At 65.8% G+C, this 57,671-nt stretch carries 47 protein-coding genes and 1 tRNA gene (1 of these 48 running past the window's edge); 27 read left to right on the top strand and 21 right to left on the bottom strand.

What is annotated here, in order from left to right; translation table 11 throughout:
• Window positions 1-58: 58 nt before the first annotated feature.
• Window positions 59-1,075, bottom strand: coding sequence for a DUF5681 domain-containing protein (locus IE113_RS14225; protein WP_189542646.1), 1,017 nt, complete (start codon window positions 1,073-1,075; stop codon window positions 59-61).
• A 541-nt stretch (window positions 1,076-1,616) separates the two neighbouring features.
• Window positions 1,617-1,709, bottom strand: a tRNA-Ser gene (locus tag IE113_RS14230).
• A gap of 216 nt (window positions 1,710-1,925) precedes the next feature.
• Here IE113_RS14230 and IE113_RS14235 point away from each other — a divergent pair.
• Window positions 1,926-2,705 (top strand): DUF1134 domain-containing protein, encoded by a 780-nt coding sequence (locus IE113_RS14235; RefSeq protein ID WP_189542648.1) that lies wholly within the window; start codon window positions 1,926-1,928, stop codon window positions 2,703-2,705.
• A gap of 90 nt (window positions 2,706-2,795) precedes the next feature.
• On the opposite strand, the gene IE113_RS14240 is transcribed toward IE113_RS14235, so the two are convergent.
• The 3 genes from IE113_RS14240 to lptB are packed head-to-tail and all read right to left on the bottom strand — an operon-like array spanning window position 2,796 to window position 7,181.
• Window positions 2,796-4,811 (bottom strand): amidohydrolase family protein, encoded by a 2,016-nt coding sequence (locus tag IE113_RS14240; protein WP_189542650.1) that lies wholly within the window; start codon window positions 4,809-4,811, stop codon window positions 2,796-2,798.
• A gap of 40 nt (window positions 4,812-4,851) precedes the next feature.
• Window positions 4,852-6,345: an RNA polymerase factor sigma-54 gene (rpoN, locus tag IE113_RS14245; protein WP_189542652.1), complete on the bottom strand. Its 1,494-nt coding sequence runs from the start codon at window positions 6,343-6,345 to the stop codon at window positions 4,852-4,854.
• A 56-nt stretch (window positions 6,346-6,401) separates the two neighbouring features.
• Window positions 6,402-7,181 (bottom strand): LPS export ABC transporter ATP-binding protein, encoded by a 780-nt coding sequence (lptB, locus tag IE113_RS14250; RefSeq protein ID WP_229822524.1) that lies wholly within the window; start codon window positions 7,179-7,181, stop codon window positions 6,402-6,404.
• Between the two features lie 187 nt (window positions 7,182-7,368).
• Here lptB and IE113_RS14255 point away from each other — a divergent pair, with 187 nt between their 5' ends.
• Window positions 7,369-7,776, top strand: coding sequence for a hypothetical protein (locus IE113_RS14255; protein ID WP_229822526.1), 408 nt, complete (start codon window positions 7,369-7,371; stop codon window positions 7,774-7,776).
• A 79-nt stretch (window positions 7,777-7,855) separates the two neighbouring features.
• Window positions 7,856-9,202, top strand: a complete 1,347-nt coding sequence (locus IE113_RS14260; protein WP_189542656.1) for a TldD/PmbA family protein — start codon at window positions 7,856-7,858, stop codon at window positions 9,200-9,202.
• Window positions 9,203-9,264: 62 nt separating this feature from the next.
• Here IE113_RS14260 and ppa read toward each other — a convergent pair whose 3' ends face one another.
• The gene (gene ppa, locus IE113_RS14265; protein WP_189542658.1) at window positions 9,265-9,804 is read right to left on the bottom strand and encodes an inorganic diphosphatase; all 540 of its coding nucleotides are present in this window, start codon (window positions 9,802-9,804) and stop codon (window positions 9,265-9,267) included.
• Window positions 9,805-9,874: 70 nt separating this feature from the next.
• The gene (locus IE113_RS14270; protein ID WP_189542660.1) at window positions 9,875-11,836 is read right to left on the bottom strand and encodes a M61 family metallopeptidase; all 1,962 of its coding nucleotides are present in this window, start codon (window positions 11,834-11,836) and stop codon (window positions 9,875-9,877) included.
• 99 nt (window positions 11,837-11,935) lie between these two features.
• On the opposite strand from IE113_RS14270, the gene hisS reads away from it, so the two are divergent.
• The 6 genes from hisS (at window position 11,936) to metK (ending at window position 19,040) form a co-directional block, all read left to right on the top strand.
• Window positions 11,936-13,237, top strand: coding sequence for a histidine--tRNA ligase (gene hisS, locus IE113_RS14275; protein WP_189542662.1), 1,302 nt, complete (start codon window positions 11,936-11,938; stop codon window positions 13,235-13,237).
• Window positions 13,234-14,298 carry a peptide chain release factor 1 gene (gene prfA, locus IE113_RS14280; protein ID WP_189542664.1) on the top strand — a complete coding sequence of 355 codons (1,065 nt, stop codon included), beginning with the start codon at window positions 13,234-13,236 and terminating at the stop codon, window positions 14,296-14,298. Before hisS ends, prfA begins: the two co-directional genes overlap by 4 nt.
• Window positions 14,295-15,191, top strand: coding sequence for a peptide chain release factor N(5)-glutamine methyltransferase (prmC, locus tag IE113_RS14285; RefSeq protein WP_189542666.1), 897 nt, complete (start codon window positions 14,295-14,297; stop codon window positions 15,189-15,191). Before prfA ends, prmC begins: the two co-directional genes overlap by 4 nt.
• A gap of 228 nt (window positions 15,192-15,419) precedes the next feature.
• Window positions 15,420-16,199: a DUF4167 domain-containing protein gene (locus IE113_RS14290; RefSeq protein ID WP_189542668.1), complete on the top strand. Its 780-nt coding sequence runs from the start codon at window positions 15,420-15,422 to the stop codon at window positions 16,197-16,199.
• An 8-nt stretch (window positions 16,200-16,207) separates the two neighbouring features.
• Window positions 16,208-17,779: an apolipoprotein N-acyltransferase gene (gene lnt / locus IE113_RS14295; protein ID WP_229822528.1), complete on the top strand. Its 1,572-nt coding sequence runs from the start codon at window positions 16,208-16,210 to the stop codon at window positions 17,777-17,779.
• 37 nt (window positions 17,780-17,816) lie between these two features.
• Window positions 17,817-19,040, top strand: coding sequence for a methionine adenosyltransferase (gene metK, locus IE113_RS14300; protein WP_189542672.1), 1,224 nt, complete (start codon window positions 17,817-17,819; stop codon window positions 19,038-19,040).
• 61 nt (window positions 19,041-19,101) lie between these two features.
• Here the strand turns inward: metK and IE113_RS14305 are convergent, their stop codons facing one another.
• From IE113_RS14305 to IE113_RS14320, 4 genes are all read right to left on the bottom strand, one after another.
• Window positions 19,102-19,782: a glutathione S-transferase family protein gene (locus IE113_RS14305; RefSeq protein ID WP_189542674.1), complete on the bottom strand. Its 681-nt coding sequence runs from the start codon at window positions 19,780-19,782 to the stop codon at window positions 19,102-19,104.
• Window positions 19,782-20,918: an NAD(P)H-dependent flavin oxidoreductase gene (locus IE113_RS14310; RefSeq protein WP_189542676.1), complete on the bottom strand. Its 1,137-nt coding sequence runs from the start codon at window positions 20,916-20,918 to the stop codon at window positions 19,782-19,784. The genes IE113_RS14305 and IE113_RS14310 overlap by 1 nt, the downstream gene beginning before the upstream one ends.
• A 93-nt stretch (window positions 20,919-21,011) precedes the next feature.
• Window positions 21,012-21,647, bottom strand: a complete 636-nt coding sequence (locus IE113_RS14315) for a CoA transferase subunit B (RefSeq protein ID WP_189542678.1) — start codon at window positions 21,645-21,647, stop codon at window positions 21,012-21,014.
• Window positions 21,647-22,351: a CoA transferase subunit A gene (locus IE113_RS14320; RefSeq protein WP_189542681.1), complete on the bottom strand. Its 705-nt coding sequence runs from the start codon at window positions 22,349-22,351 to the stop codon at window positions 21,647-21,649. The genes IE113_RS14315 and IE113_RS14320 overlap by 1 nt, the downstream gene beginning before the upstream one ends.
• 90 nt (window positions 22,352-22,441) lie before the next feature.
• Between IE113_RS14320 and IE113_RS14325 the strand changes: the two genes are divergently transcribed.
• Window positions 22,442-23,311: a LysR family transcriptional regulator gene (locus IE113_RS14325; RefSeq protein WP_189542683.1), complete on the top strand. Its 870-nt coding sequence runs from the start codon at window positions 22,442-22,444 to the stop codon at window positions 23,309-23,311.
• A gap of 10 nt (window positions 23,312-23,321) precedes the next feature.
• On the opposite strand, the gene IE113_RS14330 is transcribed toward IE113_RS14325, so the two are convergent.
• The gene (locus IE113_RS14330) at window positions 23,322-23,975 is read right to left on the bottom strand and encodes an HAD-IA family hydrolase (RefSeq protein ID WP_189542685.1); all 654 of its coding nucleotides are present in this window, start codon (window positions 23,973-23,975) and stop codon (window positions 23,322-23,324) included.
• A 130-nt stretch (window positions 23,976-24,105) separates the two neighbouring features.
• Here IE113_RS14330 and IE113_RS14335 point away from each other — a divergent pair, with 130 nt between their 5' ends.
• Both IE113_RS14335 and IE113_RS14340 read left to right on the top strand, forming a co-directional pair.
• Entirely contained in the window at window positions 24,106-24,891 is a 786-nt protein-coding gene (locus IE113_RS14335) for a universal stress protein (RefSeq protein ID WP_189542688.1), read from the top strand.
• Between the two features lie 379 nt (window positions 24,892-25,270).
• A complete protein-coding gene (locus IE113_RS14340; RefSeq protein ID WP_189542690.1) occupies window positions 25,271-27,580 on the top strand; it encodes a CDC48 family AAA ATPase in 2,310 nt (769 codons plus the stop codon).
• A gap of 20 nt (window positions 27,581-27,600) precedes the next feature.
• Here the strand turns inward: IE113_RS14340 and IE113_RS14345 are convergent, their stop codons facing one another.
• Window positions 27,601-28,644 (bottom strand): mechanosensitive ion channel family protein, encoded by a 1,044-nt coding sequence (locus IE113_RS14345; protein ID WP_189542691.1) that lies wholly within the window; start codon window positions 28,642-28,644, stop codon window positions 27,601-27,603.
• On the bottom strand, window positions 28,644-31,478 hold the full coding sequence (gene polA, locus IE113_RS14350) for a DNA polymerase I (RefSeq protein ID WP_189542693.1): 2,835 nt from the start codon (window positions 31,476-31,478) through the stop codon (window positions 28,644-28,646). Before polA ends, IE113_RS14345 begins: the two co-directional genes overlap by 1 nt.
• A gap of 320 nt (window positions 31,479-31,798) precedes the next feature.
• Here polA and IE113_RS14355 point away from each other — a divergent pair, with 320 nt between their 5' ends.
• The 5 genes from IE113_RS14355 (at window position 31,799) to rplL (ending at window position 36,161) form a co-directional block, all read left to right on the top strand.
• Window positions 31,799-32,068 (top strand): hypothetical protein, encoded by a 270-nt coding sequence (locus IE113_RS14355; RefSeq protein WP_189542695.1) that lies wholly within the window; start codon window positions 31,799-31,801, stop codon window positions 32,066-32,068.
• A 199-nt stretch (window positions 32,069-32,267) separates the two neighbouring features.
• Complete coding sequence (locus IE113_RS14360) at window positions 32,268-33,611, top strand: phosphotransferase (RefSeq protein ID WP_229822531.1); 1,344 nt, start codon at window positions 32,268-32,270, stop codon at window positions 33,609-33,611.
• A gap of 1 nt (window position 33,612) precedes the next feature.
• A complete protein-coding gene (locus IE113_RS14365) occupies window positions 33,613-34,899 on the top strand; it encodes an acyl-CoA dehydrogenase family protein (RefSeq protein ID WP_189542697.1) in 1,287 nt (428 codons plus the stop codon).
• 299 nt (window positions 34,900-35,198) lie between these two features.
• Entirely contained in the window at window positions 35,199-35,711 is a 513-nt protein-coding gene (gene rplJ, locus IE113_RS14370; protein WP_189542699.1) for a 50S ribosomal protein L10, read from the top strand.
• 78 nt (window positions 35,712-35,789) lie between these two features.
• Complete coding sequence (gene rplL / locus IE113_RS14375; RefSeq protein ID WP_189542701.1) at window positions 35,790-36,161, top strand: 50S ribosomal protein L7/L12; 372 nt, start codon at window positions 35,790-35,792, stop codon at window positions 36,159-36,161.
• A gap of 164 nt (window positions 36,162-36,325) precedes the next feature.
• On the opposite strand, the gene IE113_RS14380 is transcribed toward rplL, so the two are convergent.
• Complete coding sequence (locus tag IE113_RS14380) at window positions 36,326-36,769, bottom strand: c-type cytochrome (protein ID WP_189542703.1); 444 nt, start codon at window positions 36,767-36,769, stop codon at window positions 36,326-36,328.
• Window positions 36,770-36,940: 171 nt separating this feature from the next.
• On the opposite strand from IE113_RS14380, the gene IE113_RS14385 reads away from it, so the two are divergent.
• From IE113_RS14385 to bla, 4 genes are all read left to right on the top strand, one after another.
• Entirely contained in the window at window positions 36,941-38,320 is a 1,380-nt protein-coding gene (locus tag IE113_RS14385) for an MATE family efflux transporter (RefSeq protein ID WP_189542706.1), read from the top strand.
• A 135-nt stretch (window positions 38,321-38,455) separates the two neighbouring features.
• On the top strand, window positions 38,456-38,743 hold the full coding sequence (groES, locus tag IE113_RS14390) for a co-chaperone GroES (protein ID WP_189542708.1): 288 nt from the start codon (window positions 38,456-38,458) through the stop codon (window positions 38,741-38,743).
• 49 nt (window positions 38,744-38,792) lie between these two features.
• On the top strand, window positions 38,793-40,436 hold the full coding sequence (gene groL / locus IE113_RS14395) for a chaperonin GroEL (protein WP_189542710.1): 1,644 nt from the start codon (window positions 38,793-38,795) through the stop codon (window positions 40,434-40,436).
• Window positions 40,437-40,648: 212 nt separating this feature from the next.
• Window positions 40,649-41,698 (top strand): class A beta-lactamase, encoded by a 1,050-nt coding sequence (gene bla / locus IE113_RS14400; RefSeq protein WP_229822533.1) that lies wholly within the window; start codon window positions 40,649-40,651, stop codon window positions 41,696-41,698.
• A gap of 76 nt (window positions 41,699-41,774) precedes the next feature.
• Here bla and IE113_RS14405 read toward each other — a convergent pair whose 3' ends face one another.
• Genes IE113_RS14405 through IE113_RS14415 form a run of 3 tightly spaced genes read right to left on the bottom strand, consistent with a single transcriptional unit; the run spans window position 41,775 to window position 42,680 of the window.
• Window positions 41,775-41,981, bottom strand: coding sequence for a helix-turn-helix domain-containing protein (locus IE113_RS14405; protein ID WP_189542711.1), 207 nt, complete (start codon window positions 41,979-41,981; stop codon window positions 41,775-41,777).
• Window positions 41,981-42,511 (bottom strand): DUF2975 domain-containing protein, encoded by a 531-nt coding sequence (locus tag IE113_RS14410; protein WP_189542713.1) that lies wholly within the window; start codon window positions 42,509-42,511, stop codon window positions 41,981-41,983. Before IE113_RS14410 ends, IE113_RS14405 begins: the two co-directional genes overlap by 1 nt.
• Before the next feature lie 28 nt (window positions 42,512-42,539).
• The gene (locus IE113_RS14415; protein ID WP_189542715.1) at window positions 42,540-42,680 is read right to left on the bottom strand and encodes a hypothetical protein; all 141 of its coding nucleotides are present in this window, start codon (window positions 42,678-42,680) and stop codon (window positions 42,540-42,542) included.
• A gap of 388 nt (window positions 42,681-43,068) precedes the next feature.
• Here IE113_RS14415 and rpoB point away from each other — a divergent pair, with 388 nt between their 5' ends.
• Window positions 43,069-47,241, top strand: a complete 4,173-nt coding sequence (rpoB, locus tag IE113_RS14420; protein ID WP_189542717.1) for a DNA-directed RNA polymerase subunit beta — start codon at window positions 43,069-43,071, stop codon at window positions 47,239-47,241.
• A 73-nt stretch (window positions 47,242-47,314) separates the two neighbouring features.
• Window positions 47,315-51,607: a DNA-directed RNA polymerase subunit beta' gene (rpoC, locus tag IE113_RS14425; protein ID WP_189542719.1), complete on the top strand. Its 4,293-nt coding sequence runs from the start codon at window positions 47,315-47,317 to the stop codon at window positions 51,605-51,607.
• A gap of 114 nt (window positions 51,608-51,721) precedes the next feature.
• Here the strand turns inward: rpoC and IE113_RS14430 are convergent, their stop codons facing one another.
• Both IE113_RS14430 and IE113_RS14435 read right to left on the bottom strand, forming a co-directional pair.
• Window positions 51,722-52,852 (bottom strand): serine hydrolase, encoded by a 1,131-nt coding sequence (locus IE113_RS14430; RefSeq protein WP_189542720.1) that lies wholly within the window; start codon window positions 52,850-52,852, stop codon window positions 51,722-51,724.
• Window positions 52,853-52,973: 121 nt separating this feature from the next.
• Window positions 52,974-54,107 carry a serine hydrolase domain-containing protein gene (locus IE113_RS14435; protein ID WP_189542722.1) on the bottom strand — a complete coding sequence of 378 codons (1,134 nt, stop codon included), beginning with the start codon at window positions 54,105-54,107 and terminating at the stop codon, window positions 52,974-52,976.
• Window positions 54,108-54,185: 78 nt separating this feature from the next.
• Here IE113_RS14435 and gltX point away from each other — a divergent pair, with 78 nt between their 5' ends.
• The gene (gene gltX / locus IE113_RS14440; protein ID WP_189542724.1) at window positions 54,186-55,520 is read left to right on the top strand and encodes a glutamate--tRNA ligase; all 1,335 of its coding nucleotides are present in this window, start codon (window positions 54,186-54,188) and stop codon (window positions 55,518-55,520) included.
• On the opposite strand, the gene trxC is transcribed toward gltX, so the two are convergent.
• Window positions 55,513-55,956 carry a thioredoxin TrxC gene (gene trxC / locus IE113_RS14445; RefSeq protein ID WP_189542726.1) on the bottom strand — a complete coding sequence of 148 codons (444 nt, stop codon included), beginning with the start codon at window positions 55,954-55,956 and terminating at the stop codon, window positions 55,513-55,515. The two genes, gltX and trxC, sit on opposite strands and share 8 nt — an antisense overlap.
• Before the next feature lie 123 nt (window positions 55,957-56,079).
• Here trxC and IE113_RS14450 point away from each other — a divergent pair, with 123 nt between their 5' ends.
• The 3 genes from IE113_RS14450 to IE113_RS14460 all read left to right on the top strand — a co-directional run.
• Complete coding sequence (locus tag IE113_RS14450; RefSeq protein ID WP_189542727.1) at window positions 56,080-56,277, top strand: hypothetical protein; 198 nt, start codon at window positions 56,080-56,082, stop codon at window positions 56,275-56,277.
• Window positions 56,278-56,281: 4 nt separating this feature from the next.
• Window positions 56,282-56,632 (top strand): carboxymuconolactone decarboxylase family protein, encoded by a 351-nt coding sequence (locus IE113_RS14455; protein WP_189542729.1) that lies wholly within the window; start codon window positions 56,282-56,284, stop codon window positions 56,630-56,632.
• Window positions 56,633-56,878: 246 nt separating this feature from the next.
• A protein-coding gene (locus IE113_RS14460) for an aspartate-semialdehyde dehydrogenase (RefSeq protein WP_189542732.1) crosses the window boundary here: on the top strand, window positions 56,879-57,671 show its 5' portion. 236 nt of this gene lie beyond the right edge of the window; 793 of the gene's 1,029 nt are visible here — the first part of the coding sequence; it begins with the start codon at window positions 56,879-56,881; its stop codon lies off the right edge, out of view.

A 57,671-nucleotide genomic window follows, 5' to 3' on the forward strand; every position in this document is an offset into this window, starting at 1 on the left:
TACGTCCGTCATGTTGCCTCTCCTATCCCGATGGCTAATGCACCGTAATGCTGGTGCATTATGACACCGTTGGGGAGAGCGGCATCCACCCCATCTCGGGCGTGCTGGTCGCGCGCACAACGACCGCCTGTTCTCCCTCGCCTAGCGCGTCGTCCGCGAGGCGGTTCACAGCTTCCTGGACAATCCACGAGTGGAGCAGGATGTGGCGACGAGCTCGCCGGTTGATGAGCCGCAGCCGTTTGAGCGAGGAGAGGCGGCAGGTGGTGTCTTCATGCAGTCCATACACCAGCCTGACGGTTTCGTGCTCCTTGCCGTTCCAGCGTTCGAGCAGCGCAGCATTCGCAGCACTCTGCAAGACCTGTGCAATTGCCTTGTCCCCCTTCGCCGCCTTGAGGCCGAGTTGGTAGATCAGGCCTTCGATGCGGGTCACCTGCCGGATCTCGTCTCCGATCTTCATCGGCAGCAGCTCTTCAAAGAAGTTGCCAAAGGGCCAGTGAACTTTCTCCCTGAGCGGCCGCCCACGCGGGTTGCCGCTTTCGCCCTTGCGGAAGCGGGTGGATTCGGGCGACCGCTTCGGATTCGGCACCACGTAGAGCGGATCATCTTCAAGTCGGTAAGACACACGCTCGTGCAGACCGTCCTGCCACAAATGCGGCACAGTTCGTTTCCAGTCGCTGGCGTTCAGGCAACCGAACCTGGCAAACGCACACTCGATTACCCAAGGGGCGATCCCAAGCTTCGCAAACGGGCGGTCGTCAGTCGCACGCAAGATATCCAGCAATTGCATGGCCGGATCCGCCGAGACCTGTTCATTATTCTCCAAAACAAGTTTGCGCCGCGCGAGCTGGAAGTGCTCCGTCCTTGCACGGTCGTGTTCCCGAGCCATCTTGAGCATGGTCCGGGCTGCCTTGGATTCGCCATCAAGGGCAGACTTGAAGGTCTGCCTGAGAAGAATCTCGTGAAGTGAAAGCGCGGTCTTTTTGCCCTTGCCACCGAAATTCAGCAACGGCTCGAATGCAATATCAAGTGCCCTGCGCCGCGCAGGGTCAGTCTCGCGTTTTGGCCTGCGGCCCATTTCTAATCTCCATCGGGGCGAACAGATCGTGTCGCGCCGGGCCCCGTCCGACTTGCGGAGCAGCGTCGTGTCACGACCTCGGCGGAAGAAGGGGGGAAATGGATTCCGCGGCGGACCTGGGCTTCGGGAGCGCGATTGCGAGCAGCAGGAAATAACGCCCTGATTACACAGATTATCGCCCTGTTATCACCGGAAACAGGCCTGATATCATCCCGCTCGAACCAGCAGAAATGGCAGAATTACGGGACTTTATCGCGGTTTTGGTATTCGGATATGTGCTTGTGGGAATTTCATGCCGTCATGGCAAGTCCGCGCAGCATTTTTCGACCCCCGCACCAGCCTTCCGCCTTTCGGCCAGACCAGCCCTGAACACGCGATTGGGTACTAAACTTTGGTTCTCCGCTCGCGATCGCGGTAAATTCCGGGTGCAGGTTCTCTCCCGGTCCACTTTCATGGTACCGATTTTGAATCGGTATGGGCGGAGTTCCGCAGGTTTGCGGCGCTGGGTTCGAGGTGGAGAGAAAAGTTTGTCCCAAAGGACTGGCGGAGACGGAGGGATTCGAACCCTCGGTACCGGATTTACCAGTACGACGGTTTAGCAAACCGTTGGTTTCAGCCACTCACCCACGTCTCCGGATCGCAGCGGCGAAGCGGCGCTATAGCGGGGGGTTTTGGGGGCGGCAAGGGGGGATGGGAGGATTCTTTGCGATAGCGGGCAGGCGCGCGCGGGACGGGGTGGGGACTCGTCTGGCCGCAAAAGCGACTCGATTCATCGCCGGTGCATTGTGGCGCGGGCAGGGTTGGATTCTGTAGGGTTGCGGGCCTCCGCGCGCAGGAAAAAGGGTACAGGATGAACAGGATGACGGCTGGATTCGGTTCGGCGCTGCGCGGGGCGCTGCTGGGCATGATGGGAGCGGCGGCATTGTTCGGTGGCGCACCGGCTGTGGCGCAGGTTCAGCCGGTCGATCCCGACAAGGCCATTGATGCCGACCTGGCGCAACCGGCCGCCCCGGCAGCGGCTCCGGCTCCGGTTCCGGCGACCGCTGCGGCGACGCCTTCGGTCGATGTGGCTCCGGCCGCGACGGCGACGACCACTGCCACCGATCCGGCGATGACCCCGCCACCCGCCACCACCGCGCCCAAGCCCGGCACCTACAAGCAGGACGACCTGATCGGCGCGGCCGAGGGCGTGTTCGGCAAGGGCGCCAAGGGGCTGGCACAGATGATCGAGGACCTGCTGAAGAAGCAGGGTGAACCGAACGGCTATATCGTTGGGCGTGAAGGCGGCGGGGCGCTGGTCGTGGGGCTGCGCTATGGCTCTGGCACTCTGCACCACAAGGTGGAGGGGCAACGCCCGGTCTACTGGACAGGCCCGTCGATCGGGTTCGATGCCGGCGCCAATGCCGGCAGCACGTTCGTGCTGGTCTACAACCTCTACAACACCGAAGACCTCTACAAGCGGTATCCGGCGGGGGAGGGGCAGGCCTATCTGGTCGGCGGTTTCAACGCCAGCTACCTGCGGCGCGGCGATGTGGTGCTGATCCCGATCCGGATGGGGGCAGGGCTGCGGCTGGGCGTGAACGCCGGCTATATGAAGTTCTCAAAGAAGCAGAAGTGGCTGCCGTTCTGACAAAGGCTGGTCGCATCCGCGAATAGCCTGCGGCACCGGGCCGCTCCGAAATTCGCCCATTCGTGAATTTCGGAGCGCCCAGTCCCTGTTTCACTTCACCTCTGGCGCGGTGGTGAACGGCTTGATCCCCAGGCGCGGATAGATTTCCGGCGGGTAGTAGAACGCGCCGTCCTTCACCACCATGCGGATCGCCTTGATCGCTTTCAGATCCTTCGTGGGATCGCCGGGGATCAGGAAGAAGTCGGCCAGCTTGCCGCGCTCGATGCTGCCGAGCTGCTGGTCCTGACCCAGGTATGCAGCCATTTCCAGCGTCGCGCGCGAGAGGACGTCGGCCGGGCTCATCCCCAGTTGGCCGAACAGTTCCAGTTCGCGGTGATAGGTGAACGCACCGCCGGTGTCGGTGCCGGGGATCAGCAGGATACCCTTGCGGTGCATCTCACTGAGGGTTTCGACGATCTTGCCATAGGCGGCGATGTATTCGGCGCGCTGCTGGGGCGTATCCGCGCCGAACAGGGCCTGCTTCAGCTGGCGCTGCTCGGCGGGGGGCATGTGATCGATATAGTCGATCGCACCGGGGTTGGGCTTGCCGTCGAGCGCGGTCAGCCCGAGTTCGTGGATGCCGATGGTCGGCTCATGCGCGACCTTGTTCTTCACCATGGCATCGAGCGTGGACTGGACCTTGGCCGATTTCACGTCGAGCGAGGGGAAGCGGCGCATCGCGGTGAAGCGGAACAGGGTGCGGGTGTCCTCACCCGGATTGAGCACCCAGCCCAGCATCAGCTGGTTGACGTGGGTGATCTCGTCAAACCCGGCGGCGATCATTGCGTCGGCGGTGGAGAACGCCGGAACGTGGCCCGCGACCCTGAGGCCAAGGCGGTGCGCCTCGGCCGTGACGGGGGCGGACCATTCCGGGTTCATCGAGTTGTAGAGCTTGGCCTGCCAGAATCCGCGTGCGGCATACTTGCGCACGGCGTCCATCGCCTCGGCCTGGGTGGAGACGAGCGTGCCGGTCATCGAACTGAACGGGCTTTTCCCCTCGATGAAGCCGCTGCGCACGATCCGCGGGCCGGCGACTTCGCCCGCCTCGATCCGGGCGACCAGCTTGTCCAGCACGGCATCGTCGTTGCCCATGTCGCGGGTGGAGGTGACGCCCGCCAGCACGTTGAGCAGCGCGTCTTCCTGGCCGATGTGGCCGTGCATCTCATAGAGGCCGGGAACCAGCGTCCCGCCCGCGCCATCGACCGTGGTTTCGCCGGGAGTGGCAACGCTGCCGGTGGGGACGACTTCGGCGATCTTCTGGCCGTACACGACGACGTCGCGCGGATCGGTCAGCGCCTTGGCCTTGGGGTCGAACAGGCGGACATTGCGGATGCGGACCGGCCCGGCATAGCGCTTGGCACCGTCCTTCTGCAGCATGGCAAAGCGGTCTGAGGCCAGCTTTTCCGACAGGTCGCGCAGCGGCTGGTCGGCGGCTTTTTCATAACCCGCGCGGGCCATAATGAACCCGGCACTGGCCAGCGCGAACATGTCGCCTTCAGCATCCAGCGTGATGTAGGTGGGGTTGAGCGAAAGGCCCGCCAGCTCATAGGTCACGACCTCCAGCTTGCCGTCGGGGCCGTCAAAGCTGTTGCGGGCGCGTTCGGTCAGCGTGGCGGTGCCGCCGGGGGCGACGGGCATCGACTTGTCCGGATCGGCCAGCAGCGCCTTGGCCAGCGCGGCAACGTCATAGGGCGAACCGTTCTGCGTGACGTAGTAACGCGGGGCGTCCTTGCCCTTGATGCTGCCGGGGCCGGCCAGATCCTTCCATTCCACGCCCTTCCCGGTGCGGCGGAAGCTTTCGCTCACCGCGTTGCCGAAGGTGGTGCGCCCGGTGATCGTCCAGTCCAGCGGCGTGCCGTCCTTGTCGAGCTTGATCGTTTCCTTGATCGTCGGCCCGCGCCCGTTCTGCTTGTAGTCATAATCGATGCTGACGGCGCTGCCTTCGCGGTCGATCCTGAAGTGGCCGATGTCGCGGCTTTGGGTGAGGACGCGGTATTCGACCGGCTTGGCGGCGAGCGGCGCGGCGAACGCGGCCACCGCAACGGCGGCGAGCAGACGGAACTTCATGGATAGTCTCCCGGTTGGGTAATAGAGCCAGCTTAGCGGATCAGCGCACCCCTGCCAGTGCCTTTTGTCGCCGCCGCTGGACCGAACTGCCAAGGCCGATCGCCTCGCGGTATTTGGCGACGGTGCGGCGGGCGAGGTCATAGCCGCGCGCCTTCAGCAGATCGACCAGCGCATCGTCCGAGAGGATCGCCTTGGGATCTTCGGCGTCGATCAACTGCTTGATCGCGGCCTTCACCGCCTCGGCCGATGCGCCGCCTTCGCCATCGGCCCCGCCGACACCGGAGGTGAAGAAGTATTTCAGCTCGAACGTCCCGCGCTCGCACAGCAGGTACTTGTTGGAGGTCACGCGGCTGACGGTCGATTCGTGCATGCCGATGGCTTCGGCCACGGTGCGCAAGGTCAGCGGTTTGAGCTGCGACACGCCGTGGCGGAAAAAGCCGTCTTGCTGCTTCACCAGTTCGCTGGCGACTTTCAGGATGGTCTTCTGGCGCTGGTCCAGCGCCTTCACCAGCCAGTTGGCATCGGCCAGCTTGTCCGACAGCCAGCCGCGCGCGACCTTGTCATCGCAGGCGCCGCGCATTTCGACGTAATAGCTGCGGTTGACGATCAGGCGCGGCAGGGTCGCCTGGTTGAGCTGGATATTCCAGCCGCCATCGGCGCGCGGCGTGATCAGGATGTCCGGCGTAACCGGCTCGCCCCCGCCGGTGGCAAAGCGCAGCCCCGGCTTGGGATCGTATCCGCGCAGTTCGGCCAGCATGTCGGCAAAATCTTCGTCATCGACCCCGCACATCCGCTTCAGCCGGGGGATTTCGCCGCGCGCCAGCAGTTCCAGATTGTCGATCAGGCGGGCCATACACGGATCGTAACGGTCCGCCTCTTTCGCCTGCAGCGCGACGCATTCGGACAGCGAGCGCGCGCCAACCCCGGTGGGATCGAAAGTCTGGACCAGCGCCAGCGCCGCTTCGACCTCGGCCAGCGGCACGCCCAGTTCGGCGGAAATGTCGCGCAGCGGCGTGATGAGGTAGCCGGCATCGTCCAGCTGGCCGATCAGGTGGCGGGCGATGAACGCCGCGCGGGGATCGCGGGTGGCCGGGCCGACTTGCGCGTGGAGGTGCTCCGCCAGTGTCGGTTCGCCCGCGCCGCGCTCGTCGATTTCGGGGCCGGCCTCACCGGGCTGGATGCGCGCGTCGGCGCTCCAGTCTCCGGTGTCACGGTCACGGTCGAGCGCGGACACATCGATATCGAGCGGGCGATCCTCATCCGCGCGGCCTTCGCTGACCAGCTGATCGACGGGCGAGGATTCCAGCGTCGTGCGGCGCAAGTCCGGATCGGCGGCCGCGGATTCGGTGGGCGCTTCCGCCGGGGCGGGGGCGGCATCGCCGATTTCCAGCAGGGGGTTCGCGTCCAGCGCATCGCCGATGAACGCCTCGATCTCGAGGTTCGACAGCGCCAGCAGCTTGATCGCCTGCTGCAACTGCGGCGTCATCACCAGCGACTGGCTTTGCCTTAGGTCGAGGCGCGGCCCCAGTGCCATCGCTCAGCCGCCGCGTTTGCGCCCGTGGACCTTGGGTCCAGTCACCTTGGGCCCGGTCACAACGTGAAGCCTTCACCCAGATAGAGGCGGCGCACGTTCTCATCGGCGACCAGCGCTTCGGGGCTGCCCGCGAACAGCACCTGCCCGCCATAGATGATGCAGGCGCGATCCACGATATCCAGGGTTTCGCGCACGTTGTGATCGGTAATCAGCACGCCGATGCCGCGCTGCTTCAGGTCTTTCACCAGATCGCGGATATCGCTGATCGACAGCGGATCGATCCCGGCGAAGGGTTCGTCGAGCAGCATGATCGACGGTTTCGCGGCCAGCGCGCGGGCGATTTCGCAGCGGCGGCGTTCCCCGCCGGACAGCGCCATGGCCGGGCTTTCGCGCAGCCGGGTCAGGCCGAATTCGCCCAGCAGGCGTTCCAGTTCCTGCGCGCGCACGTCCTTGTCCGGCTCGATCAGTTCCAGCACGCAGTTGATGTTCTGTTCAACCGTCATTGCCCGGAAGATCGACGTTTCCTGCGGCAGATAGCCCAGCCCCAGGATCGCGCGGCGATACATCGGCAGGTTGGTGACATCGACCCCGTCCATCAGGATGCGGCCCGAATCCGGGCGCACCAGCCCCATGATCGAATAGAAGCACGTGGTCTTGCCCGCGCCGTTCGGGCCGAGCAGGCCCAGCACTTCGCCCTTGCCAACCGACAGCGAGATATCGGTCAGCACCGCCCGCTTGTCATAGCTCTTGGCGATCGAGATCACTTCCAGCCCGCCTTGCGGGATGGGCGGCGCGGCATTGGCGCGCGGCTGCTCTGACTGTGCGGTTTCGGTCATGTCACGAACCATTTAGAGAGCCGCGCGGGTCGGGGCAAGCGCACTTGGCAGGGTTCATGCATGACAGGGGCGCGGGTGTGCCCGCCCGGTCACGCCGGCGCGGCCGCGCGAACTTTGGCAAACCGGGCTTGATCGCCGCGGCCTTCGGTGATTTACTCATTCTTCGGGGAATATAAGGGGAGTGCCGATGATCAAGGCATGGAACGGCGCCAACGCTGCGCAAATCGGGGATGCTGAAACGGGCCGCGTCGCCAAGGGCAAGCCGCTCGACTGGCGCAAACGGATGAGCGACCATGTCGCTTATGCCCTGCTGGTCTACACGGCCTTGCAGATTTTCGTGACCATGGGCGCGCTTCACGCCAAGGGCACCACGATGCTGCCCTATTTCGCGCTGGTCATGCTGGTTGCCGCGATCATTCCCGCCTGTCGCCGGTTCGAACGCCGCTGGGCGCGGCTGAGCGATGCCCAGGCCGCCGACATGGCCTTTGCCGCCGATTACCGCCGTGATCGCGCCTGGCTGTGGGCGCTGGCGATTGGCCTGCCGTTTGCCGTGACCGGCCTGTTCAAGGCGCTGGCCTACATCTTCGGCGGTTGATTGCGATCGGGCCGATTGCCCTTGGCCTGATCAATCCCTAGATCGGACGCTCCTGAATTTGCGGAGCGTCCATCACCCCATGCTTTCTGCCCAACAAGCCCAGGATCGCGCTGCCGCGCTGATCGATCTTGCCCGCCGTGCCGGTGCTGATGCGGCCGATGCGGTCTATGCCGGCGGCCTGTCGGAAGGGGTGCAGGTGCGGCTGGGCAAGCTGGAGGACGTGGAGCGCAGCGAGAGCGAGCATCTGGACCTGCGCGTGTTCGTGGGGCGGCGCTCGGCCAGTATCGGTTCCAGCGATCTCAGCGATTCGGCGCTCAAGGAACTGGCGGAGCGCGCGGTGGCGATGGCCAGCGCCGCGCCGGAGGACCAGTTTGCCGGGCTGGCTCCGGAAGAGCTGCTGCTGCGCGGCGGCTTTCCCGATCTGGACCTCAACGAAGCGGCTGAACCCAGCCCGCAGGAACTGCTGGCGCTGGCGCAGGCGGCAGAGGATGCCGCGCGCGGCGTGGCGGGCGTGACCAACAGCGAGGGCGGCAGCGCCGGAGCAGGGCAGCGGGTGTTCGCGCTGGTCACCAGCCATGGCTTCGCCGGGGCCTATGGCGGCACCAGTCGCTCGCTCAGCGCCAGCGTGCTGGCGGGTGAGGGCGCGAACATGCAGCGCGACTATGCCTGGCGCACCGCGCACCACGGTGCCGACCTGCCGCCGCCAGAGGAAATCGGCCTGCTGGCCGGGCAGCGCGCGGTCGCACGGATGAACCCCGGCCGGGTCAAGAGCGGGGCGATGCCGGTGGTGTTCGATCCGCGCGTCGGCGGTTCGCTGATCGCGCATCTGGCGGGCGGCATGTCGGGCAATGCGATTGCCCGGCGCGCCAGCTTTCTGCTCGATCATGCCGAAGGACAGCTCTTTGCCCCCGGCATCACCATCGTTGACGATCCGCTGCGTCCGCGCGGGCTGTCCTCGCGCCCGTTCGACGGGGAAGGGCTGCCCACGGCGCGTCGCAATCTGGTGGAGAACGGGCGCCTGACCGGCTGGCTGATGGACAGCGCCGCCGCGCGCCAGCTGGGCGGCCAGCCGACCGGCCATGCCGTGCGCGGCGCGGGCGGATCGCCGGGCGTTTCGGCCAGCAACCTGCACCTTGAACCAGGCGAGCTTTCCCCGGCGCAGCTGATGGCCGACATTGCCGACGGGGTCTATGTGACGGAATTGATCGGCCACGGGTTGAACCCGGTGACGGGCGATTACAGCCGGGGGGCTTCTGGCTTCCGGATCGTCAACGGGGAACTGGCCGGGCCGGTCGCGGAATTCACCATCGCGGGCAACCTGATCCCGATGTTCGCGGCGCTGCGCTGCGCCAACGATCTGGAATGGCACCGGTCGGTCAACGTGCCGACCATCCGCATCGATGGAATGATGATCGCGGGGGATTGAGGGGATCCCCCCTCGCCGCGGGGCGAGAGGGGGAACCGGATCGGGCCTTGGCGGCCCTGGCCTTACTTGGCCTTGCTGGCTTCGTAGCGCTCGATGCATTCGTGCACGATGCGCTTGGCATCGTCGGCATCGCCCCACTTGCCGATGCGGACCCACTTTTCAGCTTCCAGGTCCTTGTAGTGGGTAAAGAAGTGTTCGATCTGCTGCAGCACGATCGAGGGCAGGTCCTTGCGTTCGCCCACGTCGGAATAATACGGGAAGGTCGAATCGACCGGAACGCAGATCAGCTTTTCGTCGCCGCCATGCTCGTCTTCCAGGTTCAGCACGCCGATCGGACGGGCCCGCACGACGCAGCCCGGCACGAACGGCGAGCGCGCGATCACCAGCGCGTCGAGCGGGTCGCCATCGTCCGACAGGGTGTGCGGCACGAAGCCGTAGTTCGCGGGATAGCGCATCGGCGTGTGCAGGATGCGGTCCACGAACAGCGCGCCAGAGGCCTTGTCGAACTCGTACTTCACGGGTTCGCCGCCAACCGGCACTTCGATGATGACGTTCAGGCTATTGGGCGGATCATCGCCCACGGGGATCATGTCGATACGCATGGCCGGGGCCTTAGCCCCGACCATGCTGCACTGCAACGTCAGACCTTGGTCTGATTCATTTTTTTCAGGTTCACTTCTTGCCCTTGGTTCCGGCGCCAGGGCGCTTGGGCATCAGCAGCAGGTCCAGCCCGGTCGGGGCGGTGCCGGGCGCGGCGCGTTCCAGCCACGGGTAGCGCAAGCCGCCGCGGTAATCGATCTTCACCGTCTGGAACTTGTCCCCGCGCTGGAACAGCAGCTCAACCCCGCGCCCGTCCTTGGCCGCGGTGATCGCCTTTTTCAGCTCGTCGGCGGTATAGGCGATGCCGTTCACCGCCAGCACCCGCGATCCGGTGACGACCCCGGCGTTGAAGGCCGGGCTGTCCCACTGGGTGGAGGTGACGCGCGCGTCCTTGTCGATCGACACGCCCAGCGACCAGGCCAGCGGCAGGTTCTTCGCCTCGGCCATGCGGGCCTTGTCGAACGGGTTGGGCTCTTCCTTCCAGACCAGCTTGTAACCGCCCTTCTCGATCCCGCCGACCGGCGCGGGCTGGCCCGGCTGGTTCAGGCGGGTGTCGATGAAAGTCGCCCAGTCATAGGGATAGACCTGGCCCAGCTTGGTGACGATCTCGTCCACTTCGAACGTCAGCTGGCCCCAGTCGCCATCGCGCATCCCGAAGAACAGCTTGGCGAAATCGTCGATGCTCTTCTTGCCGCCGGTCCCGGCGCGGATGATCTGGTCCGCTTCCAGCCACACCAGCGCGCCTTCGGTGTAATAGTCCTCGTTGCGGGCGAGCGAGGCATAGGGTTTGGCCTTGCGATTGCCGAACACCGGATCGAACCCGGTATCCTCCACACTGCGCCAGCGGCGGCCCGGCTGTTCGGAAAAGTTGCCGGCCCACCCGGCCAGCATCCCCAGCACCATGTCCTTGCCCTGCAAGCCGGACCGCGCGGCCAGTACGAGGCCCCAGAACTGGTCCTGCCCTTCATAGGTCCACAGCAGATCGCCCTGCATCGGCTGGCGATAATCCGGCGTCCACAGCCGCGCCGGGCGGCGGAACTTGCCCGACCAGCTGTGCGCGTATTCATGCGGCAGCAGGTTGCGGTCGTATTCGTTCTTGTCCCACTCCAGGAACGCGTCGGGTTCCAGCTGGTTCTCGCTGGAGCGGTGATGCTCCAGCCCGATCCCGCCCATCCGGTCGGTCAGCGCCAGCAGGAATTCATAGCGGTCGAAATGATTCGCCCCGAACGCCAGCCGCGCCTCGGTCACGAGGTTGCGGTGCAGTTCGATATGCTCGGGCTTGGCCGCCAGCTGCTCCGGCTTGTCGGCGACGACGTTGAGCGTGACGTTCTGGCCCAGGTCCCACTTGCGGAAATGCTTGCCCGCAAAGATCGGCGAATCGACCAGCACTTCGTAGTTCGTCTCAGCCCACGACAGGCGGTTGCCCTCTGCGCTCTGCCCGTCGAGCGCGACGGCGGCGGTCCAGCCCTGCGGCAGGGTGACGCTGGGCTTCACCTTGATCTGGCGGACGTAATGGCCCGCGGGATAGAGGCTCATCTTCTCCCACTGCAGGTTGAGCATTTCCTGCGTCATCGTGATCCGCCCTTCGCTGGATTGCAGCGGGCTGGTGTGGATGAAGCGGGCGACCACGTCCTTCGCCCCGGCGGGCACGGTCACGTGGAAGGCGTGCAGTTCCACCCGGTCGCGCTTCCATTCCAGTTTCTGGCCGCCCGCGGTGAACGACAGGTCGACCAGTTCGGCCATTGGCCCGCGCGGGGCGTGGTTGCCGGGCAGCCATTCGGGCAGCAGCAGGGTCAGCCGGGTCGTGCCGGGGGCGACGGGAATCGTCTGCGTCACGCGATAGACGCCGCGCACCGTATCGCTGGCATCGATATCCAGCTGCATCGTCCCGCCCGGATAGGGGGTATCCACCGCGTCCGGCACCGTCGCCACGATCGGCACAGCGGCCGGGGCGGAAAGCGTGGCGGCGATGGAGGCGGTCGAAGTCGCCAGGGCGAAGGCGGCCAGCAGGCGGCCAGTGGTCGTCTTGATCATCGTCGACCCATGCAAAACCCCCGCGCGCGCGGTCAATCCCGCTGCGGGGCAAACCAGACGGCTTTTCGACAAAGTGCAAACCGGGTAGGGGCGAGCGCCATGAGCAACACCCCACAGGCCATTCGCGGCACCCAGGACATTTTCGGCCCCGACGCCGAGGCTTTCGCCCACGTGGTCGAAACGTTCGAGCGCGTGCGCAAGCTCTACCGCTTTCGCCGCGCGGAAATGCCGGTCTTCGAAAAGACCGAAGTGTTCAGCCGCTCCATCGGCGAGACGACCGACGTCGTCTCGAAAGAGATGTACAGCTTCAGGGATCGCGGCGACGAATCGCTGACCCTGCGGCCCGAATTCACCGCCGGGATCGCCCGCGCCTACCTCACCAACGGCTGGCAGCAGTTCGCGCCGCTGAAGGTGGCCACCCACGGCCCGCTGTTCCGTTATGAGCGCCCGCAAAAGGGCCGCTATCGCCAGTTCCACCAGATCGACGCCGAAGTGATCGGCGCGGGCGAGCCGCAGGCCGATGTCGAGCTGCTGGTGATGGCCGATCAGCTGCTGCACGAGCTGGGCATTGCGGACGGGGTGACGCTGCAGCTCAACACGCTGGGCGACGGCGCCAGCCGCGAGGCATGGCGTGCCGCGCTGGTCGAATACTTCCGCGCGCACCGCGCCGACCTGTCGGAAGATTCGCAGGACCGGCTGGAGCGCAATCCCTTGCGCATCCTCGATTCCAAGGACCCGCGCGACAAGGTCTTCACCGCCGCCGCGCCCAGAATCGACGATTTCCTGAGCGCCGAGGCGCAGGACTTCTTCGGGCAGGTTACGGCCGGGCTGGACGCGGCAGGGGTTGAGTGGACCCGCGCCCCGGCGCTGGTGCGCGGGCTGGACTATTATCGCCACACCGCGTTCGAATTCGTCACCGACCGGCTGGGTGCGCAAGGCACCGTGCTGGGCGGCGGGCGCTATGACGGGCTGATAGAAAGCCTGGGCGGCGCGCCCACTCCGGCGGTCGGCTGGGCGGCGGGGATCGAGCGGCTGGCGATGCTGGTTAGTCAGGCGCCGAAATTGGACGCAGCTAAGGTTGCTGTTTTTACCACGGAGGAACCAGGCCAAGAGGACAATGTAATAGCGGCAACATATGCTGCCCGCAGAGGCGGAGTTGCTGCTGAAATGGTGATCACAGGCTCCCCGCGTAAGCGATTTGACAAAGCCAAAAAAGCGGCAACCGGCGGAGTAGTGCTGGTCTTGCCCGGTGATGATGACTCATCGTTCTCGCTTTCGTTTCGTACTTCGGGAGATGGCTCAGCAGAAGTTCCAGCGGCTCAAATGAAACGAGGGTTGGAAAGTGTGTTTGATGTCGATGCATCGCAGACGCGTTGGATCGTCCGTAAGCGCGACCGGTGAGTGTTTCCGACGCCCGTCTGGCCCAGCTGGCTGCGCGGTTTGCGCAGCTGGAGGCGCGGCTTGCTTCCGGGACGCTGGAGGGGGCGGAGTTCGTGGCCGCCAGCCGTGACTATGCCGAGCTGGAACCGGTCGCGCGGATTGCGGCCAGCGTCACGGCCATGCGCGGGGAGCTGGCCAGCCTGGCCGAGCTGGACGATCCCGAGATGCGCGAACTGGCCGAGGAGGAAATCGCCCGGCTGAAGGACGAACTGCCCGTCGCCGAGCACCAGCTGGCCATCGCCATGCTGCCGCGCGACAGCGCCGATGCGCGTTCCGCCATGCTGGAAATCCGCGCCGGGACCGGCGGCGATGAGGCCGCGTTGTTCGCGGGCGACCTCTACCGGATGTACGAACGCTACGCCGCCGAGCAGGGCTGGCGGATCGAGCCGGTCAGCATGAGCGCGTCCGAAGTCGGCGGGTTCAAGGAAGTGGTCGCGCAAGTGACCGGGAATGGCGTGTTCGCCAAGCTGAAGTTCGAAAGCGGTGTTCACCGGGTGCAGCGCGTGCCGGTGACAGAAAGCGGCGGGCGCATCCACACCAGCGCGGCGACTGTGGCGGTGCTGCCCCAGCCGGACGAGGTGGACGTGCAGATCGAGGACAAGGACCTCAAGATCGACGTCTATCGCGCATCCGGCGCGGGCGGGCAGCACGTCAACACCACGGATTCGGCGGTGCGCATCACCCACTTGCCGACCAATACCGTCGTCACCTGTCAGGACGCGCGCAGCCAGCACAAGAACAAGGAAAAGGCGATGCAGGTGCTGCGCGCCCGGATCTATGAGCAGATGCGCGAGGCCGCGCATGGTGCCGAGGCGGAGGCACGCAAGGCGATGGTCGGATCGGGTGACCGCTCCGAACGGATCCGAACCTACAACTTCCCGCAAGGCCGCGTCACCGATCACCGCATCAACCTGACCCTGCACCGCCTGCCGGAGATCCTGGAAGGGCCGGGGCTGCGCGAACTGGTCGACGCGCTGATTGCCGAGGATCAGGCCAAGCGACTGGCGGCGATGGGTGAGTGACGGTCGCTGACGCCATCCGCGATGCCGCCGCCGTGCTGGCGGCGACCAGCGATACCGCGCGGCTCGATGCCGAAGTCCTGATGGCGCACGCGCTGGGCGTCACCCGTTCGGAACTGCTGCTGCGGCATATGCGCAATCCCGCCCCGCCGGGCTTCGCCGCGCTGGTCGCCCGGCGACAGGTGCATGAACCGGTGGCCTATATCGTCGGCGAGCAGGAGTTCTTCGGCCTGCCTTTCCGCGTCTCGCCCGCCGTGCTGATCCCGCGCGGGGATAGCGAGGTGCTGGTCGAAGCGGCGCTGGCAGCCCATCCGGCGCCGGAGCCTGATGCGAAGCGCGTGCTCGATTGCGGCACGGGTTCGGGCGCGCTGCTGCTGGCGGTGCTGCACGGCTTGCCACAGGCCAGCGGCACGGGGATCGACCGCAGCGCCGATGCGCTGGCCGTGGCGCAGGACAATGCCGCGCGGCTGGGGCTGGCCGGGCGGGCAGCCTTTGCGCTGGCCGACTGGCACCAGCCTGGCTGGGCCGACAGCCTTGGCGGGCCGTTCGATCTGGTGCTGGCCAATCCGCCTTATGTCGAGGACGACGCGGACCTCGCTCCTTCGGTGCGCGTGCACGAACCGGCCGGTGCGCTGTTTGCCGGGGCGGAGGGACTGGACGATTACCGCGTGCTGGTGCCGCAACTGCCGGGGTTGCTGGCTCCCGGCGGCGTGGCGCTGGTGGAAATCGGCCATGCCCAGGCCGATGCGGTAACCGCGCTGGCCGCGCAGGCGGGCATGGAAGCCACGCTCCACCGCGATCTGGGCGGGCGGGCCAGAGTTCTGGAGTTGCGGGTGCCGGGAATGCAGGGGCTGGAACGCAAGATTCCGCTTGGCAAGGGCACGGCCACCGCGTAAGCGCTCGATCAGACCGGTGCAGGCTGGCCCGAACGGGGCGCGGCGCGGGTCTAATTCCAACATTTGCGAACCGCGTGGCCCATCCGCCCCGCAAGCGCGCAGATGGCGGGGCCGCGCTGGCACATTGGGTGTCCGTGGCGATGGGTCATGCAACCGTGCGTAGGCGAAACTTCCGGGACCACCGGATGGCAAGGCTACAGCCGGAGGCTCGATTAGGGACCGTTACCCTTGAACAACATTAGCCGTGGCAACAACAACAACAGCAACCGCCGGCGTGGCCGGAACAATCGCCAGGGCGGCGGTGGTGGCGGTGGCCAGCAGCAGAACCGGATCGACAGCCGCGCGCGGGGCAATGCTCCCCAGCTGCTCGAAAAGTATCGCAAGCTGGCGCAGGATGCCCATCTGAACGGCGACCGCGTGCAGGCGGAATACTACCTGCAGTTCGCGGACCATTATTTCCGCGTTATCGCCGATACCCGCCTGCGCCAGGAAGAACAGCGCAAGCCGCGTGAGGAACGCTGGCAGGACGGTGGCGAGGAAGGCGACGACAGCGGCGACTTCACCGTCGACAACGATTTTCCCGCGTTCGACCAGCCGACGTCCAACCGTCCCCGGCGCGAGGAGCGCGAAGAGCGCCCCCGCCGTGAGGAGCGCGACGAGCAGGCGGCCCGCGGCGAGGACGCTGGTGAAGCTCCCGCTGGCGAAGCGGCTGAGCCCAACCCGTACGAGCCGCCGGAAAACCCGTTCGTGCGCGCCGATCGCCCGTCGCGCGGGCTGCGCCCCCGGCGCGAGGATCGTCGCCCCCGGCGCGAGGAACGCCCCGCTGGCGAAGACGGCGAACCGGCCGGGCTGGACCCCGCCTCGCTGCCGCCCGCAATCAGTGCCCGGCGCGATGAACCGGCCGAGGACAGCGCCGCTGCCGAGGCGGAGGCCAAGCCCAAGCGCACCCGCGCCCGGCGCAAGCCCGCCGCGGACGATGCCGGTGAAGCGCTCGAATCCGTAGGTTGAGCCGCTCCTTGGGCCGCCTGGTAACTCTCGCGACCCGCTACCCGCGCCTTGGTGCCCTGGTGCTGGGCGCCGGTGCCGCTTGCGGCTTTCAACCGCTGGCGCTCTGGCCACTGACCCTGCTGGGCGTGGCCGGATTGATCGCGCTGGTCCGCGCCGCCGCCGGCTGGCGGCAGGCTGCCCTGCTGGGCTGGTCGTTTGGCGTTGGCCATTTCACTGTCGGCAATTTCTGGATCGCCACCGCCTTTACCTATCAGGCGGCGATGCCCGGGTGGCTGGGCGTCATCGCGGTTGTGCTGCTCTCGCTCTATCTGGCCGTCTATCCCGCGCTGGGCGCGCTGGGCGCATGGTGGATCGGGCGGCGGGGCACCGCGGCGTTCGCGCTGGCCTTTGCCGGCTGCTGGACGATCAGCGAATGGCTGAGAAGCTGGGTCTTCACCGGCTTTGCCTGGAACCCGCTGGGGGTGGCCGCGCTTGGTCCGTTCGAGCGGCCGGGGCTGGCCGGGATGGCCCCGTGGCTGGGCACCTATGCATTGTCGGCGCTGGTCGTGTTGCTGGCGGCGTGCTGGTGGATCGCGGCGGTGCGTCGGCGTGCCGACTGGCGGGGGCTTGGCCTGCTGCTGGCGCCGGTCGCGGCCATGCTGGCACCCATTGGTTCCGGTCAGGACGATGGGGGGCAGGGGGGCGCCTTCACGCTGGTGCAGCCCAACATTCCGCAGGAAGAACTCAACGACTACCGGATGTTCGAGGCGAACTACCAGCGCCTTGCCCAGCTCTCTCCGGTGCGTCCGGGGCAGGGGCGGCGCTTGCTGTTGTGGCCTGAATCCGGCGTTCCCGATTACCTGCGCGAAGGCTATCCGGACCGCTATTACCTCGACAATTACGGCGCCGATCCGGTGCTCGCCCGCCAAAGGCTGGGGCGTCTCGCCGGACCGGATACCATGTTGCTGAGCGGGACCACGGACCTTGAAGTCCGCAATGGCAAGGCGGTCGGCGCGCGCAATTCGGTCACGGCGCTGGACGGCCGCGGTACGATCCGCGCCAGCTATGCCAAGGCCCATCTGGTGCCCTACGGCGAATACCTGCCGATGCGCGAAATCCTGACTCCGCTGGGTCTGTCGCGGCTGGTGCCAGGGTCGCTGGACTTCTGGCCGGGACCGGGACCGCGCACGCTGGACCTGGGTGGCTGGGGCCGGGTGGGCGTGCAGATCTGTTACGAAATCATCTTTTCCGGGCAGGTCGTGGACCCGGCAAACCGCCCGCAGTTCCTGTTCAATCCGTCCAACGATGGCTGGTTCGGTGCGTGGGGGCCGCCCCAGCACCTCGCCCAGGCGCGGCTGCGCGCCATCGAGGAAGGGCTGCCGGTGCTGCGCGCGACGACCACCGGCATCAGCGCGGTGATCGCGGCCGACGGGACGATCCGCCAGCACGTCCCGCATCGGACTGCCGGGCGGATCGATGGCACCCTGCCTGCGGCCCGCGCCCCGACACCGTTTTCGCGCACGGGCAACGCATTGCCGCTTGGCTGGGCTGCAATTCTTCTTGTGCTTGCGCTGGTTGCCAGTCGCCGCCGCGCGGGCTAGGGTCCAGACATAAAGATAGCTTTATATCGAGAGAGCAATGCGCACCGACTACCTGTTCACTTCCGAAAGCGTTTCCGAAGGCCATCCCGACAAGGTCGCGGACCAGATTTCGGATTCGATCGTCGATCTGTTCCTGTCCAAGGACCCCGAGGCGCGCATTGCCTGCGAAACGCTGACGACCACGCAACTGGTCGTGCTGGCCGGTGAAATCCGCTGCAAGGGCGTGTTCGAGGATGACAAGTGGGTCCCCGGCGCCAAGGAAGAAATCGAAGCCACCGTTCGCCGCACGGTCCGGGATATCGGCTATGAGCAGGACGGCTTCCACTGGGAGAAGTTCGAGTTCATTAACCGCCTGCATGGCCAGTCGGCACACATCGCGCAGGGCGTCGATGCGGGTGACAACAAGGACGAAGGCGCGGGCGACCAGGGCATCATGTTCGGCTATGCCACCGATGAAACGCCCGATCTGATGCCGGCCACGCTCTATTACAGCCACAAGATCCTGGAACGGATGGCGGCAGACCGCCATTCCGGCGCGGCCCCGTTCCTGGAGCCCGACGCCAAGAGCCAGGTGACCCTGCGCTACGAAGGCAGCCTGCCGGTCGCGGCGACTGCCGTGGTCGTCAGCACCCAGCACAAACCTGGCTATTGCCTGACCGGCGAACACGCCGATCCCTCCAAGTATGCAGAGCTGGAAGCCTATGTGAAGCGGGTCGTCGCGGAGGTCATTCCCCCGGTCCTGCTGCGCGAGACGGAATATTTCATCAATCCCACCGGTGCTTTCGAGATCGGTGGCCCCGATGGTGACGCGGGCCTGACCGGGCGCAAGATCATCGTCGATACCTATGGCGGCGCGGCGCCGCACGGCGGCGGGGCGTTTTCGGGCAAGGACCCGACCAAGGTGGACCGCAGCGCGGCCTATATCTCGCGCTATCTGGCCAAGAACATCGTCGCCGCCGGCCTGGCCACGCGCTGCACGATCCAGCTGGCCTACGCGATCGGCGTATCGAAGCCGCTGTCGCTCTATGTCGACACCCACGAAACCGGCAAGGTGGGTGACGACAAGATCGAGGAAGCGATCAAGGGCATCGCCAAGCTCGGCGGCCTCACCCCGCGCAGCATTCGCACCCATCTGGGCCTGAACAAGCCGATCTATCGGCCGACGGCCGCCTATGGCCACTTTGGCCGCAAGGCCGATGGCGACCTGTTCCCGTGGGAGCGGCTGGACCTGGTCGATGACCTGAAGGCCGCGCTGGGCTGATTGCCGGCCCGGATCGAACCGGCGACGGGGCGGCCAGCGTGCCGCCCCGTTTCGGTTGCGGTTACCGGCGAAAATCCGCCGTGATCACCCCGGCGGCGGCAAGCTCCGCCTCGTGGCTTTCCTCACGCCAGGTTTCGGCCAGGGCCTGGGCTTCCCACTCCAGCATGTCCGGTTGGGCCAGCACGTGTTCGACCCACGCCTGCCCCTTGCCGACGTCAAGGCCATAAGTGCGTATGCGGAAAGCGACCGGGGCGTAGAACGCATCGACCGCGCTGAATTCAGCCCCCGCCAGCCACGGGCCGCCGAACCGTGCCAGTCCTTCCTCGAAGATCTCCCGCACGCGGTTGACGTTGCGATGCAGGCCTTCGCTCATCGGTTTGGGCGTGACCCGCACCCCGACGTTCATGGTGCAGTCGTTGCGCAGATGGCCAAAGCCGCCGTGCATTTCGCAGACCGCGCCCATCGCGAAGATCCGGGCTTCCGGATCGGCTGGCCAGATGCCGGCGTGGCGATCGGCCAGATAGAGCGTAATGCCCATTGAATCCGGGACCGCGCGTTCCCCGTCGATCAGCAGCGGAACCTGCCCGGTGGGAGAGAACTTGCGAAAGTCGGCGAAATTGTCGGGCTTGGTGAAGGGCTCGAACCGGTCGACGAAGGGAATGCCAAGCGCCTTCATCAGCAGCCAGGGGCGCAGCGACCAGCTGGAATAGTTCCGGTTGGCAGTGATGAGCGTGTAAGTCATCAATCCTCCAGCATGGCGTTCAGGCCCATCACCGCTTCGGCGAATTCCTCGCGGAAGTCCTGCACCACCTGGCGGCAGCTGCGCTCCGCTTCCACCAGCCCGACGCCCTGTCCGACGAAATAGGATACCAGATCGCGGGCCTGTTCGTTGCCGTTCACGACCGCCTTTTCGATGTGGGCAAAGCTGGGCTCGGAAACCATGCCCATCAGCGGCATCGGCAACGTGCCCGGCCCGGCGGGATCGTCCCAGGCTTCGTGCCAGGCGGTCTTGAGCTGGCGGGCGGGCTTGCCGGTGCGGGCCTTGGAGCGCACCGTGTCACGGCTGCGCGCATCGACCATCTTCTGGCGGAAGGCCGGGCTGGTTTCCGCTTCCGGCGTGCAAAGCCAGACCGATCCGCACCACGCCCCTTGCGCGCCAGCGGCCATCATCGCGGCCATCTGCCCGCCGGTCATGATCCCGCCAGCGGCCAGCACCGGGATGTCCTGCCCCGCGCCTTTCAGCGCGCGGACCACTTCGGGCACCAGCACCAGGGTTGATACCTCGCCGCAATGACCGCCGGCCTCGCCGCCTTGCGCAACGATGATGTCGACCCCTGCCGCCGCCTGGCGCAGGGCATGCTCCTTGGCCCCGACCAGCGCCGCCACGGGGATGCCGCGCTTCTTGCCTTCGGCGATCATTTCCGGCGGGGCGATGCCCAGCGCGTTGGCGATCATCCGGATCGGGTGGCGAAAGGCCACTTCCATCAGCTTCTGCCCGTTTTCCGGGGTGATCCCGGCCCCTTCGCGGATGCGGGTCTGCTGGTCTTCCGGGATATGCACCCCGTAGCGGCCCAGCAGATCGGCGGTGAAGGCCTTGTGCTCGGCGGAAATGGCGGCCGCGCGCTCGGCATTGCTGGTGAAGCTGGTCACGCGGGCATCGACGGTTTCCGGCACCAGCACGTCCACGCCATAGGGAGCGCCATCGATATGCGCGTCGATCCAGGCGAGTTCTTCCTCGAACTGTTCAGGAGTATAGGCGGCCGCGCCGAACACGCCAAAGCCGCCCGCCTTGCTCACCGCAACCACCACGTCGCGGCAGTGGCTGAAGGCGAACAGCGGAAAATCGCAGCCGTTCATCCGGCACAGGGCATTGTCCATTTGTCTCTCCCAATTCGGGAGCGATCATGGCGCGCCAGATAGGTTGCGGCAAGCCACCTTTCGGTGGCTGCCGCAATCCGGATGGGTTCGCTGTCAGGCGATGTAGTGCGCCGTGGTCTTGGCGGCGACTTCTTCGGCAGACACGCCCGGCGCCAGTTCAACCAGCTGGAACGGCGAGGCGTGATCCGCGCGCTTGAACACCGCCAGATCGGTGATCAGCATGTCGACCACGTTGCGGCCCGTCAGCGGCAAGGTGCAGGCCGGAATGAACTTGGGGCTGCCGTCCTTGGCGCAGTGTTCCATCACGACGATGATCTTCTTCACGCCAGCGACAAGGTCCATCGCACCGCCCATGCCCTTGATCATCTTGCCCGGAACCATCCAGTTGGCGATGTCGCCGCCTTCGGACACTTCCATGCCGCCCAACACGGTCAGGTCGATCTTGCCGCCGCGAATCATCGCAAAGCTGGCCGCGCTGTCGAAGTAGGCGGAGTGGGGCAACTCGCTGATCGTCTGCTTGCCGGCATTGATCAGGTCGGGGTCGACCGCGTCCTCGGTCGGGAAGGGGCCAATGCCCAGCATTCCGTTTTCCGATTGCAGCGTCACGGTCATCCCGGCGGGGACGTGGTTCGCGACCAGCGTCGGGATGCCGATCCCCAGGTTCACGTAATACCCGTCCTGCAGTTCCTGCGCGGCACGGGCGGCCATTTGATCACGGCTCCAGGGCATCAGGCGGCCTCCCTCACGGTGCGGAATTCGATTTTCTTGTCATAGGGCGCGCCGCAGACCAGGCGCTGCACGTAAACCCCCGGCAGGTGGATCGCATCGGGATCGAGCTGGCCCGGTTCGACGATTTCCTCCACCTCTACCACGCAGACCTTGCCGCACTGGGCGGCGGGGACGTTGAAGTTGCGGGCGGTCTTGCGGAACACGACATTGCCGGTGGTGTCGGCCTTCCACGCCTTGACCAGGCTGAGGTCAGCGAAAATGCCGCGCTCGAGGATGTATTCCTGACCGTCGAATTCCTTCACTTCCTTGCCCTCGGCCACCAGCGTGCCGACCCCGGTCTTGGTGTAGAAGCCCGGAATGCCCGCGCCGCCAGCACGCATGCGCTCGGCCAGGGTGCCTTGCGGGCAGAATTCCACTTCCAGTTCGCCCGACAGGTACTGCCGCTCGAACTCCTTGTTCTCGCCGACATAGGAAGAAATCATCTTCTTCACTTGTCGCGTGCGCAGCAGCTTGCCGATGCCTTCGTTGTCGATCCCGGCGTTGTTGCTGGCAAAGGTCAGGCCGGTCACGCCCGAATCGCGCACCGCATCCAGCAGGCGCTCGGGAATGCCGCACAGGCCAAAGCCGCCGCAGGCGATCAGCATGTCGTTGCGCAGCAGGCCGTCCAGCGCGGCTGCTGCGTCGGGATAGATTTTCCGGGCCATGTTTCCTCCCAAGGTTCCGGCAGACTGCCTAGCGCGGTTTATCAATCGGGACTAATGATTGTTTATTTGCAAAACCGATAAGGATTGCTGATGCGAAAGCTGGCCATCTATCACCTCGAAACGCTGGCCTGGATCGCCCGGCTGGGCACGTTTCGTGCGGCGGCAGAGCGGTTGAATACCACCCAGCCCGCGATTTCCGCCCGCGTCCGCGAGATCGAGAGCCAGCTGGGGATAGAGATCTTTCGCCGGGAAGGGCGCGGCGTGGTGCTGACCGCGCGGGGCCGGCAACTGGTGCAGGATTGCGAACCGCTGCTGGCCGGGTTCGAACGCGCGTTGATGGATGCGGGCGGCAGTGCCGGGGCGACCGGAGTGGTGCGGATCGGCGCGGGCGAGATTGCCGCGGCCAGTTGCCTGCCGGGCTTCGTGCACGAAGTGGAGCGCGGTCTGCCGGGAGTCACGCTGGAAATCGACCTCGACCTGACGGCCCGCATGCTCCAGCAGTTGCTGGGCGGCACGCGCGACATGGTGTTTCTGGCGGGGCCGGTGGCCAGCCCGGGGTTGCAGACGGTGCCGATCGGGGCCGTCCGGCTGGTCTGGCTGGCCAGTGCGGCAACAGTCGCGGTTGGCGGGTTCGCTCAGGCGCTGCCGGTCTGGTCGGTGGGCGAGCATTCGCCGATCCACCGTGTCATGCGGCAATCGCTGGCGGCGAGCGGGGTGCCCTGGCGCTCGATCAACACCTGCAACAACGTTCAGACCATGATCCGCATCATCGCGCAGGGAGAGGGGGCCGCAATCTTTCCGGAAACCATGGTGCGCCAGCAGATCGCGGCGGGCGAACTAGCCGAAGTCCTGCCCGCCCCGGATGCCCAGTTGCAGTTCGAGGCCGCAATCCGCGCCGGGGAGCGCGATCCGGTGATCCTGGAACTGTTCCGCCGCGCTGGCGGCTTGCGGATCGAATAGCGCCGTAAACTCAGGCCAGCGTCAGGCCGACGGCAGCGGACAGGTCGGCCAGGGCCTGCTCGCCGCTGGCCACCTTGATCGCGTGCATCCCCAGCCCGGCAGCGGGCTTGCAGTTGATCCCCAGGTCATCGAGGTAGACGCACGCGGATGGCGCCAATCCCAGCGTTTCGCACATCATCAGGTAGATGCGCGGGTCGGGCTTGCGCACCCCGGCCTTGCTGCTTTCGATCACGTGTTCGAACCGGGCGAAGACCTGTTCATAGGCATCCGCCTTGTCGCCGCTGCGGGCCATGCCCGCGCCGTGGCCGGCGGGGACGTTGTTGGTGATGCACCCCAGCCGATAGCCGGCGCCGGCCAGGATATCGAGCGCCCGGACCATGGCCGGCCGGATGCTGCCCGACAACACGGCCAGCACCGCGCTGCCTTCCAGGGCATGGCCCAGCGCGGCGGCTTCGGCCGCGAACATTGCGTCGAAGGTGGCGGCGTCGATCTCGGCCCGCTCGAACAACGCCCAGGCGTTGCTGTCGGGGTTGGTGGCGTTGACGCGCCGCACGAAATCCTGCGGCAGGCCGCGTTCAGCCTCAAGCCGGTTGAAGGCTTCGAAGGGAGAAGCGGTGATGACGCCGCCAAAGTCGAAAATAACGGCCTCGAAGCGGCGATCCATGCGTGAACATCCTCTGATTATGTGTCTTTGGCTGATCCACTGGCCGATAGAGATAATTGACGCAAGTCATGGCAGTGGATGGTATGGACTGCAAAGGTCGCACGGGTCCAAGGGAGATGGAGATACTGCCATGCGTTCCATTCTAGTCCAGGCTGGCCGCGATCCGGGCATGACCGCGCGGCTCGACACGGCGATGAACATCGCCCGCGCCCAGGAAGGCCATGTCACTTTGCTGCTCGATACGCCGATCGACCGCTATGTCACGGTCGATCCCTATGGCGGCACTTATGTCGCGCGCGAGGCGCTGGAAGCTGCCCTGAAAGAGGACGATGCCCTGGCCGAGGCGTTCGCCGGACGGCTGCAGGGCGATGACGTTCCGTTCGATATCGCGCAGTATGAACTTCCCCCGGTCGATGCGCTGGCCAGCGGGGCCCGGCTGGCGGATGTGACCATCGTATCGCGCAGCGGCGGACTGGCGGGCGATCTCGCCATGGTATCGCGCACCCCGGTCCTGGCCTTGCCGGATGCAAAGGCGCTGGCGGTGCCGCTGGGCGTGGTCTGCATCGCCTGGGACGGCGGGGACGAGGCCGCCAATGCCCTGCGCGCGGCGGTGCCGCTGTTGCAAGGCGGCGCGGCGGTTCACGTGCTCACGGTTCTGACCGAGAAGGCCGAAGGGTTCCCGCCGACTGACGCCATGCGCTATCTGGCGCGCCACGATATCAAGGCGGAACTGCATGAGTTGCCGCGCGGGGCCTCGATCGAGGAAACGCTGGCCACGGCGGCGGCCCAGTTGGGGGCGCAGCTGATGGTCATGGGCGCTTATGGCCACAGCCGGGTGCGCGAATTCCTGTTCGGCGGGGTGACTCGCTATTTCCTGGAAGAACCGACCGCACCGCCGCTGCTGCTGGCGCACTGAGGCGAATCCGAATCACGCGGTAAGTGTGGTGCGGTGCATCATTACTTGTTTGGTAGTGATTTATCGGGGTGAGAGAAGGGCGGGGAAACCCGCCCTTTATCGTTGAATTTCCGTCATTCTTGCGCGGAAGTGAATGGCAGTTGCAAAATCCGCAACATGGAATGATGTTTTCGCACTTGCACAAAATGGGGTCTGGAGGCACTTAGAACCTGCCTTTCAGGCATCCTCTCCCAAAACTTCCATGGCCCGGTCGGCAACGACCGGGTCTTTTTTTGTCCGCGATTCGGGTAGCCGTCTCGGCCGGGTATTTGCAAACCGGTCAGGCAGTTCCTAGCTTCGATCCAGACGGTCCATCACGGGCCGATGCAGGATGGATCACATGGCCGAAGCAGGCACGGCGGCAATTCCCGCCATCAAACTCCAGGTTGCTGCCGCGCGGCAGGAAGAAAGCGGCCAGGGCATTGCCCGGCTGCCCAAGTCGACCTTTGCCGCGCTGGGGATTACCGAAGGTGACGTGGTGGAGATCACGGGCAAGCGCAGCACGGCGGCGCGCGCGGTCCTGGCCTATGCCGAGGATGAAGGGCTGGACGTGATCCGGCTGGACGGCCTGCAACGCGCCAACGCGGAAGTCGGCTCTGGCGATCATGTCCAGGTCAGCAAGGGCGAATCGCGCGCAGCCCAGCGCGTGGTGTTTGCCCCGGCCCAGCGCGAAATGCGCCTGCAGGGGCCGGGCGAGGCGCTGAAGCGCAACTTCTTTGGCCGCCCGCTGCTGGCGGGGGATCTGGTCGCGACCACCGGTCAGACCCCGGTGCGCGACATGCCGCCCCAGGTGGCCCGGATGCTCAATGCCCCGGCCTTTGCGCTCACCCAGATCCGCCTGACGGTGGTGGCGACCGTGCCCAAGGGCGTGGTCCACATCGACGAGCAGACCGAAGTCGAACTGCGCGAGGAGTTCGAGGAAGCCCGCACCGGGCGCGGCGACGTGAACTATGACGACGTCGGCGGGATGGGCGACACGATCCGCCAGCTGCGTGAAATGGTCGAACTGCCGCTGCGCTATCCGGAACTGTTCACCCGGCTTGGCGTCGATCCGCCCAAGGGCGTGCTGCTGCATGGTCCGCCGGGCACCGGCAAGACCCGGTTGGCCAAGGCCGTGGCGAACGAAAGCGACGCCAGCTTCTTCACCATCAACGGCCCGGAAATCATGGGCTCGGCCTATGGCGAAAGCGAGCGGCGCCTGCGCGAGGTGTTCGAGGAGGCGGCGAAGGCCGCGCCGTCGATCATCTTCATGGACGAGATCGATTCGATCGCGCCCAAGCGTTCCGGCACGCCGGGCGAAGCGGAAAAGCGCCTGGTCGCGCAGTTGCTGACGCTGATGGACGGGCTGCACGCGCGCTCCAACATCGTCGTGATCGCCGCGACCAACCGCCCCGATGCGCTGGACGAGGCGCTGCGGCGGCCTGGCCGGTTCGACCGCGAAATCGTGATCGGCGTGCCCGATGAGGGCGGTCGGCGCGAAATCCTGGGCATCCACACGCGCGGCATGCCGCTGGCCGAGGGTGTCGATCTGGACGAACTGGCCCGCACCACGCACGGCTTCGTCGGGGCGGACCTGGGCGCGCTGACGCGGGAAGCTGCGATCGAGGCGGTGCGGCGGATCATGCCGCAGCTGGACCTCGAAGCGCAGACGATCCCGCCCGAAGTGCTGGAAAGCCTGAACGTCACCCGTGACGACTTTCTGGAGGCATTGAAGCGCGTCCAGCCGTCCGCCATGCGCGAGGTGATGGTGCAGGTGCCCAATGTCGGCTGGGCCGACATCGGCGGTGCGGACGAAGCGCAGGTCACCTTGCGCGAAGGGATCGAGTTGCCGCTCAAGAACCCGGACGCGTTCCGGCGACTGGGTATCCGTCCGGCCAAGGGCTTCCTGCTCTATGGCCCGCCGGGCACCGGCAAGACCCTGCTGGCCAAGGCCGTGGCCAAGGAGAGCGAGGCCAATTTCATCTCGATCAAGTCATCGGACCTGTTGTCGAAGTGGTATGGCGAAAGCGAGCAGCAGATCAGCCGGCTGTTTGCGCGCGCGCGACAAGTGGCGCCGTGCGTGATCTTCATCGACGAGATCGACAGCCTGGTGCCCGCGCGCGGGACCAGCGGGAACGAGCCGCAGGTCACGGCGCGGGTGGTGAACACCATTCTGGCCGAAATGGACGGGATGGAGGAACTGTCCAGCGTGGTGCTGGTCGGCGCGACCAACCGGCCAGGGCTGGTCGATCCGGCGCTGCTGCGGCCCGGTCGGCTGGACGAGCTGGTCTATGTCGGCACGCCCGATGCAAAGGGCCGCGAGCATATCCTGAAGATCCACACCGCGAAGATGCCGCTGGCCGCCGACGTCGACCTTGGCCGGATCGCGCATGAGGCCGAGCGCTTCACCGGTGCGGATCTGGAGGACGTGGTCCGCCGCGCGGGCCTGAACGCCATCCGCCGTGACGGGGCCGATGCCAGTGCGGTGACGGGTGCCGACTTTGTCGAGGCGCTGGCGGATTCGCGCGCGACCGTGAGCGCCGAGATGGAGGGAGAATACCTCAAGATGAAGGGCGAGCTGAAGAAGCGGGCGGCGCAAGTCACCGCGACGCAGATCGGCTTCGTCACGCCGGGAATGGTCAGCTCAACCCGCGAGAAGAAGCACGGATGAGCGATTGGCGGCTGCGCGGGTCAGGTGTCGGTGCAAAGCGCGTCCGGCATACGTTCGCGTAGCCATTCCAGCATCGCCTCGCGCATGGCGTGGCGCAGGCGGGCGAGTTCGGTCGGGCCATCGGCGCTCATCACCAGCTTGAGCTCGACCGAGCCGACCCGCGCTTCGGACACCTGCAGCGCGGCAGTGCGCTTGTCCCAATCGGGATGGGCGGCGAGGGCGGCTTCATAGGCCCGGCGGATCGGGGCTATTTCGCTGCCGGGGCGCACCGGCAGCACGACTGATCCGGTGATCCCAAGGCCGACGCGGGTCCAGTTCTGGAAGCTGGCGTCGAGGAACTTTGACGTGGGCACGATGATCCGCCGTTCGTCGGCGGTGCGGATCACCACATAGCTCAGGCGGATATCCTCCACCCGCCCGCTTTCGCCATCGATCACCACGAAATCGCCGATGCGGATCGGCTCGGTCAGCGCGATCTGGATGCCCGCAATCAGCGATTTCAGCGCGGGCTGGGCGGCCATGCCAAAGGCCAGCGTGGCAAAGCCGGCGGAGGCCATCAGCGTAACGCCGACATTGCGGACGCTGGGGATCGCGAACAGCATCAGCGCGACGGTAACGAACACCACCAGGAACCCGGCCGAGCGCGAGAAGATCGCGATGCGGGTGCGGCGGCTGCGCGCGGTGATTGCGTCTTCCCCGGCGGCGGCATGGGTCTCCAGTACGCCAGCGAAGGCCTTGACAAGCGCAAAGGCGGTCCACCCCAGCAGCGCCGGAACGATGAACCGTCCCGCCATGTCCCACACCCGCGCGATCAGCGCATCGTTTTCTGCCGCGATGGAAATGGCCACTGCCACCATCGCCCAGCGCAAGGGATGCCGCAGGCGGCCGAACACCAGTTCATCGGCGGTCGAGACCGACATCCGCGCCGCCCGGTCGAGCAGGAAGAACAGTGCCAGGTGTAGCGCCAGGGCCGCGCCGATCGCAATGCCCAGATGGACGCCGGACAGCGTCAGGACTTCGGACCAGCCCAGCACCTGGTCGCCGGAAGGCAGCTTGGCCTGCATCAGTGCGCCGCCCCCCAGCTTGGTCCGGTGCCGATTTCCACGCCCAGCGGGATGGACAGCGTCACCGCCGGCTGCGCCGCCCCGGCCATGACGTTGCGGATCACATCGGAGGCAGCGGCGACATCACCTTCGGGCAGTTCGAACACCAGTTCGTCGTGGACCTGCAGCAGCATCCGCACGTGTCCGAGTCCGGCGGCTTCCAGCGCGGGCATCATTCGCACCATCGCGCGCTTGATGATATCGGCGCTGGTGCCCTGGATCGGGGCGTTGATCGCCGCGCGCTCGCTGCCCATGCGCTCGTTCGGGTTGCTGGAGCCGATACGCGGGAACCAGCATTTGCGGCCGAACAGCGTTTCCGAATAGCCATTGGTCCGCACGCTCTCCAGCGTGCTGTGGATGTAGGCGCGGATGCCGGGGAAGCGTTCGAAATAGCGGTCGATCATCGCCTGCGCCTCGTCCGAGGAAACCCCCAGCCGCCCGGCCAGACCCCAGCGGCTGATGCCATAGAGGATCGCGAAGTTGATCGTCTTGGCCCGCCCGCGCGTGTCGCGGTTGACCTCGCCGAACATTTCCAGCGCGGTGCGGGCGTGAATGTCCTGCCCTTCGGCAAAGGCTTCCTTCAGGGCCGGCACGTCAGCCATGTGCGCGGCGAGGCGCAGTTCGATCTGGCTGTAGTCCGCCGCAAGGATCACGTTGCCCGGCTCCGCGACAAACGCATCGCGGATCTGGCGGCCCAGTTCGGTGCGGATCGGGATGTTCTGGAGGTTCGGCTCGGTCGAGGACAGGCGCCCGGTCTGCGCGCCGACCAGGCTGTAGCTGGTGTGGACTCGGCCCGTATCGGGGTTGATCGCGGCTTGCAGCGCTTCGGTATAAGTGCTGCGCAGCTTGGAAAGCTGCCGCCATTCCAGCACTTTGGTGGCCATTTCCGCGCCTTCGCCGGCCAGCCGTTCCAGCACGCTCTGGTCGGTGGAATATTGCCCGGTCTTGCCCTTCTTGCCGCCCTTGTAGCCCAGCTTGTCGAACAGGATTTCGCCCAGCTGCTTGGGGCTGCCGATGGTGAATTCCTGGCCCGCAAGGGTGTGAATCTCGCCCTCCAGCTTGGCGATTTCGGCGGCGAAGGTGGCGGACAGGCTGGCCAGCCGTTCGCGGTCCACCTTGATCCCGTGACGCTCCATCTGCGCGACGACCGGCACCAGCGGGCGGTCAACCCGCTCATAGACGCGCGTGGCGCCTTCCGAGGAAAGCCGGGGACGCAGCAAGGCGTGCAGACGCCAGGTGACGTCGGCGTCCTCGCCCGCATATTCGGTCGCGCGGTCCAGCGGGACTTCGCCGAAGGGGATCGCTTTCTTGCCGGTCCCGCACACGTCCTTGAACGCCAGCGTGGTGTGGCCAAGATGGCGGGCGGCGAGTTCGTCCATCCCGTGGCCGCCGCCGATCCCGTCCTCGCCGCGCCCGGCGTCGAGGTCGAAGCTCATCACCATCGTGTCGTCGAGCGGGGCGACCGCGATGCCATATCGCGCCATGACGTTGAGGTCGTATTTCGCGTTCTGGCCGATCTTCAGCACCGCATCGCTTTCGAGCAGCGGCTTGAGCCGGGCGAGGGCGGCCGCGCGGTCGATCTGCTGCGGTTTTTCCGCGAACATGTCGGTCCCGCCGTGGGCCAGCGGGATATAACAGGCCTGGTTGGGGCCGGTTGCCAGACTGATCCCGACAAGCTCCGCGCGCATCGCGTCGAGCGCGCTGGTCTCGGTGTCGAAGGCCACCACCCGCGCGGCAAAGGCGCGGGCAATCCACTGGTCGAGGTCGTCCAGCGTCTGCACGCAGGCATAGGCGCTGCGGTCCACCGCGGACATGTCGGGCAGGGGCTGGCGGGCGCCGTCTGCGGCCTGCGCGGCACCGGCGGTGACGGGCTTGGCCGGGTTGAGCTGGGTCTTGCGCTCCGGGCTGCCGCGCCCGCCGTCGAGGCGCTTCAGCAGGCTGGTGAAGCCGTGTTCCTCAAGGAAGGCGGTCAGCGGCGCGGGCGGAATCTCGCCCAGCTTGAAATCATCAAGCGGCACCGGCAGGGCGCAATCTTCCTTGAGCGCGACCAGCACGCGGCTGAGGCGGGCCATCTCGGCATGTTCGATCAGGTTGTCGCGCAGCTTCGAAGGCTTCATCCCCGGTGCGGCGGCGAGGGCGGCTTCCAGGCTGCCGTGCTCCTGGATCAGTTTGGTCGCGGTCTTGGGGCCGATCCCGCGAATGCCGGGGACGTTGTCCACCGCATCGCCCATCAGCGCCAGCACATCGCCGACCAGCGTGGGCGGAACGCCGAACTTTTCTTCGACCTCCGGTTCCTCGATCCGCTGGTTCTTCATCGTGTCCAGCATCTCGATCCGGCCGCCCGCGTGGGGGCCGACCAGTTGCATCAGGTCCTTGTCGGACGACACGATGGTCACGTCCCAGCCGCGTTCGCAGGCGGCGCGGGCATAGCTGGCGATCAGGTCGTCCGCTTCTAGCCCCGGCTCCTCGATGCAGGGCAGGCTGAACGCGCGGGTGGCATCGCGGATCAGCGGGAACTGCGGCTTCAGGTCTTCCGGCGGCGGGGGGCGGTTGGCCTTGTATTCGGGATAGATCTCGTTGCGGAACGACTTGCCCGAGGCATCGAGGATCACGGCAAGGTGAGTCGGCCCCTCGGCCTTGTTGAGATCGTCAGCCAGCCGCCACAGCATCGTGGTGTAGCCATAGACCGCGCCGACCGGCACCCCCAGCGGATTGGTGAGCGGCGGCAGGCGGTGATAGGCGCGGAAGATATAGGCCGAACCGTCAACGAGATAGAGGTGCTGCTTGGATTCCATGCCCTCAGCCTAGCAGCGTGCGCGCTGCAGCGGTAGCGAGTGCTGCGCGGTATCAACCGGCGCGTTGCACTGGCGGGAAAGCGCCGAATCTGGCGATTGGTCACGCCTTCGCCACATTCTGCCGCCAGGGTGTTGCATAACGGTTCACCGCAAGAAACAGGATGCAGCGCTACAAGTGCTTGCATCGCCCAAGGAACGCGACTATTTGGCGCGTGAAGTCTACTGATATGGTAGGCTTTCCGGTCGGTCCAATGCCATTGCCTTTCAACAGGTTGGCAGCAAGCCGGGCGGGGTCCACTCGCTGTTCAAGGAATACATTCATGCGCAAGATCGTTCTCGCTGCTGCCGCTGCCGGCGCCGCTCTCGCTCTCTCGGCCTGCGGTGAAAAGGCTGAAGACGCCGCTGCTGTCGCCACCGACGCCGCCACCGACGCCGCTGCTGACGCTTCGGCTGCTGCCACCGACGCCGCTGCTGCCGCGACCGACGCTGCCGCCGCTGCTGGCGCTGCTGCCGCTGAAGGCGCTGCTGCTGTTGAAGGCGCTGCCGACGCTGCTGCCGACGCTGCTGCGGACGCTGCCAAGAAGATGTAATCTTCGCCGCACGGCACAAGAATTCGGGCGCGGAGGGGCAACCTTCCGCGCCCTTTTCTTTGTCGGCGGAGCGCACCGCCGCCGCCGCCGGACCGCTTTTGCACAAAATGTTTAGCGCCCTAAGCAATGCTGCGCTTGATCTTTTTAATCGCACGATTAAACCTTTCGGCAAAGCACAGGCCGAAGGAGAGCGGCGGACTTGACCGGAGCATCAGATCATCCCCTGCACGCGGGATTGACCCGCGCGCTGGCCCGCGCCGGACTGCCCGCGCCATCGGCACTGGAGCGGCTGTCGGGCGGGGCCAACATGGAAAGCTGGCGCTTCACTGCCGGCGCTGAAACCTGCATCCTGCGCCGGGCGCCATCGCTGGAAATGATGGCGGGGCGGCCGATGGACCATGCTGGCGAAGCCGCGCTGATCCGCGCCGCGCGCGCCGCCGGGGTGCTGGCTCCCGAAATCCTGGTCGAACTGGAAGCGGGGGACGGGATCGGCTCCGGCTTCGTCATGCGCGCCATTCCGGGCACCCCCGATCCGAACGCGATCCTGGCCGTGGCCGATCCGCAAGTGCTGATCCGCGACATTGCCCGCGAACTGGCCGCCACGCACCGCACCGATCCGGCTGGCATTCCGGTGCCGGTGATGGACACCGCCGAGGCGCTGGCGGAACTGAAGGCCCGCTTCATCAGCTATGGCGCGGATCGTCCGATCCTGGCGCTGGCGGTGCGCTGGCTGGAGCAGAACCTGCCCGCCCCGGTGCCGCCCCGGCTGGTCCACGGCGATTTCCGGCTGGGCAACCTGCTGGTGGAGGATGGGCGGCTGTCGGGCGTGCTCGACTGGGAACTGGCCCATCTGGGCGACCCGCACGAGGATATCGCGTTTGGCTGCATGACCGTGTGGCGCTTTTCGCGGCCCGACCGACCGGGCTATGGCCTCACGTCCATTGCGGAACTGGTGCAGGCCTATGAGGAGGCGGGCGGCCAGCCGTTCGATTACGACCGGTTCCGGTTCTGGACGGTCTATCGCACGTTCTGGTGGGCGCTGGGCTGTTTGCAGATGGGCGGCTACTGGCGCGGCGGGCATGACCGCTCGATCGAGCGGGTGGTCGTGGCGCGGCGCACGTCGGAGCAGGAACTCGACCTGCTGCTGCTGCTGGAGGATCTGGCGCCCGAGGCGGAGCGGCAGCGTCCGCTGCCCCCGGCGCAGGCGCCGCTGCAACCCGGAACGGGCGAGCCAAGCGGTGCGGAAATCCTCACCGCCATATCCGAATGGCTGGCGCAGGATATCAAGCCGCTGGTCAGCGGGCGCGGGCGGTTCGATCTGGCCGTGGCGCGCAATGCGCTGGGCATCGTCGCGCGCGAGCTGGACCAGCGCCCGGTTGCCACTGATGCCGCGCTGGCGGCCGACCTGATGGCGGGCAAAGCCGATCTGGCGACGCCCGGCGTGCTGGCGCGGCTGCGCCGGATGGCGCTGGATAAACTGACTGCCGATGTGCCGAAATACCCCGCGCTGGCCAATGCGCGGGCCCGCTGGGAAGGGAACTGACATGGATTTTTCGCTGCCTGAAGACCTCGTGGCCTATCTGGCCGAACTCGACGCGTTCATCGCCGCAGAGATCAAGCCACTGGAAGAGCAGGACGACAACATCCGCTTCTTCGATCATCGCCGCGAATGGGCGCGGACCGATTTCGAGAATGGCGGCCTGCCCCGGCACGAGTGGGAAAAGCTGCTGGTCGAAGCCAGCAAGCGTGCCGATGCGGCGGGCCACTGGCGCTTTTCCGCACCCAAGAAGTATGGCGGCAAGGATGGCTCCAACCTGTGGATGGCGGTGATCCGCGATCGCTTTGCCGCCAAGGGGCTGGGGCTGCACAACGATTTGCAGAACGAACACTCGATCGTCGGCAACTTTCCCTTCGTGGCGATGTTCGAACACTTCGGGACGGACGAACAGCAGAAGGAATTCATCCTGGGCGGGTTCGCACGCGAACGCCGCACCGCCTTTGGCTTGACCGAGCCGAACCACGGCTCGGACGCCACCCACATGGAAACCCGCGCCGTGCGTGAAACCCGCGATGGGGTGCCGGGGTGGCGGATTGACGGCGAGAAGATGTGGACCACCGGCATGCACGTGGCCACGCACTGCGCCACGTTCGCGCGGACCAGCGGCAAGGATGGCGATGCCAAGGGGATCACCTGCTTCCTGGTGCCCAACCCGACCGAGGGGCTGGTGATCGAGGAGTATCTCTGGACCTTCAACATGCCGACCGACCACCCGCGCGTCAGCTTCACCAATGTCTGGGTGCCCGACAGCGCGATCCTGGGGCCGGTCGACGGCGGGCTGGCCATCGCGCAGAGCTTCGTCCACCAGAACCGCATCCGCCAGGCGGCCAGTTCACTGGGCGCGGCGACGTTCTGCGTCGAGGAATCGGTCCGCTATGCGCGTGAACGCAAGCCGTTCGGCGCGGAGCTGGCGCGCAACCAGGGCATCCAGTTCCCGCTGGTGGAACTGGCTACCCAGTGCGAGATGCTGCGGACCCTGATCTACAAGACGGCCTGGGAAATGGACCAGATGGAGCACAAGGAGATCGAGCATAAGCTCTCCGACAAGATCTCGATGTGCAACTACTACGCCAACCGGCTGGTCTGCGAGGCGGCGGACCGGGCGATGCAGGTGCATGGCGGGATCGGTTATTCGCGGCACAAGCCGTTCGAACACATCTATCGCCACCACCGCCGCTACCGGATCACCGAAGGGGCGGAGGAAATCCAGATGCGCAAGGTGGGGGCATACCTGTTCGGCTACCTCGGCCCGCGCAAGGCGCTGTTCCAGTAGGCACGGGCCTGATCGCTTGACTTCGGGGCGCGCGCTGGTAGATGCGCGTCCCGACCGGCAAGGATTCGTCCGCGCCGTTCATCCGTCCGAGACAGTTGGTGTGCGGAATGTGCCGCACTTAATTTCCAGCCTAGACGGGGAAAAGAGATTTCGCGCTTCGGCCCTGTGCCGCCGCGCAACCGGCGTGCTTCACGCCCCTCCTTCCCCATCAACGGACTCGCCCGCAGGCGCTTTGGCGCGTGCGGACAACGCAGCCCGGCCTTGTGCTTCATGCACACGGCCATCGTGAAGGAGTAAGCATGGATCGTTCGCAGAAAGCCGATGCGGTCGCAGCTCTGAACGCAACCTTCAACGAGGTCGGCGTGGTGGTGATCACCCGCAACCTCGGCATGACCGTGGCCCAGACCACGGCCCTGCGCGTGAAGATGCGTGAAGCCGGTGCGTCGTTCAAGGTTTCCAAGAACAGTCTTGCAAAGCTGGCCATCGCGGACACGGACTATGCCGGCATCGGTGACATGCTCACCGGTCCGGTGGCGCTGGCGACTTCGGTCGACCCCGTCACCGCGGCAAAGATCGCTGTCGAATTCGCCAAGACCAACGACAAGTTGGAAATCGTTGGCGGTGCGATGGGTTCGCAGGTGCTCGATGCCGACGGGATCAAGGCGCTCGCCTCGATGCCTTCGCTCGACGAACTGCGCGCCAAGCTCATCGGCCTTGTCCAGGCACCGGCGACCAAGATCGCTCAGGTTGTCACGGCACCGGCTGGCAAGCTGGCCCGCGTCTTTGGCGCCTACGCCAAGGAAGCCGCATAAGACTGATCAAGCGTTTTGCCGGACAAGACCCTTCGATCCGAAGCGTCCGGCATCCATCAATTTGTGGAGTGAAACATCATGGCTGATATCGCCAAGCTCGTTGAAGAACTTTCGAAGCTGACCGTCCTCGAAGCCGCTGACCTCGCCAAGGCTCTGGAAGAAGCCTGGGGCGTGTCGGCTGCTGCCGCTGTTGCCGTGGCTGCTGCCCCGGCCGCCGCTGCTGAAGCTGCTGAAGAAAAGACCGAATTCGACGCCATCCTGACCTCGGACGGCGGCAACAAGATCGCCGTCATCAAGGAAGTCCGCGCGATCACCTCGCTCGGCCTGACCGAAGCCAAGGCGCTGGTCGAAGCCGCTCCGAAGGCGATCAAGGAAGGCGTGTCGAAGGCTGAAGCCGAAGACATCAAGGCCAAGGTCGAAGCCGCTGGCGGCAAGGTCGAAATCAAGTAAGCTTCTTCACCGAAGCCTACGGTATTTCAGGAAAGGGCGGTCCTTCGGGGCCGCTCTTTTCGTTTGGGCGGGCGGTGCGGGGCGGGCCGGATCGCCGGAAACAGACAGGGCCGGAAAGGTTGCCCCTTCCAGCCCTGCCGCGCGACCCGAAGACGGGAGAAGGGTTACTTCAGCGTCTTCATGTATTCGATCAGTTCCTTGCGCTTGGCCGGATCGGACAGGCCCGCGTAAGTCATCTTGGTGCCGGGCACCATCTTCATCGGTCCGGCCAGCCACTGGTCCAGCGTGGCGTCGTCCCAGGTCAGGCCCGATGCCTTGAGCTTGTCGGAAAAGGCATAGCCGGCCAGCTCGCCCGCCTTGGTGCCATAGACGCCGGCCAGGCTGGGGCCGATGCCGTGCTTGCCGGGTTCGACCGCGTGGCATGCGGCGCACTGCGCGAAAGAGGCGGGCTTGCCGCCCGCGTCGGCAACAGCCGGAGCTGCGGCGGAACCCGCATCGGCGGCGGCCGGTGCGCTGTCGGCAGCGGGTTGTTCTTCTGCCGGGGAGCCGCAGGCGGCCAGCCCGAGTGCCAGGACGGGAACCAGAATCATCTTCGCGGAAACGCGCATCCAAACTCTCCTTGAACCTTTGACCGCGATCGTTAGCGCCGCGCCGCGCGGCGGGAAAGTGCGTTTGTTACGTCTGCCGTTGCATGAAGCGCACGGTATTGCCCCCAAATGCCCGGATGGCGGCGATAAGCCTTCCCCTGGCCGCTGCACCGGCCTATCCGCAGCGGCCTGATGGCCGAACCTGCCGCACCTTCTCTCTGGCGCACCGAACTGGGCGCGACGCTGCGCCTCGCGGCGCCGCTGGCGGCAGCCAACCTGCTGCAGATGCTGGTCTATGCCATCGACGTGATCTTCGTGGCGCGGCTGGGGGAGACGGCGCTCGCGGCATCCTCGCTGGCAACCACGCTGTTCGGGCTGATGATGTGGTGCCTGATCGGGCTGACCGGGGCCTGCGCGCCGCTGATCGCCGCCGAACTGGGCCGCCGGGCCCATGCGGTGCGCGAAGTGCGCCGCTCGGTCCGCATGGCATTGTGGCTGGCGGCGGGCACCGGCCTGCTGGCGATGCTGGTGTCGGCCAATGGCGAGGCGCTGCTGCTGCTGAGCGGGCAGGACGCCGAAGTCGCGCGGCAGGCGGGCAGTTTTCTGGCGATCCTGCTGTGGGCAACGATCCCCAACATCATGGCCGGCGTGCTGCGCAACTTCGTGTCCGCGCTGGGCCGCCCGGTCTTCGCCACCGCGATCACGGGGCTGGCGATCTTGGTCAACGCGCTGGGCAATTACGTGCTGGTGTTCGGCAACTGGGGGGCTCCGGCGCTGGGGCTCGATGGCTCGGCCATTTCCAGCGTGATCACGGCCTTCGTGATGCTGGGAGCCTATGCCCTGGCGATCAGGACGGACCGGCGGCTGCGGCGCTACCGCGTGTTCGGCCGCTGGTGGCGCCCCGAATGGCAGCGCCTGCGCGACCTGCTGCGGATCGGCCTGCCGATTTCGCTGATCATCATGGCCGAGGGCGGGCTGTTTTCCAGCGCGGCGTTCCTGATGGGGCTGCTGGGGCAGGCGGAACTGGCCGGGCATACCGTGGCGCTGCAAGTCGCCGCGCTGGCGTTCCAGATCCCGTTCGGCGTGGGGCAGGCCGCAACGATCCGGGTGGGCTATCACTATGGTGCGGGCAATGTCGCGGCGATCGCGGCGGCGGGCAAGGCGGCGCTGGTGGTCGCGGTCAGCTACATGATCATTCCCGCCGCGCTGATGATCCTGGCCCCGCGCTTCGTCCTGTCGCTCTATGTCGATCCGGCTGATCCGGCCAATGCGGCGATGGTCGGCCATGCGGTCGGCTTCCTGGCGATTGCCGCGGCGTTCCAGCTGTTCGACGGGCTGCAGGCGGTGCTGGCGGGCACGCTGCGGGGCCTGCAGGATACGCGGATGCCGCTGATCCTGGCGCTGATCGGCTACTGGCTGATCGGGTTCACGACCTCGGTCGCGCTGGGGTTCTTCTCGCCGCTGGCGGGCAACGGGATCTGGCTGGGGCTGGCGGCGGGACTGGTCGTCGTCTCGCTGCTGCTGGGGCGGCGATGGCAGCGCCGTGCCGTGCTGGGACTGGTCCCGGCCTGAACCAGCGGCGCGGAATTTTTTTCCGTCGAGTCCGCTTGACGCCCCATTGGGCTGCACCCATATGCGCGCTGCTGGCACTCTCCGGGTGAGAGTGCCAACCCAAATCCTGTTTAGGTAATAGAGAGGGAACCACCCATGTCATTCCGTCCGTTGCACGACCGCGTGCTCGTGCGCCGCGTTGAGGCTGAAGAAAAGACCGCTGGCGGGATCATCATCCCCGACAGCGCCAAGGAAAAGCCCGCCGAGGGTGAAGTGATCGCCGTGGGTTCGGGCGCTCGCGCCGAAAACGGCACCATCACGCCGCTGGACGTCAAGGTTGGCGACCGCGTGCTGTTCGGCAAGTGGTCGGGCACCGAAGTGAAGATCGGCGGCGAAGACCTGCTGATCATGAAGGAAAGCGACATCCTCGGCATCATTGGCTGAGCGAGCGCTGACTTCAACAATCCCATTCTAGACATTCAAGGAATTTGAAATGGCTGCCAAGGACGTGAAATTCGGGCGCGACGCGCGCGAACGCATTCTCGCTGGTGTCGACATCCTCGCCAACGCGGTGAAGGTGACCCTGGGCCCCAAGGGCCGCAACGTGGTGATCGAAAAGAGCTTCGGCGCTCCCCGCATCACCAAGGACGGCGTTTCGGTCGCCAAGGAAATCGAACTCAAGGACAAGTTCGAGAACATGGGCGCCCAGATGCTGCGCGAAGTGGCCTCGAAGGCCAACGACGCGGCCGGTGACGGCACCACCACTGCCACCGTGCTGGCCCAGGCCATCGTGCGTGAAGGCATGACCTCGGTCGCTGCCGGCATGAACCCGATGGACCTGAAGCGCGGCATCGATCTGGCCGTGACCAAGGTTGTCGAAGACCTCAAGGGTCGTTCGACCCCGGTGGCCGGCTCGGCCGAAATTGCCCAGGTCGGCATCATTTCCGCCAACGGCGACCGTGAAGTCGGCGAAAAGATCGCCGAAGCCATGGAAAAGGTCGGCAAGGAAGGCGTGATCACCGTGGAAGAGGCCAAGGGCCTCGAATTCGAACTCGATGTCGTCGAAGGCATGCAGTTCGACCGCGGCTACCTGTCGCCCTACTTCGTCACCAACCCGGAAAAGATGACGGTCGAACTGGAAAACCCGTACATCCTGATCCACGAAAAGAAGCTGTCGAACCTGCAGTCGATGCTGCCGGTGCTCGAAGCCGTGGTGCAGTCGGGCCGTCCGCTGCTGATCATCGCGGAAGACATCGAAGGCGAAGCGCTGGCCACCCTGGTGGTCAACAAGCTGCGTGGCGGCCTGAAGGTTGCCGCGGTCAAGGCTCCGGGCTTCGGCGATCGCCGCAAGGCCATGCTGCAGGACATCGCGATCCTCACCGCGGGTGAAATGATCAGCGAAGACCTGGGCATCAAGCTGGAAACCGTCACGCTCGGCATGCTGGGTCAGGCCAAGAAGGTCTCGATCGACAAGGACAACACCACCATCGTCGATGGTGCTGGCGCCGCGGACGACATCAAGGCCCGCGTCGAGCAGATCCGTGCCCAGATCGAAACCACCACCAGCGACTACGACCGCGAAAAGCTGCAGGAACGCCTGGCCAAGCTGGCTGGCGGCGTGGCCGTGATCAAGGTTGGCGGTGCGACCGAAGTCGAAGTGAAGGAGCGCAAGGACCGCGTTGACGACGCCCTGCACGCCACCCGCGCCGCGGTGGAAGAAGGCATCGTCCCCGGTGGCGGCACCGCGCTGCTCTATGCGACCAAGGCCCTCGAAGGCATGAAGGGCGCGAACGACGACCAGACCAAGGGCATCGACATCGTGCGCCGCGCGATCATGGCCCCGGTGCGCCAGATCGCCACGAACGCCGGCCATGACGGCGCGGTCGTTTCGGGCAACCTGCTGCGCGAAGGTGACGAATCGATGGGCTTCAACGCCGCGACCGACACCTATGAAAACCTGAAGGCCGCCGGCGTGATCGACCCGACCAAGGTCGTGCGCACCGCGCTGCAGGACGCCGCCTCGGTTGCTGGTCTGCTGATCACCACCGAAGCCGCGATTGCAGAGCGTCCGGAAGACAAGCCCGCGATGCCCCCGATGGGTGGCGGCATGGGCGGCATGGGTGATATGGGCTTCTAAGCCATATTGCCGTCTATTCAGACACTTGCACGAAAATTGGGCCGGGGGAGCAATCCTCCGGCCCTTTTTCTTGGCCTTTTTCCGCCACGATAAAGGTTAACCAAGGTTATTCCGTTGCCCGCACCGGCGGGGCGGTTCGTCGCGCGGCGGATTGAGCGGGGACTCGGCGGCGTTAGACAAATCGCAAACATATCAGGGTTAATGCATAGCTTGTGAAAACGGGTCTGATCTCCAAGCTGATAACCGGGCTGGCATTTGCCGGTGCGCTGGCCGTGCCCGCGGCCGCGCGGGCGAACGGCGATGCGCTTGAGCTGGATTTCGACCGGGTGCTGGGCAGCCAGCCGCGCGCGCCGCGCGACGTTCCCGCCCCCACGCAGCCCTTCGTCCCCGCCATGCCCGCGCCAAACGTCTATCCGGGCGGACTGGAAGCGCAGTTGGCCGGCCTTGCCAGCGCGGAGCGCGGGCGGATCGGCGTGGCCGCGCTTGACCTCGCGACCGGGCGGACCGTCTCGGTGCTGGGGGATCAACCGTTTCCCATGGCCAGCACCAGCAAGATCGCGGTGGTCGCCACGTTCCTTGACGGCGTCGATCAGGGCCGCTGGAAGCTGACCGACCGCTTCCCGCTGATGATCCCGCAAGGATCGCGCAAGTTTTCCTCCACCGTCGCGCCGGTCCGGCCCGGTGCGATGATTTCGGCCCACGGGCTGATCGAACTGGCGATCACTCGCAGCGACAACCCCGCCACCGATGCCCTACTGGCCGTGGTCGGAGGTCCGCAGGCGGTCAATCGCTGGCTGCGCAAGGCCGGGATTTCGGGCATGCGGATGGACCGCGACATCGCCACGCTGGTGCGCGATGATGGCGAACACAATCCCGCCACGACGATCGACCAGCGCGACAGCGCCACCCCGCTGGCCATGGTGGAACTGCTGGGCGGGCTATATCAGGGCCAGTGGCTCAGCCCGCAGAGCCGCAATGTGCTGCTGGGTGCGATGGGCCGCACCGTCACCGGCAAGCGGCGCCTGCGCGCGCAGCTGCCCGCCGGAGCAGACATCGCGCACAAGACCGGCACGCTGTTCAACACGTCCAGCGATGTCGGGATCATCCAGACCCCGGATGGCCGCGCGATTGCCATTGCGGTCTATGCCACCGGGCAGGGCGGCAAGCCCCAGCGCGACGCCCGCATCGCCACTATCGCCCGCGTCGTCTATGACGGCTACCAGACCGAAGCCTCCAGCGTCCGTCGCACCGCTTCGCGCTGATTTTCCCGATTTCCAAACGCAAAGGGCGGCGCCTTCGCTGTGAAGGCACCGCCCTGTTGACGTGGCTGGTTCGCGCTTATTCGGCGTCGTAACCCAGCAGATCGCCCGGCTGGCAATCCAGTTCGCGGCAGATCGCCTCAAGGGTCGAAAAGCGCACGGCCTTGGCCTTGCCGGTCTTGAGGATTGAAAGGTTGGCGAGGGTGATGTCCACCTTTTCCGCCAGTTCGGTCAGCGTCATGCGGCGCTGGTAGAGCAGCTCGTCGAGCTTGACGGAAATCGGCATCACACGGTCCCTTCCAGGTCAGAGCGCATCCGCGCGCCTTCGCGGAACACGCGGGCCAGGATGAACAGCACCAGGGCCAAAAGCACTCCGCCCAGCGAGAGGCCGAAATCGGACGTTGCATCCTTGACCGTTGCGGCGAGCCACTGGCCGATGCCGCCAACCGGGATGGACAGCGCCCCGATGGCCACCGTCAGCCAGCCCATGTGGGCGAGGCGGTCGGCGTTTTCGGGGGCAAAGGGATCGCCCATGCCAACGCTGTCGATCACGCGGCGCAGATCGCGCAGCCAGTGATAGGCGATGCTGGCCATGATCGCGACCAGGATCAGGATCGCCTGGATGGCGGCGGTGGTCTGCCAGTCGAGCGTCTTGCCGGTTTCGGCGGCGAGTTCCTTGAGAATCGCTTCCTGCCCGACAATCATGACGGGCAGCAGCACAACCATCAGTGTGCCGACAATGATGGCAAGGACCATGGCGATCACGATCAGGATGCGCGCGGCGGTCAGCAGGGGGTCGCGGGGAGAGGCGGTCATGGCTTCAGGCTCCTTCCGAGGGGGCGGTTCAGGCGAGCGGGGCGACCAGCACCGCCGCGGGGGCCGGGCGGGACAGGTTCAGGGCGGCGGGCGTCAGGGTCGGCACCCACAGCGCAAGAACTGCGGCGGCGGCCAGAACCAGGGCGATGGGGCTGCGGGAATGGGTCATTAATCGTTCTCCGATGTCTTCAATATCGATATTCAATAATCCGAGTCGGGCTTATCGTCAATCAATAATATTGAAAAACGATATCGTGCTGATCGTTTTGCAGAAAGTGCACGCTAGCCTGCCGGGTGGGGCGCGGTTTGACAGGGCCGGGGCGCTCGCCTATAGGCGCCCTTCGCTCGGCGCTTCGAGCAAGTGCGGTCCATGCGCAGGGGCCGTGCCGGGAAGGAAGCGATCCGGGTATCCAACTGACGCGAAGGCTGCTGGCAGCGGCTACCCTGTGGGGTGCCATTTGCCGTGCGGCCTTTTCGCGTTTGCTGGTGCCATCCCTGCGTGTGGCAACGATATTTTCCGCCGGTTTTCCGGCACATAGCGAAGAGGCAATACCCTCATGGCGAGCAATGCTCTCACTCCGGTCAAGGCGGGTGGCCGCGCTTCCACGAAGAAGCGCATCCGCAAGATCTTTGGCGACATCCACGAAGTGGTGAAGATGCCGAACCTCATCGAGGTTCAGCGCGAATCGTATGAGCAGTTCCTGCGCTCCGATCCGTCGACCGGCTATGTCTCCGGCCTGGAAAAGACCCTGCGCTCGGTCTTCCCGGTGCGCGACTTCGCCGGCACCAGCGAACTGGACTTCGTTCACTACGAGCTGGAAGACCCCAAGTACGACGTGACGGAATGCCGCCAGCGCGGGATCACCTATGCCGCGCCGATGAAGGTCACGCTGCGCCTGATCGTGTTCGAAGTGGACGCCGAAACCGAAACCCGCTCCGTGCTCGATATCAAGGAGCAGGACGTCTACATGGGCGACATGCCCCTGATGACGGAGAACGGCACGTTCTTCATCAACGGGACCGAGCGCGTCATCGTTTCGCAGATGCACCGTTCGCCGGGCGTCCTGTTCGACCATGACCGGGGCAAGACCCACTCGTCGGGCAAGTACCTGTTCGCCGCGCGCGTGATTCCCTATCGCGGCTCGTGGCTGGACTTCGAATTCGATGCCAAGGACATCGTCAACGTCCGTATCGACCGCAAGCGCAAGCTGCCGGTCACCGCGCTGCTGCACGCGCTGGGCCTCGATGACGAACAGATCCTGGGCCACTTCTACCAGACCGTCACCTGGAAGCGCGGTTCGGGCGGCTGGTGCCTGCCCTATGTCGCCGAACAGTGGCGCGGCCAGAAGCCGACGTTCGACATCGTCGATGCCAAGTCGGGCGAAGTGATCTTCGCCGCCGGCACCAAGATCAGCCCGCGCGCCGCGAACAAGGCGGAAAAGGATGGCCTGGCCGAACTGCTGATCCCGACCGAGGAAATCTTCGGTCGCTATTCCGCGCGCGACCTGATCAATGAATCGACCGGCCGCATCTACATCGAGGCTGGCGACGAAGTGACGCCGGAAAACCTCGACGCGCTGGACAAGGCCGGGATCGACCAGATCGAACTGCTCGACATCGATCACGTCAACACCGGTCCGTGGATCCGCAACACCCTGAAGGCCGACAAGGCTCCGGACCGCGACCACGCGCTGGCCGACATCTACCGCGTCATGCGCCCTGGCGAACCGCCGACGCGCGAAACCGCCGAAGCGCTGTTCGACGGCCTGTTCTTCGATCCGGATCGCTATGACCTGTCGGCGGTGGGCCGCGTGAAGCTGAACATGCGCCTGGCGCTGGAATGCGAAGACACCGTCACCACCCTGCGCACCGAGGACATCCTCGCGGTCGTCAAGGAACTGGTGAACCTGAAGGACGGCAAGGGCGAAGTCGACGACATCGACAACCTCGGCAACCGCCGCGTCCGTTCGGTCGGCGAACTGCTGGAAAACCAGTACCGCGTCGGCCTGCTGCGCATGGAACGCGCGGTCAAGGAACGCATGAGCAGCGTCGACGTGTCGACCGTCATGCCGAACGACCTGATCAACGCCAAGCCGGCGGTGGCCGCGGTGCGTGAATTCTTCGGCTCGTCGCAGCTGTCGCAGTTCATGGACCAGACCAACCCGCTGTCGGAAGTGACCCACAAGCGCCGCGTTTCGGCACTTGGGCCGGGCGGTCTGACCCGTGAGCGCGCGGGCTTCGAAGTCCGCGACGTTCACCCGACCCACTATGGCCGCATCTGCCCGATTGAAACGCCGGAAGGCCCGAACATCGGTCTGATCAACTCGCTGTCGACTTTCGCCCGCGTCAACAAGTACGGCTTCATTGAAACCCCGTACCGCAAGGTGATCGACGGCAAGGTGACCGGCGAGGTCGTCTATCTGTCGGCGATGGAAGAATCGAAGCACACCGTGGCGCAGGCTTCGGCCGAACTGAACGCCGACGGCAGCTTCGTGGAAGAACTCGTCTCGGCCCGTGAAGCCGGCGAATTCGTGATGGCCCCGCGCGCCACCGTCACGCTGATGGACGTTTCGCCCAAGCAGTTGGTCTCGGTCGCCGCTTCGCTCATTCCGTTCCTGGAAAACGACGACGCCAACCGCGCGCTGATGGGCTCGAACATGCAGCGTCAGGCCGTGCCGCTGGTGCGCGCCGAAGCGCCGTTCGTCGGCACCGGCATGGAAGAAACCGTGGCGCGCGATTCGGGCGCCGCGATTTCGGCCCTGCGCAGCGGGATCGTCGACCAGGTCGACGCGACCCGTATCGTGATCCGCGCCAGCGGGGACATCGAAGCCGGGCAGTCGGGCGTGGACATCTACACCCTGCAGAAGTTCCAGCGTTCCAACCAGTCGACCTGCATCAACCAGCGTCCGCTGGTGAAGGTGGGCGACCTGGTCGAAGCCGGTGACATCCTGGCCGACGGTCCCTCGACCGAGCTGGGCGAACTGGCGCTGGGCCGCAACGTGCTCGTCGCGTTCATGCCCTGGAACGGCTACAACTACGAAGACTCGATCCTGATCAGCGAACGTATCGTCAAGGACGACGTGTTCACCTCGATCCACATCGAGGAATTCGAAGTCATGGCCCGCGACACCAAGCTGGGGCCGGAAGACATCACCCGCGACATCCCCAACGTCGGCGAGGAAGCCCTGCGCAACCTCGACGAGGCGGGCATCGTCTACATCGGCGCGGAAGTGCATCCGGGCGACATCCTGGTCGGCAAGATCACCCCGAAGGGTGAATCGCCGATGACCCCGGAAGAAAAGCTGCTGCGCGCGATCTTCGGTGAAAAGGCCAGCGACGTGCGCGACACTTCGCTGCGCCTGCCGCCGGGCGTGTCGGGCACGATCGTCGACGTGCGCGTGTTCAACCGTCACGGTATCGAAATCGATGACCGTACCCGCGCGATCCAGAACGAGGAAATCGAACGCCTCGCCAAGGACCGTGAGGACGAACGCGGCATTCTGAACCGTGCGACCTACAACCGCCTGCGCGACATGCTGGTGGGCCAGGTCGCAGCGGCCGCCCCGAAGGGCTTCAAGAAGGGCGATACGATCTCGGAAGAGAACCTCGCCGAAGTCGAGAAGCACGAATGGTGGAAGTTCGCCGTGGCCGACGACAAGGTCCAGGGTCAGCTGGAAGCGGTGAAGGCGCAGTACGACGCTACCGTCAAGGCGATCCAGGAGAAGTTCGAAGACCGCAAGGAAAAGCTGGAGCGCGGCGACGAGCTGGCGCCGGGCGTGCTGAAGATGGTCAAGGTCTTCGTCGCGGTGAAGCGCAAGCTGCAGCCGGGCGACAAGATGGCCGGCCGTCACGGCAACAAGGGCATCATCAGCCGCATCCTGCCGCAGGAAGACATGCCTTTCCTGGAAGACGGCACCCCGGTCGATTTCGTGCTGAACCCGCTGGGCGTGCCTTCGCGCATGAACGTCGGGCAGATCTTCGAAACCCATCTGGGCTGGGCCGCACGCGGCCTGGGCAAGAAGGTCGGCGCGGCGCTGGATGCGTGGCGTGAAGCCAATCCGAACCCCGAAGCGGGCGCTCCGCCCGAAGCGGTGCGTGAAGTGCTGGCCGATATCTATGGCGAAAACTACGCCGCCGATATCGCCGCGCGCACGCCGGAACAGGTGGTCGAGCTGGCCGAACACGTCCGCGCGGGCGTGCCGATGGGCTCGCCGGTGTTCGACGGCGCCGTGGAAGCCGACGTGTCGGCGATGCTGCGCAAGGCCGGGCTGGACGAAAGCGGGCAGGTCACCCTGTTCGACGGTCGTACTGGTGAAGCTTTCGACCGCAAGGTCACCGTGGGCTACAAGTACGTGCTGAAGCTGCACCACCTGGTCGACGACAAGATCCACGCGCGTTCGATCGGGCCGTACAGCCTCGTCACCCAGCAGCCGCTGGGCGGCAAGGCCCAGTTCGGTGGCCAGCGCTTCGGGGAAATGGAAGTCTGGGCGCTCCAGGCTTACGGCGCCGCCTATACGCTGCAGGAAATGCTGACGGTGAAGTCGGACGACGTGGTCGGCCGCACCAAGGTCTACGAAGCGATCGTCAAGGGCGACGACACCTTCGAAGCCGGCATTCCGGAAAGCTTCAACGTGCTCGTGAAGGAAATGCGCAGCCTCGGCCTCAACGTCGAGCTGTCCAGCCTGACCGACGAGGACGATGGCGACGATTACGCGGAGGCCGCGGAGTAAGCTGGCCGGGCGGCCCCACCGGGTCGCCCGCCGCTACCCCGCCCAGGATATTCACCCTTCAAGGGACTGAACCATGAACGATCTTACCAAGTTCACCAACCAGATGGCGAAGCCGGAAACCTTCGACCAGATCCAGATCGGCCTCGCCTCGCCGGAACGCATCCGCTCGTGGTCGTTCGGCGAAATCAAGAAGCCGGAAACGATCAACTACCGCACGTTCAAGCCGGAACGCGACGGCCTGTTCTGCGCCCGCATCTTCGGTCCGGTGAAGGACTACGAGTGCCTGTGCGGCAAGTACAAGCGCATGAAGTACAAGGGCGTCGTCTGCGAAAAGTGCGGCGTCGAAGTGACCGTGACCAAGGTCCGTCGCGAGCGCATGGGCCACATCGAACTGGCCGCGCCGGTCGCGCACATCTGGTTCCTGAAGTCGCTCCCCAGCCGCATCGGCCTGCTGCTCGACATGCAGCTGAAGCAGCTGGAACGCATCCTCTACTTCGAAAGCTACGTGGTGATCGAGCCGGGCCTCACCCCGCTTGAAAAGTACCAGCTGCTGACCGAAGACGAGCTGTACGAATACCAGGACGAGTATGGCGAAGACGCCTTCTCGGCCGGGATCGGCGCCGAGGCCGTCAAGCACATGCTGATGAACCTCGACCTGGTGCAGGAAAAGGAAGACCTGCTCAAGGAACTGGCCGAAACCAAGTCGGAACTGAAGCCGAAGAAGATCATCAAGCGCCTCAAGGTGGTGGAATCGTTCATCGATTCCGGCAACCGCCCGGAATGGATGATCCTGGATGTCGTGCCGGTCATCCCGCCCGAACTGCGCCCGCTGGTGCCGCTGGACGGTGGCCGCTTCGCGACTTCGGACCTCAACGACCTGTATCGCCGCGTCATCAACCGTAACAACCGCCTGAAGCGCCTGATCGAGCTGCGCGCGCCGGACATCATCGTCCGCAACGAAAAGCGCATGCTGCAGGAAGCCGTTGACGCGCTGTTCGACAACGGCCGCCGCGGCCGCGTGATCACCGGCGCCAACAAGCGTCCGCTGAAGTCGCTGTCTGACATGCTCAAGGGCAAGCAGGGCCGCTTCCGCCAGAACCTGCTCGGCAAGCGCGTCGACTATTCGGGCCGTTCGGTCATTGTGACCGGTCCGGAACTGAAGCTGCACCAGTGCGGCCTGCCCAAGAAGATGGCGCTCGAACTGTTCAAGCCGTTCATCTACGCGCGCCTCGACGCCAAGGGTCTGTCGATGACCCTGAAGCAGGCCAAGAAGTGGGTCGAAAAGGAACGCAAGGAAGTCTGGGACATCCTGGACGAAGTGATCCGCGAACACCCGGTCATGCTGAACCGCGCGCCGACGCTGCACCGTCTGGGCATCCAGGCGTTCGAACCCGTGCTGATCGAAGGCAAGGCGATCCAGCTGCACCCGCTCGTCTGCTCGGCCTTCAACGCCGACTTCGACGGTGACCAGATGGCCGTCCACGTGCCGCTCTCGCTGGAAGCCCAGCTGGAAGCGCGCGTGCTGATGATGTCGACCAACAACATCCTCAGCCCCGCAAACGGCAAGCCGATCATCGTGCCGTCACAGGACATGGTGCTGGGTCTGTACTACCTGTCGATGGACCGCGAAGGCGAGCCGGGCGCTGGCATGATGTTCTCGGACATGGCCGAAGTGCACCAGGCGCTGGAAGTGGGCGCGGTGACGCTGCACTCCAAGATCATCGCCCGCGTTCCGCAGACCGACGAGCAGGGCAACACCTATCAGAAGCGGTTCGAAACCACGCCGGGCCGCATGCTGATCGGCGAATGCCTGCCCAAGAGCCACACGGTGCCGTTCGATGTCGTCAACCGCCTGCTGACCAAGAAGGAAATCGGCGACGTCATCGACCAGGTCTATCGCCACACCGGCCAGAAGGACACGGTGCTGTTCGCCGACGCCATCATGGCGCTGGGCTTCCGCCACGCGTTCAAGGCGGGGATCTCGTTCGGCAAGGACGACATGATCATCCCCGACAGCAAGGATGCGCTGGTCGAGGAAACCAAGGCGCTGGTGGCTGACTACGAACAGCAGTACCAGGACGGTCTGATCACCCAGCAGGAAAAGTACAACAAGGTGATCGACGCCTGGAGCCGTTGCGGCGACCAGGTCGCGAACGCCATGATGGAAGAGATCAAGGCCAGCCCGGTCGACGCGGAAACGGGTCGTCAGAAGCCGATCAACTCGATCTACATGATGTCGCACTCCGGTGCGCGTGGTTCGCCGACCCAGATGAAGCAGCTGGCCGGGATGCGCGGGCTGATGGCCAAGCCTTCGGGCGAAATCATCGAGACCCCGATCATCTCGAACTTCAAGGAAGGTCTGACCGTTCTTGAATACTTCAACTCGACCCACGGCGCCCGCAAGGGCCTCGCGGACACCGCGCTGAAGACCGCCAACTCGGGCTACCTGACCCGCCGTCTGGTCGACGTGTCGCAGGACTGCGTGGTCGTGATCGACGATTGCGGCACCGAACGGGCGCTGGAAATGCGCGCGATCGTGCAGGGCGGTTCGACCATCGCCTCGCTGGGTGAGCGCATCCTGGGCCGTACCCTGGCCGAAGACATTGCCGACAAGGACGGCAACGTCATTGCCGCCAAGGGCACGCTGCTTGACGAAGCCGCCGTGGCCGCGATCGAGGCCACCGGCATCCAGGCCGCGCGCATCCGCTCGCCGCTGATCTGCGAAGCCCAGCAGGGCGTGTGCGGCACGTGCTATGGCCGCGACCTTGCGCGCGGTACGCCGGTCAACATCGGCGAAGCGGTCGGCGTCATCGCCGCCCAGTCGATCGGTGAACCGGGCACCCAGCTGACCATGCGTACCTTCCACATCGGTGGTGCGGCGCAGGTCAACGAACAGTCGCACCTCGAAGCGATGTGCGATGGCACGGTCCAGTACCGTGACATCCCGACCATCGTCGACAAGCGTGGCCGCCGCCTCTCCCTCGCCCGCAACGGCGAAGTGGTGGTGATGGATACCGAAGGGCGTGAACGCGCGATCCACCGCGTGCCCTATGGTACTCACCTGCTGCACGAAGACGGTGCGATCATCGCCGAAGGCGATCGCCTGGCCGAGTGGGACCCGTTCACTCTGCCGGTGATCACCGAAAAGCCGGGCGTGGTGAAGTATCAGGACCTGATCGACGGCAAGACCCTGACCGAAGTGACCGACGAAGCGACCGGCATGAGCAGCCGCGTCGTGACGGAAAACCGGTCGACCGGCCGCGCCAAGAAGGAAGACCTGCGTCCGCGCCTGACCCTGCTCGACGATGCATCGGGCGAGGCCGCGCGCTACATGCTGGCGCCGGGCACCACCCTGTCGGTCGAGGACGGCCAGGCGGTCGAAGCGGGCGACATCCTTGCCCGTGCCAGCCGCGAAGCCGCCAAGACCCGCGACATCACCGGCGGTCTGCCGCGCGTTGCCGAACTGTTCGAAGCCCGCAAGCCGAAGGACAATTCGATCATCGCCAAGGTTTCCGGCCGGATCGAGTTCGTTCGCGACTACAAGGCCAAGCGCAAGATCGCGATCATTCCGGAAGAGGGTGAACCGATCGAGTACCTGATCCCCAAGAGCCGCGTCATCGACGTGCAGGAAGGGGACTGGGTCAAGAAGGGCGACAACCTGATTTCCGGTTCGCCCGATCCGCATGACATCCTTGAAGTCATGGGCGTCGAAGCGCTGGCGGAATACCTCGTGGCGGAGATCCAGGAAGTGTATCGCTTGCAGGGCGTGAAGATCAACGACAAGCACATCGAGGTGATCGTTCGCCAGATGCTGCAGAAGGTCGAGATCACCAACGGTGGCGACACCACCCTGCTGCCGGGCGAACAGGTCGACCTGGAGGAAATGAACGAAGTCAACGCCAAGCTGGCCCCCGGCCAGGCTCCGGCGGAAGGCAAGCCGGTGCTGCTGGGCATCACCAAGGCTTCGCTGCAGACCCGTTCGTTCATCTCGGCCGCTTCGTTCCAGGAAACCACCCGCGTGCTGACGCAGGCGGCGGTCGAAGGAAAGAAGGACTCGCTGATCGGTCTGAAGGAAAACGTCATCGTCGGCCGTCTCATCCCCGCCGGTACCGGTGCGGGCATGAACCGCCTGCGCGTGGCCGCTTCCAGCCGCGATGCCGCGCTGCGCGCGTCGTATCGCAAGCTGCAGGAAAGCCTGATCGCGCCCGACAGCGCGGCGGAAGAACACGCCGCCGAATTGGCGCAGGGTCCGGAAGCGGCGATCGGTGACGATCCGCTGGCGCTGGTCGAAGGTGAAACCCACGGCCTCGACGCCGACGCGGGCGACTACCTGAACCCCGAAGCCGCGGACGGCGACGAAGCCTAAGCTTCACCGCCGCCGACAGGCGCACAAACAAAGGCCCCGCCGGAGTGATCCGGCGGGGCTTTTTGCTGGTCAATGCCGCCGACGGCGAGTGGCCGGGCCGATGCGCCGGGGGCGTTACTTAGCCGATTGGTCGTGGAATTCAGCCACCGCGCGCGAGACGGACTGCATCATTTCCATGCGCGGCTTGTAGTCCTGGGTGGTGCGGGCGATCATCACGGCCACGCCATAGAACGCGCCGTCGGGCGATTGCAGGATGCCAACGTCGTTGTATCCGGTCGTGACCTTGCCCAGCTCCTGCCCGGTGCCGGTCTTGTGATAGACCTTCCAGCCGGCGGGGACGCCCGCCTTCAGCCGCATCGGGCCGCTTCGGGTGCGCGACAGGATGTCGACCATCACCGTGGTCGTTTCCGGTGCCAGCAACTGTCCGCTGGCCAGCCGCGCCATGGCCCGCGCAATCGCGGCCGGGCTGGCGCCGTCCAGCGGATCGGCAACGTAACGGTCCAGCGCGGCCTGCCGCACATCCTTGGGCAGGCGCGCGCGGGCCTGTTCGAAATTGCGGCCCAGCGCCATGTCCTGCGACCAGGTCAGGCCCGCGACCTGGCTTTGCAGCAGGCGCTCACCGGGGCCAAAGCGGATTTCGCTGATGCCCTTGTCGCGCAGCACCTTGCGCACGACGTTGGGGCCACCCACCGTCCACAGCAGCCGGTCGTTGGCAGTATTGTCGGACTGCGACAGGGCCGCCGACATCAGCGAGTGCACCGAACGGACCGCTCGGCCCTTTTCCAGCACCTCACCGCGCAGTGGCTGGTTGAATAGCGTCAGGTCGGCAGGCTGGATCAGGACATCGCGCTGCAAGTCGAGCTTTCCGCGCTCCACCGCGTCGAGCACGGCCAGCGACACCCACAGCTTGGATACGCTTTGCTGCGGGAACAATTCGTGCGCGCGCGCGCCGACTTCCCACTTGCACCCGGCCTTGACCACCGCGATGCCCACCTTGCCGTCAAAGCTGCGGGCGATTTCCTCGATCCGGCGCTGGAGCGGGGCGGGGGCGGCGCGGCAATCGGCCTGGAATTCCGGCACGGCGGCGCGGGCGGGCAGCACGGCCGATGCGGCCAGGGTCTGCCCCAGCTTGCTGTCCGACTGGCTGAACAGGCTGCCCATGCCCAGCGCGCCAAGGCCCAGTGCTGCCAGCACGCCCAGCCGGCGCAGGCCGCGACGCGGCTGGTGGCCAAGCGTGGCGCTCAAAGGAACGGGGCGGTCGCGGTGCAAGCGTACAGTCATGGTGCACCGGCAACCTAAGCCGGATGAATCCGCGCCGCAACCATCGCCATGCAGCGACCTGTAGATTCTTACAGGTCGCTCCCGGTCAGGCGTAGGCCATCCGCTCCAGCGCGCCGAAGCAATCGAGCGCGCCCGGATCGCCGAACGGGGAAAGCTGGCTGACGAACACGCCGCCCACGCCCTTGACCGGATCGATCCAGTAATAGGAATTGAAGATCCCCGCCCAGGCCATGCTCCCGGCGCTGCGCCCGTTCGGACCGGGTTCGGGATTGATCAGGAAGCCCAGTCCCCAGCCGGTGTGCTGATCGGGGAAGGTATCATACGGCTGGGCGAGTTCCGGCATCGCGGTGCCCATGTAACCCGCGCGCAGCGGGGCAACGTGGTTCTGGCCCATTTCGGCCACGGTTTCGGCCTTCAGCACGCGCGCGCCGTCCAGCTCGCCGCCGTTCAGCAGCATTCGCACGAACCGGGCATAGTCCGGCGCGGTGGAGGTGCCGCCACCGCCGCCGCCGTCGAATTCACCCCCACCGATATAGAGCGGGATCGGATTGAGCGCGCCGTCGGGCGTGCGGATATGCACCTTGGCCGCGTGATCCGGCAGGGCGGGGCGGAACGCGGTGTCCTTCATCCCCAGCGGTTCGAACAGGTTGGCGGTGAGGTAATCGTTCAGCCGTTCACCCGTCACCGCTTCGATCGCCAGACCCGCCCAGTCGGTCGAAACGCCGTATTCCCAGCGCTCGCCCGGATCGAACATCAGCGGCATGCGGATCGTGTCGAGCGTGCCCGCCTTGGGCATTCCGCGCGCGGCGTAGACCTGCAGCACTTCGGGGTGGATGAACGAATAGCCGAAGCCCGCCGTGTGGGTCAGCAGGTGGCGCAGCGTGACGGGCCGCCTGGCCGGGCGGGTCTGCGGCTGGCCATCCGCGCCGAACCCTTCCAGCACTTGCGGGTTGGCGAGTTCGGGCAGCACTTTGCCGATGTCTTCGTCAAGGCTCAGCCGTCCCTGCTCGACCAGTTGCATCGCCCCCACCGAAACCAGCGCCTTGGTCATCGAGGCGATCTGCGCCAGCGTGTCCACCGCCATCGGCGCACCGCTGGCCACATCCGCCACCCCCAGCGCGCGCGAATAGCGCACGCCGTCGCGGTCCACGATCATGCCCACGGCTCCCGGAATATTCGCGGCGGCAAAGGCGGCTTCAAACTGGCTGTCATCGATCATGGGGCGCAGGCTAGCGAGCGATGCGCCGAAGGGGAAGCGGGATTGATGCACGCGCCTGCCGCGCGTAGGGGAAGCGCCATGACAGTCACCACCCGTTTCGCGCCGTCGCCCACCGGACACCTGCACGTCGGCAACATCCGCACCGCGCTGCACAACTGGCTGCTGGCCAAGCAGGCGGGTGGGCGGTTCATGCTGCGGATCGACGACACCGATGCGGAACGCAGCCGCGAGGAGTACGTGGACGGCATTCGCGCCGATCTGGCCTGGCTGGGGCTGGTGCCCGATGGCGAGGAGCGCCAGTCCGCCCGGTTCGCGCTGTATGAAGCGCAGTTCGAACGGCTGCGCGCGGCGGGGCGGGTCTATCGCTGCTATGAAACCGCGCAGGAACTGGATCTGAAGCGCAAGGTGCTGCTGGGCCGGGGCCTGCCGCCGATCTATGACCGCGCGGCGCTGAAGCTGACCGAGGATGACCACGCGGCGAAAGCCGCGGCGGGCGAGGCGCCGCACTGGCGGTTCCTGCTGGACCATGATGAGCCGATTGCATGGGACGATGGCATTCGCGGGGCGCAGGCGTTCGAGGCCCGGATGATGTCTGATCCGGTCGTGCGCCGCGCGGACGGATCGTGGCTCTATATGCTGCCCTCCGCGATCGATGACATCGACATGGGGATTACCGACGTGCTGCGCGGCGAGGACCATGTGTCCAATACCGCCGCGCAAGTGCAGATGTTCACCGCGCTGGGGGCCACCCCGCCGCGGTTCGCGCACGAGGCGCTGCTGACCGGGAGCGAGGGCAAACTGTCCAAGCGGCTTGGCTCGCTGGGCGTGGCGCAGCTGCGCGAAAACGGGATCGAGCCGGAAGCGGTGATCGCGTTGCTGGCACGGCTTGGGACGTCCGATCCGGTCGATCCGGCGCTGGATGCCAAAGCACTCGCCGCCAGCTTTACCTTGCGCCACTTCGGCCGCGCGCCCGCGCGGTTTGACGAGGCAGAACTGCACCGTGTCAACGCCGCCGTGGTTCACCGCCTGCCGTTCGCGCGGGTGGCGCATCTGCTGCCGGATGGGATGGGCGAGGCGGCATGGGAAGCGATCCGCCCGAACCTGGAGCATATCGGCGAAGCGGCGGAATGGTGGCAGGTCGTGACCGGGCCGGTTGCGGTGCCGACGCTGGAGGACGAGGATCGCGCGTTTCTTGCCACTGCGGCGGAGACGCTGGCCGGGCTGGAGTGGTCCGGCGAAGTCTGGCGCGCGCTGACCGGAGCCTTGAAGGAGGCCACGGGCCGCAAGGGCAAGGCACTGTTCCTGCCGCTGCGGCTGGCGCTGACGGGCAGGGAGCATGGCCCGGACATGGCCGCGCTGCTGCCGCTGATCGGGCGCGATGCCGCGCTGGAGCGGCTGCGCGCGGCTAGCTGACGCTGCGCACCCAGTTGACGATCGCCGGGGCCGATACCGCCCCGGCCTGCCGCGCGACTTCGCGCCCGCCGGAAAACAGGATCAGCGTGGGGATCGAGCGGATCTGATAGCGCTGGGCGATTTCCGGCACGGCCTCTGTATCCAGTTTCAGCAGGCGGGCATGGGGTTCCAGCGCCTGCGCGGCCTGCGCAAAGGCCGGGGCCATCGCGCGGCAGGGGCCGCACCATTCGGCCCAGAAATCGACCAGAACCGGCAGCGTGCCTTTGCCGATCTGGCGGTCGAACATTGCGGCGTTCACGGCCAGCGGCTGGCCAGTGAACAGCGCGGCCTTGCACTTGCCGCAGGTCGGCGCGGCGGTCAGCCGGGTCACCGGCACGCGGTTCGGCGCGCCGCAGGCGGGGCAGACGACCAGAGCGGGATCAGCAGGCGCGGACATCGCAGAACCTTTGCAAACAAGCGTTTCGCCCTGAAACTTGGGGCCTGACTTGACCCGGATCAAGGACGCACTGCCCATTTAATTAGAAAACCCTGATATTGCAAAGCCAAGAGGGGCGAAACGATGAACAGGTTGATGTGGGTGCTGCACGCGATGGTCTCGACCACGCTGATGGGCATTGGCGTGACGGCCGTGCTGGCGGCGAATCTGCCGGGTTGGCAGCCGATCGCGATTGCCGCGGCCATCGGGTTCGTGGTCGCCCTGCCGGTGTCCTGGCTGGTCGCGCGCAAGATCGAAACGTTGACCGCACCGAAAGGCTGATCCGATGCACAAGAACTGGCCCGCGATGGCGGAGGAACTGACCGCCGCGATCAAGGAAGTGCGCCTCGGTGCGCCCGAAGTGACCAAGGCGTTTTCGGCCATGGCCCAGGCGGCCACCGCTGGCGGGGCGCTGGATACCAAGACCAAGGAACTGATCGCATTGGCGATTTCGGTGGCGATCCGGTGCGATGGCTGCGTTGCGTTTCATTCCAAGGCGGCGGTGAGGCACGGCGCCACGCGGGACGAAGTGATGGAGACGATGGGCATGGCGCTCTACATGGGGGCGGGGCCCAGCCTGATGTATGCGGCGCAGGCGGTTGAAGCTTACGACCAGTTTGCCGCAGCCGCATCGTAAAGAAATTTCGCCGTTTGCTGCTTCAAGGCGGTTTACATTGCGCGAAGGGGCGGCTAGTGGCCCGCCCCATGTTCGCAACCGCAACCAAGATTATTACCACCAAACCGGCCGCCTTGTGCGGGACGGTTGTTGTGGTGCGCTTGGCCTGAGGCACCCGGACAACCAGCCCCGCGCGAGTTCGCGGGGCTTCTTCCAGACGGGATAGAAACACCTCGCGCGGCTCCGCAACAACATGGAGTAGCAATGATGGTGCAACGTTTCGCCCCCGGGCAGCAGCTTAATGTCGGGATCGTCGGCGCGACCGGTCTGGTCGGCTCGATGATTCGTGAAATCCTGGCCGAGCGGAATTTCCCGATTGCCAAGCTGCGGCTGTTCGCCTCGGCCCGTTCGGCGGGCAAGGAACTGGACGGCGTGGTGGTGGAAGATGCCGCGACTGCCGACTTTTCCGGCCTCGACATCGTGTTGTTCTCGGCTGGCGGGTCGACCTCGCGCGAGCTGGCGCCCAAGGCTGCTGCTGCCGGCGCCATCGTGATTGACAACAGCTCGGCCTGGCGCAGCGATCCGGACGTGCCGCTGGTGGTCGCCGAAGTGAACCCCGAAGCGCTGGACAACCTGCCCAAGGGCATCGTTGCCAACCCCAACTGCACCACGATGGCCGCGATGCCGGTGCTGAAGCCGCTCCACGCCGAAGCGGGGCTGAAGAAGCTGGTCGTCTCCACCTATCAGGCGGTGTCGGGCGCGGGCGTGGCCGGGATCGACATCCTTGCCCGCCAGTCCGCGCATGTGGGCGACCGCGCGGCCGAGCTGGCGCAGGGCGGGCATGAGGGCGTGGTTCCGGCGGCCGAAAAGTGGGCCGTGCCGATGGCCTATAACGTCGTGCCGCTGAACTACGTGCTGGAAGAAGACGGCTACACCGAGGAAGAGCTGAAGCTGCGCGACGAAAGCCGCAAGATCCTGAACATTCCGGGCCTGCCGGTGTCGGGCACGTGCGTGCGCGTGCCGGTGTTCAGCGGCCATTCGCTGTCGATCAACGCCGAAT

Source organism: Novosphingobium arvoryzae (genome assembly GCF_014652615.1).
Classification (GTDB): domain Bacteria; phylum Pseudomonadota; class Alphaproteobacteria; order Sphingomonadales; family Sphingomonadaceae; genus Novosphingobium; species Novosphingobium arvoryzae.

Coding starts and splice junctions, on each gene's coding strand:
- IE113_RS14225 (WP_189542646.1), bottom strand. CDS start 1,075: ATGGGCCGCAGGCCAAAACGCGAGACTGACCCTGCGCGGCGCAGGGCA.
- IE113_RS14235 (WP_189542648.1), top strand. CDS start 1,926: ATGAACAGGATGACGGCTGGATTCGGTTCGGCGCTGCGCGGGGCGCTG.
- IE113_RS14240 (WP_189542650.1), bottom strand. CDS start 4,811: ATGAAGTTCCGTCTGCTCGCCGCCGTTGCGGTGGCCGCGTTCGCCGCG.
- rpoN (WP_189542652.1), bottom strand. CDS start 6,345: ATGGCACTGGGGCCGCGCCTCGACCTAAGGCAAAGCCAGTCGCTGGTG.
- lptB (WP_229822524.1), bottom strand. CDS start 7,181: ATGACCGAAACCGCACAGTCAGAGCAGCCGCGCGCCAATGCCGCGCCG.
- IE113_RS14255 (WP_229822526.1), top strand. CDS start 7,369: ATGATCAAGGCATGGAACGGCGCCAACGCTGCGCAAATCGGGGATGCT.
- IE113_RS14260 (WP_189542656.1), top strand. CDS start 7,856: ATGCTTTCTGCCCAACAAGCCCAGGATCGCGCTGCCGCGCTGATCGAT.
- ppa (WP_189542658.1), bottom strand. CDS start 9,804: ATGCGTATCGACATGATCCCCGTGGGCGATGATCCGCCCAATAGCCTG.
- IE113_RS14270 (WP_189542660.1), bottom strand. CDS start 11,836: ATGATCAAGACGACCACTGGCCGCCTGCTGGCCGCCTTCGCCCTGGCG.
- hisS (WP_189542662.1), top strand. CDS start 11,936: ATGAGCAACACCCCACAGGCCATTCGCGGCACCCAGGACATTTTCGGC.
- metK (WP_189542672.1), top strand. CDS start 17,817: ATGCGCACCGACTACCTGTTCACTTCCGAAAGCGTTTCCGAAGGCCAT.
- IE113_RS14305 (WP_189542674.1), bottom strand. CDS start 19,782: ATGACTTACACGCTCATCACTGCCAACCGGAACTATTCCAGCTGGTCG.
- IE113_RS14310 (WP_189542676.1), bottom strand. CDS start 20,918: ATGGACAATGCCCTGTGCCGGATGAACGGCTGCGATTTTCCGCTGTTC.
- IE113_RS14315 (WP_189542678.1), bottom strand. CDS start 21,647: ATGCCCTGGAGCCGTGATCAAATGGCCGCCCGTGCCGCGCAGGAACTG.
- IE113_RS14320 (WP_189542681.1), bottom strand. CDS start 22,351: ATGGCCCGGAAAATCTATCCCGACGCAGCAGCCGCGCTGGACGGCCTG.
- IE113_RS14325 (WP_189542683.1), top strand. CDS start 22,442: ATGCGAAAGCTGGCCATCTATCACCTCGAAACGCTGGCCTGGATCGCC.
- IE113_RS14330 (WP_189542685.1), bottom strand. CDS start 23,975: ATGGATCGCCGCTTCGAGGCCGTTATTTTCGACTTTGGCGGCGTCATC.
- IE113_RS14335 (WP_189542688.1), top strand. CDS start 24,106: ATGCGTTCCATTCTAGTCCAGGCTGGCCGCGATCCGGGCATGACCGCG.
- IE113_RS14340 (WP_189542690.1), top strand. CDS start 25,271: ATGGCCGAAGCAGGCACGGCGGCAATTCCCGCCATCAAACTCCAGGTT.
- IE113_RS14345 (WP_189542691.1), bottom strand. CDS start 28,644: ATGCAGGCCAAGCTGCCTTCCGGCGACCAGGTGCTGGGCTGGTCCGAA.
- polA (WP_189542693.1), bottom strand. CDS start 31,478: ATGGAATCCAAGCAGCACCTCTATCTCGTTGACGGTTCGGCCTATATC.
- IE113_RS14355 (WP_189542695.1), top strand. CDS start 31,799: ATGCGCAAGATCGTTCTCGCTGCTGCCGCTGCCGGCGCCGCTCTCGCT.
- IE113_RS14365 (WP_189542697.1), top strand. CDS start 33,613: ATGGATTTTTCGCTGCCTGAAGACCTCGTGGCCTATCTGGCCGAACTC.
- rplJ (WP_189542699.1), top strand. CDS start 35,199: ATGGATCGTTCGCAGAAAGCCGATGCGGTCGCAGCTCTGAACGCAACC.
- rplL (WP_189542701.1), top strand. CDS start 35,790: ATGGCTGATATCGCCAAGCTCGTTGAAGAACTTTCGAAGCTGACCGTC.
- IE113_RS14380 (WP_189542703.1), bottom strand. CDS start 36,769: ATGCGCGTTTCCGCGAAGATGATTCTGGTTCCCGTCCTGGCACTCGGG.
- IE113_RS14385 (WP_189542706.1), top strand. CDS start 36,941: ATGGCCGAACCTGCCGCACCTTCTCTCTGGCGCACCGAACTGGGCGCG.
- groES (WP_189542708.1), top strand. CDS start 38,456: ATGTCATTCCGTCCGTTGCACGACCGCGTGCTCGTGCGCCGCGTTGAG.
- groL (WP_189542710.1), top strand. CDS start 38,793: ATGGCTGCCAAGGACGTGAAATTCGGGCGCGACGCGCGCGAACGCATT.
- IE113_RS14405 (WP_189542711.1), bottom strand. CDS start 41,981: ATGCCGATTTCCGTCAAGCTCGACGAGCTGCTCTACCAGCGCCGCATG.
- IE113_RS14410 (WP_189542713.1), bottom strand. CDS start 42,511: ATGACCGCCTCTCCCCGCGACCCCCTGCTGACCGCCGCGCGCATCCTG.
- IE113_RS14415 (WP_189542715.1), bottom strand. CDS start 42,680: ATGACCCATTCCCGCAGCCCCATCGCCCTGGTTCTGGCCGCCGCCGCA.
- rpoB (WP_189542717.1), top strand. CDS start 43,069: ATGGCGAGCAATGCTCTCACTCCGGTCAAGGCGGGTGGCCGCGCTTCC.
- rpoC (WP_189542719.1), top strand. CDS start 47,315: ATGAACGATCTTACCAAGTTCACCAACCAGATGGCGAAGCCGGAAACC.
- IE113_RS14435 (WP_189542722.1), bottom strand. CDS start 54,107: ATGATCGATGACAGCCAGTTTGAAGCCGCCTTTGCCGCCGCGAATATT.
- gltX (WP_189542724.1), top strand. CDS start 54,186: ATGACAGTCACCACCCGTTTCGCGCCGTCGCCCACCGGACACCTGCAC.
- trxC (WP_189542726.1), bottom strand. CDS start 55,956: ATGTCCGCGCCTGCTGATCCCGCTCTGGTCGTCTGCCCCGCCTGCGGC.
- IE113_RS14450 (WP_189542727.1), top strand. CDS start 56,080: ATGAACAGGTTGATGTGGGTGCTGCACGCGATGGTCTCGACCACGCTG.
- IE113_RS14455 (WP_189542729.1), top strand. CDS start 56,282: ATGCACAAGAACTGGCCCGCGATGGCGGAGGAACTGACCGCCGCGATC.